At 40.6% G+C, this 57,671-nt stretch carries 46 protein-coding genes, 9 tRNA genes, 3 rRNA genes and 2 pseudogenes (2 of these 60 cut by a window edge); 11 read left to right on the top strand and 49 right to left on the bottom strand.

All coding sequences use genetic code 11. The features are described 5' to 3' along the window. Together AC6HZ4_RS03610 and AC6HZ4_RS03605 are read right to left on the bottom strand one after the other, a co-directional pair. A protein-coding gene (locus AC6HZ4_RS03610; RefSeq protein WP_497493679.1) for a response regulator crosses the window boundary here: on the bottom strand, positions 1–427 show its 5' portion. The gene continues 266 nt to the left of window position 1, outside the view; 427 of the gene's 693 nt are visible here — the first part of the coding sequence; its start codon is at positions 425–427; its stop codon lies beyond the left edge, outside the window. Continuing rightward, positions 411–2,030 (bottom strand): ATP-binding protein, encoded by a 1,620-nt coding sequence (locus AC6HZ4_RS03605; protein WP_497495586.1) that lies wholly within the window; start codon positions 2,028–2,030, stop codon positions 411–413. Before AC6HZ4_RS03605 ends, AC6HZ4_RS03610 begins: the two co-directional genes overlap by 17 nt. 502 nt (positions 2,031–2,532) lie before the next feature. Here AC6HZ4_RS03605 and AC6HZ4_RS03600 point away from each other — a divergent pair. Continuing rightward, positions 2,533–2,904: an IDEAL domain-containing protein gene (locus tag AC6HZ4_RS03600; protein WP_497493678.1), complete on the top strand. Its 372-nt coding sequence runs from the start codon at positions 2,533–2,535 to the stop codon at positions 2,902–2,904. 241 nt (positions 2,905–3,145) lie between these two features. Further along, positions 3,146–3,751: a nitroreductase family protein gene (locus AC6HZ4_RS03595; protein ID WP_497493677.1), complete on the top strand. Its 606-nt coding sequence runs from the start codon at positions 3,146–3,148 to the stop codon at positions 3,749–3,751. Between the two features lie 301 nt (positions 3,752–4,052). Here AC6HZ4_RS03595 and AC6HZ4_RS03590 read toward each other — a convergent pair whose 3' ends face one another. From AC6HZ4_RS03590 to AC6HZ4_RS03580, 3 genes are read right to left on the bottom strand one after another with little or no spacing between them, the layout of a single operon-like run. After that, positions 4,053–5,168 carry a GerAB/ArcD/ProY family transporter gene (locus AC6HZ4_RS03590; RefSeq protein WP_497493676.1) on the bottom strand — a complete coding sequence of 372 codons (1,116 nt, stop codon included), beginning with the start codon at positions 5,166–5,168 and terminating at the stop codon, positions 4,053–4,055. Between the two features lie 19 nt (positions 5,169–5,187). Further along, on the bottom strand, positions 5,188–6,402 hold the full coding sequence (locus tag AC6HZ4_RS03585) for a Ger(x)C family spore germination protein (protein ID WP_497493675.1): 1,215 nt from the start codon (positions 6,400–6,402) through the stop codon (positions 5,188–5,190). Beyond that, on the bottom strand, positions 6,392–8,032 hold the full coding sequence (locus tag AC6HZ4_RS03580) for a spore germination protein (protein WP_497493674.1): 1,641 nt from the start codon (positions 8,030–8,032) through the stop codon (positions 6,392–6,394). Before AC6HZ4_RS03580 ends, AC6HZ4_RS03585 begins: the two co-directional genes overlap by 11 nt. A 132-nt stretch (positions 8,033–8,164) precedes the next feature. Here AC6HZ4_RS03580 and AC6HZ4_RS03575 point away from each other — a divergent pair, with 132 nt between their 5' ends. After that, positions 8,165–8,386 carry a YczF family membrane protein gene (locus AC6HZ4_RS03575; RefSeq protein ID WP_497493673.1) on the top strand — a complete coding sequence of 74 codons (222 nt, stop codon included), beginning with the start codon at positions 8,165–8,167 and terminating at the stop codon, positions 8,384–8,386. A gap of 97 nt (positions 8,387–8,483) precedes the next feature. Continuing rightward, a complete protein-coding gene (locus AC6HZ4_RS03570) occupies positions 8,484–9,743 on the top strand; it encodes a trehalase family glycosidase (RefSeq protein WP_497493672.1) in 1,260 nt (419 codons plus the stop codon). 733 nt (positions 9,744–10,476) lie between these two features. Here the strand turns inward: AC6HZ4_RS03570 and AC6HZ4_RS03565 are convergent. Continuing rightward, on the bottom strand, positions 10,477–10,920 hold the full coding sequence (locus AC6HZ4_RS03565) for a GNAT family N-acetyltransferase (protein WP_497493671.1): 444 nt from the start codon (positions 10,918–10,920) through the stop codon (positions 10,477–10,479). Between the two features lie 130 nt (positions 10,921–11,050). Between AC6HZ4_RS03565 and AC6HZ4_RS03560 the strand changes: the two genes are divergently transcribed. Then, a complete protein-coding gene (locus AC6HZ4_RS03560) occupies positions 11,051–11,503 on the top strand; it encodes a MarR family winged helix-turn-helix transcriptional regulator (protein WP_497493670.1) in 453 nt (150 codons plus the stop codon). 218 nt (positions 11,504–11,721) lie between these two features. Here the strand turns inward: AC6HZ4_RS03560 and AC6HZ4_RS03555 are convergent, their stop codons facing one another. The 40 genes and pseudogenes from AC6HZ4_RS03555 to AC6HZ4_RS03360 form a co-directional block, all read right to left on the bottom strand. Continuing rightward, positions 11,722–11,868, bottom strand: a complete 147-nt coding sequence (locus AC6HZ4_RS03555) for a hypothetical protein (protein WP_497493669.1) — start codon at positions 11,866–11,868, stop codon at positions 11,722–11,724. Positions 11,869–12,001: 133 nt separating this feature from the next. Then, a 5S ribosomal RNA gene (gene rrf / locus AC6HZ4_RS03550) occupies positions 12,002–12,117 on the bottom strand. 58 nt (positions 12,118–12,175) lie between these two features. Further along, positions 12,176–15,101 (bottom strand): 23S ribosomal RNA (locus tag AC6HZ4_RS03545). A gap of 153 nt (positions 15,102–15,254) precedes the next feature. Continuing rightward, positions 15,255–16,793, bottom strand: a 16S ribosomal RNA gene (locus AC6HZ4_RS03540). Together the 16S, 23S and 5S rRNA genes with 9 tRNA genes alongside form the textbook arrangement of a ribosomal RNA operon. 391 nt (positions 16,794–17,184) lie before the next feature. Next, positions 17,185–17,261, bottom strand: a tRNA-Ile gene (locus AC6HZ4_RS03535). Positions 17,262–17,266: 5 nt separating this feature from the next. Next, positions 17,267–17,337: transfer RNA gene (locus AC6HZ4_RS03530), tRNA-Gly, on the bottom strand. A gap of 7 nt (positions 17,338–17,344) precedes the next feature. Next, positions 17,345–17,421: transfer RNA gene (locus AC6HZ4_RS03525), tRNA-Met, on the bottom strand. Between the two features lie 18 nt (positions 17,422–17,439). Then, a tRNA-Ala gene (locus AC6HZ4_RS03520) sits at positions 17,440–17,512 on the bottom strand. A 5-nt stretch (positions 17,513–17,517) separates the two neighbouring features. After that, positions 17,518–17,591, bottom strand: a tRNA-Pro gene (locus AC6HZ4_RS03515). Positions 17,592–17,597: 6 nt separating this feature from the next. After that, positions 17,598–17,671 (bottom strand) — tRNA-Arg (locus tag AC6HZ4_RS03510). A gap of 7 nt (positions 17,672–17,678) precedes the next feature. Then, positions 17,679–17,754 (bottom strand) — tRNA-Val (locus tag AC6HZ4_RS03505). A gap of 6 nt (positions 17,755–17,760) precedes the next feature. Continuing rightward, positions 17,761–17,835: transfer RNA gene (locus AC6HZ4_RS03500), tRNA-Glu, on the bottom strand. Positions 17,836–17,840: 5 nt separating this feature from the next. Next, positions 17,841–17,931 (bottom strand) — tRNA-Ser (locus tag AC6HZ4_RS03495). Between the two features lie 307 nt (positions 17,932–18,238). Then, positions 18,239–19,570: a glycoside hydrolase family 30 protein gene (locus tag AC6HZ4_RS03490; protein ID WP_497493668.1), complete on the bottom strand. Its 1,332-nt coding sequence runs from the start codon at positions 19,568–19,570 to the stop codon at positions 18,239–18,241. 73 nt (positions 19,571–19,643) lie between these two features. Next, complete coding sequence (locus AC6HZ4_RS03485; protein ID WP_497493667.1) at positions 19,644–21,650, bottom strand: beta-galactosidase; 2,007 nt, start codon at positions 21,648–21,650, stop codon at positions 19,644–19,646. A gap of 39 nt (positions 21,651–21,689) precedes the next feature. Continuing rightward, positions 21,690–22,514: a carbohydrate ABC transporter permease gene (locus AC6HZ4_RS03480; RefSeq protein WP_497493666.1), complete on the bottom strand. Its 825-nt coding sequence runs from the start codon at positions 22,512–22,514 to the stop codon at positions 21,690–21,692. Then, on the bottom strand, positions 22,511–23,467 hold the full coding sequence (locus AC6HZ4_RS03475; protein ID WP_497493665.1) for a carbohydrate ABC transporter permease: 957 nt from the start codon (positions 23,465–23,467) through the stop codon (positions 22,511–22,513). The genes AC6HZ4_RS03480 and AC6HZ4_RS03475 overlap by 4 nt, the downstream gene beginning before the upstream one ends. Positions 23,468–23,540: 73 nt before the next feature. Further along, positions 23,541–24,821, bottom strand: coding sequence for an ABC transporter substrate-binding protein (locus tag AC6HZ4_RS03470; protein WP_497493664.1), 1,281 nt, complete (start codon positions 24,819–24,821; stop codon positions 23,541–23,543). A gap of 127 nt (positions 24,822–24,948) precedes the next feature. Further along, positions 24,949–26,022 (bottom strand): response regulator transcription factor, encoded by a 1,074-nt coding sequence (locus AC6HZ4_RS03465; RefSeq protein ID WP_497493663.1) that lies wholly within the window; start codon positions 26,020–26,022, stop codon positions 24,949–24,951. A gap of 3 nt (positions 26,023–26,025) precedes the next feature. Further along, the gene (locus tag AC6HZ4_RS03460) at positions 26,026–27,834 is read right to left on the bottom strand and encodes a sensor histidine kinase (RefSeq protein ID WP_497493662.1); all 1,809 of its coding nucleotides are present in this window, start codon (positions 27,832–27,834) and stop codon (positions 26,026–26,028) included. Positions 27,835–28,161: 327 nt separating this feature from the next. Further along, the gene (locus AC6HZ4_RS03455; RefSeq protein WP_497493661.1) at positions 28,162–29,010 is read right to left on the bottom strand and encodes a polysaccharide deacetylase family protein; all 849 of its coding nucleotides are present in this window, start codon (positions 29,008–29,010) and stop codon (positions 28,162–28,164) included. Between the two features lie 558 nt (positions 29,011–29,568). Continuing rightward, positions 29,569–29,820, bottom strand: coding sequence for a DUF2535 family protein (locus AC6HZ4_RS03450; protein WP_497493660.1), 252 nt, complete (start codon positions 29,818–29,820; stop codon positions 29,569–29,571). A gap of 185 nt (positions 29,821–30,005) precedes the next feature. Further along, a complete protein-coding gene (gene nspC, locus AC6HZ4_RS03445; protein ID WP_497495585.1) occupies positions 30,006–31,133 on the bottom strand; it encodes a carboxynorspermidine decarboxylase in 1,128 nt (375 codons plus the stop codon). A 1-nt stretch (position 31,134) separates the two neighbouring features. Next, positions 31,135–32,373 (bottom strand): saccharopine dehydrogenase family protein, encoded by a 1,239-nt coding sequence (locus AC6HZ4_RS03440; RefSeq protein WP_497493659.1) that lies wholly within the window; start codon positions 32,371–32,373, stop codon positions 31,135–31,137. A gap of 728 nt (positions 32,374–33,101) precedes the next feature. Beyond that, positions 33,102–33,239: pseudogene (locus tag AC6HZ4_RS03435) on the bottom strand (ROK family protein); the annotation flags it as partial. A gap of 114 nt (positions 33,240–33,353) precedes the next feature. Continuing rightward, positions 33,354–34,925 (bottom strand): alpha-L-rhamnosidase-related protein, encoded by a 1,572-nt coding sequence (locus AC6HZ4_RS03430; protein WP_497493658.1) that lies wholly within the window; start codon positions 34,923–34,925, stop codon positions 33,354–33,356. Between the two features lie 131 nt (positions 34,926–35,056). Then, a complete protein-coding gene (locus tag AC6HZ4_RS03425) occupies positions 35,057–35,947 on the bottom strand; it encodes a carbohydrate ABC transporter permease (RefSeq protein ID WP_497493657.1) in 891 nt (296 codons plus the stop codon). Beyond that, positions 35,947–36,816, bottom strand: a complete 870-nt coding sequence (locus AC6HZ4_RS03420; protein WP_497493656.1) for a carbohydrate ABC transporter permease — start codon at positions 36,814–36,816, stop codon at positions 35,947–35,949. The genes AC6HZ4_RS03425 and AC6HZ4_RS03420 overlap by 1 nt, the downstream gene beginning before the upstream one ends. 95 nt (positions 36,817–36,911) lie before the next feature. After that, complete coding sequence (locus AC6HZ4_RS03415) at positions 36,912–38,228, bottom strand: ABC transporter substrate-binding protein (RefSeq protein WP_497493655.1); 1,317 nt, start codon at positions 38,226–38,228, stop codon at positions 36,912–36,914. 276 nt (positions 38,229–38,504) lie between these two features. After that, complete coding sequence (locus AC6HZ4_RS03410) at positions 38,505–39,824, bottom strand: ABC transporter substrate-binding protein (RefSeq protein ID WP_497493654.1); 1,320 nt, start codon at positions 39,822–39,824, stop codon at positions 38,505–38,507. 451 nt (positions 39,825–40,275) lie between these two features. Continuing rightward, on the bottom strand, positions 40,276–40,734 hold the full coding sequence (locus AC6HZ4_RS03405; protein WP_497495584.1) for a CBO0543 family protein: 459 nt from the start codon (positions 40,732–40,734) through the stop codon (positions 40,276–40,278). 553 nt (positions 40,735–41,287) lie between these two features. Beyond that, positions 41,288–41,560: a hypothetical protein gene (locus AC6HZ4_RS03400; RefSeq protein WP_497493653.1), complete on the bottom strand. Its 273-nt coding sequence runs from the start codon at positions 41,558–41,560 to the stop codon at positions 41,288–41,290. A 355-nt stretch (positions 41,561–41,915) separates the two neighbouring features. Continuing rightward, positions 41,916–42,215 (bottom strand): Dabb family protein, encoded by a 300-nt coding sequence (locus AC6HZ4_RS03395; RefSeq protein WP_497493652.1) that lies wholly within the window; start codon positions 42,213–42,215, stop codon positions 41,916–41,918. Positions 42,216–42,334: 119 nt separating this feature from the next. Beyond that, positions 42,335–45,256: a family 78 glycoside hydrolase catalytic domain gene (locus tag AC6HZ4_RS03390; RefSeq protein WP_497493651.1), complete on the bottom strand. Its 2,922-nt coding sequence runs from the start codon at positions 45,254–45,256 to the stop codon at positions 42,335–42,337. A 229-nt stretch (positions 45,257–45,485) separates the two neighbouring features. Next, positions 45,486–46,379, bottom strand: coding sequence for a carbohydrate ABC transporter permease (locus AC6HZ4_RS03385; RefSeq protein WP_497493650.1), 894 nt, complete (start codon positions 46,377–46,379; stop codon positions 45,486–45,488). Then, complete coding sequence (locus tag AC6HZ4_RS03380) at positions 46,376–47,242, bottom strand: carbohydrate ABC transporter permease (RefSeq protein ID WP_497493649.1); 867 nt, start codon at positions 47,240–47,242, stop codon at positions 46,376–46,378. Before AC6HZ4_RS03380 ends, AC6HZ4_RS03385 begins: the two co-directional genes overlap by 4 nt. Before the next feature lie 90 nt (positions 47,243–47,332). Continuing rightward, entirely contained in the window at positions 47,333–48,661 is a 1,329-nt protein-coding gene (locus AC6HZ4_RS03375; RefSeq protein ID WP_497493648.1) for an ABC transporter substrate-binding protein, read from the bottom strand. 385 nt (positions 48,662–49,046) lie between these two features. Continuing rightward, the gene (locus AC6HZ4_RS03370; protein WP_497493647.1) at positions 49,047–50,522 is read right to left on the bottom strand and encodes a response regulator; all 1,476 of its coding nucleotides are present in this window, start codon (positions 50,520–50,522) and stop codon (positions 49,047–49,049) included. Positions 50,523–50,525: 3 nt separating this feature from the next. Further along, positions 50,526–52,292, bottom strand: a complete 1,767-nt coding sequence (locus tag AC6HZ4_RS03365; protein ID WP_497493646.1) for a sensor histidine kinase — start codon at positions 52,290–52,292, stop codon at positions 50,526–50,528. Positions 52,293–52,844: 552 nt separating this feature from the next. After that, complete coding sequence (locus AC6HZ4_RS03360) at positions 52,845–53,093, bottom strand: hypothetical protein (RefSeq protein ID WP_497493645.1); 249 nt, start codon at positions 53,091–53,093, stop codon at positions 52,845–52,847. Between the two features lie 121 nt (positions 53,094–53,214). On the opposite strand from AC6HZ4_RS03360, the gene AC6HZ4_RS03355 reads away from it, so the two are divergent. Further along, the gene (locus tag AC6HZ4_RS03355; RefSeq protein ID WP_497493644.1) at positions 53,215–53,553 is read left to right on the top strand and encodes a hypothetical protein; all 339 of its coding nucleotides are present in this window, start codon (positions 53,215–53,217) and stop codon (positions 53,551–53,553) included. 87 nt (positions 53,554–53,640) lie between these two features. Beyond that, positions 53,641–53,934 (top strand): helix-turn-helix domain-containing protein, encoded by a 294-nt coding sequence (locus AC6HZ4_RS03350; RefSeq protein WP_497495583.1) that lies wholly within the window; start codon positions 53,641–53,643, stop codon positions 53,932–53,934. Positions 53,935–54,029: 95 nt separating this feature from the next. Here the strand turns inward: AC6HZ4_RS03350 and AC6HZ4_RS03345 are convergent. Further along, positions 54,030–54,332 (bottom strand): annotated as a pseudogene (locus AC6HZ4_RS03345) (hypothetical protein); the annotation flags it as partial. Between the two features lie 192 nt (positions 54,333–54,524). On the opposite strand from AC6HZ4_RS03345, the gene AC6HZ4_RS03340 reads away from it, so the two are divergent. Further along, positions 54,525–55,280: a MurR/RpiR family transcriptional regulator gene (locus tag AC6HZ4_RS03340; protein WP_497493643.1), complete on the top strand. Its 756-nt coding sequence runs from the start codon at positions 54,525–54,527 to the stop codon at positions 55,278–55,280. 250 nt (positions 55,281–55,530) lie between these two features. Here AC6HZ4_RS03340 and AC6HZ4_RS03335 read toward each other — a convergent pair whose 3' ends face one another. Then, entirely contained in the window at positions 55,531–56,001 is a 471-nt protein-coding gene (locus AC6HZ4_RS03335) for a hypothetical protein (protein ID WP_497493642.1), read from the bottom strand. Positions 56,002–56,106: 105 nt separating this feature from the next. Here AC6HZ4_RS03335 and AC6HZ4_RS03330 point away from each other — a divergent pair, with 105 nt between their 5' ends. Then, entirely contained in the window at positions 56,107–56,304 is a 198-nt protein-coding gene (locus AC6HZ4_RS03330; protein ID WP_497493641.1) for a YwbE family protein, read from the top strand. Positions 56,305–56,332: 28 nt separating this feature from the next. On the opposite strand, the gene AC6HZ4_RS03325 is transcribed toward AC6HZ4_RS03330, so the two are convergent. Then, positions 56,333–56,455: a hypothetical protein gene (locus AC6HZ4_RS03325; RefSeq protein WP_497493640.1), complete on the bottom strand. Its 123-nt coding sequence runs from the start codon at positions 56,453–56,455 to the stop codon at positions 56,333–56,335. A 371-nt stretch (positions 56,456–56,826) separates the two neighbouring features. Between AC6HZ4_RS03325 and AC6HZ4_RS03320 the strand changes: the two genes are divergently transcribed. Next, positions 56,827–57,420, top strand: coding sequence for a DedA family protein (locus AC6HZ4_RS03320; protein WP_497493639.1), 594 nt, complete (start codon positions 56,827–56,829; stop codon positions 57,418–57,420). A gap of 22 nt (positions 57,421–57,442) precedes the next feature. Continuing rightward, a protein-coding gene (locus AC6HZ4_RS03315) for a phosphatase PAP2 family protein (RefSeq protein ID WP_497493638.1) crosses the window boundary here: on the top strand, positions 57,443–57,671 show its 5' end (the start). 452 nt of this gene lie beyond the right edge of the window; the window shows 229 of its 681 coding nt (coding positions 1–229); the start codon lies at positions 57,443–57,445; its stop codon lies beyond the right edge, outside the window.

The raw sequence follows: 57,671 nt of genomic DNA, 5'->3' as shown, positions 1-57,671 counted from the left end.
ACAAGCTTTCAATTTGATCAGGAGATAGCTGTTCCTGCTGCTCAAGCTGCTGCATCTTGCTCCTATAGTGTTCCAAACTCCTTTTAAACCGATCAAATGTTAACGGTTTAACAATATAATCAAATACTCCTCCTCGCAGCGCATTACGCACAACATCCACCTCCGAGGCAGCTGTAATCATAATAATATCAGCATCCTGAGCATTTGAGCGGATAAACGGCACAAGATCAATTCCCCTTATATCAGGCAAATAAACATCAAGCAGGATAAGCTGCGGCTGTACAAGCTCAATCCATTCCTTTGCCTGCTCACCGTTCGTTGCTGTTCCAACGACAGTAAACCCTCCGATTTTTTCAGTAAAGCGGCGATGAATTTCCGCAATTCGAACATCATCCTCGACAATCAACACCTCAATAGGCTGAGACATTCTCTTCACACCTTTCCTTCGGGATTGCTACAATAAACAGTGCACCATCCCAATCTCCCTTTTCAATTGCAATGCTTCCATGCATTTCATCCACCAATTCCTTCACTCTTGCCAAGCCATATCCGCGGTTTCCCCCATCCTTTGTAGAAAAACCACGTTTAAAAATATATGGAATTAAGGTGTCATCTACACCTGGACCCGAATCTTCAACCTCAAGAAGCAAATCATCACCAATATCTGTTACAAATAACCGAACCTGTTTTTCTTTACCTATATTTCTCTCAACAGATTCAAAAGCATTCGTAATTAGGTTTCCAAGAATAGAAATAAAATAGCTGCTATCAATATGATCAGCTAATCTTTCCAGACTGCTTTCCCGGTCGAGTACAAAATCAATTTTTAATTCTCTTGCACGGTTATAGAAACCGATTAAAATTCCACCGAGCCTTGGATCCTTCAGCCTGCTCATAATAAACTGCACAAAATCCTGATGAACCGCTGTTTCCTTATGCACAAGCTCAAGCGCTTCCTCATAGGATTCTAGCTGAATTAATCCCGAAAGCGTGTACAAAAGATTATTAAATTCATGCGTTTGAGCACGGAGAGCCTCTGTATAGCGCTTAACTTGCGAAAGCTCCTCTGTTAGTTGATCGATCTCGGATTTGAGACGAAAGCTCGAAACAACACCTATTACTTCATTTCCAATTTTAACAGGCAAACGATTTGCAATAATGGTTCGCCCTTTTAGCTTTAACTGTCGATCCAGCTGCTCTTCTCCATTACGAAGAACCTCTAAAATGGATGTATTGGGAACAATCTCTAGGACAGGCCTTCCAATTACATTTTGTTCCTGACGAATAAGAAGGATCTCATATGCAGCTTGATTCAAAAGACTGATATTTCCTTGCTTATCAATCATCATAATACCTTCTCGAACCGATTGAATTAAGGCACTCCTCTCTTCATACAAGGATGCAATTTCCTCAGGCTCCAGACCAAACATTAAATTTTTAATGCTGCGTGCAAGATAAACAGAGCCAATCATCCCAATGACTGCTCCAGAAAGGGCTATCCCAAAAATCGTATGATCGTACTCGCCTACAATTTGATTAATATCCTCCATAAGAAATCCAACTGAGACAATCCCAATGATGTTCCCTTTTTCATCCCAAATTGGAGCTTTACCGCGCAAGGATAATCCAAGCGTACCAACCGCCTTTGATATATAGGCTTTCCCATCTACGAGCGCTTCATCATTATCTCCGCCTACCATTTTCTTGCCAATCCGCTGTGGATTTGGATGCGAATACCGTACTCCCTGTGCATTTCCGACTACGATAAATTCAGCATCCGTTTCCATTCGTACACGTTCCGCAATCGGCTGAATGATACTTGCCGGGTTTTCCGTATGAAAAGCGGCTTTAACTTCCGGCATAGCTGCTACCGTTTTCGCAACATGCAGTGCACGTTTTCCTAACTGATTCTCTACCGTGCCAGATAGTACATAGTAAAATAGAAAGCTTATTTGTGAAACAATTAAAATAATAAGAATAATAATAAACAAGGTAATTCGATGCTGCAGTTTCAGTTTTCTTAGCTTCAACATTTCCTCTCCCTATCCATAAATGACATATACTTAGAAGGCGGCATTCTCCTTACTCAAACAAAAGCGGCACAATCCGTCTTTGCTCATTCTCGTAATCTATTTTAACATAGTTTTGAAGCACAAAACAAAAAGCCTTGCGTACAAAGAAACTCTGTACGCAAGGCACAATGCATCATAACAGCTTATAACATGAGCTCATTTTTACATATCTAATTCAGGAAAGCCTTCTTCAAGCAGCTCCCATTTCCCTAACATTTCTTCTTCATCTATCAAATCCCCTCAATAGTCAACTATATTCGGAAAAATTTTGTTAAAGAAAAATATACCCCCAAAAATATATATTACATACGCAATCAGTTGACAGTGATAATCAATATCAATTAAAATGATAGCTATAAATGATAATAACTATCAATTACAAGTATACATTCCCACCCAAAATGTTTCCTTTTTGGAGAAAGGATCCTAAAGATCATAAGTCTATAAAGGAGGAAATACAATGAACAGCAACTTTGTAATCTTGAAGCCATTTGAATATGAACTAAATTGCAGTTGCCCAGAGCGACATCCTATTTATTTCGCTGAAGGTGATATCTTAACCATTGAAGATGAGAAAAGATATGTTGATGGAATGGGCTGGTATTCCCTTATCAGTATTAACGATGAACATAGCATTTTTATGTTTTTAGAGGACATTGAACACCTGTATATGAAGGGAACTATTTGCGCTGTCTCTGATTTGGATTTACGTATCAATTATTTACGTTTTAAAGTAGATGAAGCCCTGGATAGGAAGGACAAGGAAGCCTTTTTATTATTCTCTAATCAACTTAGAAGCGTAAGGGATCTGCGAGCAGGCCTCATCAACTAGCTTTGCCCAAGCAATCAAGACCTATTGTTATACATGCTCGATCTAAAAAGCCTTACATGTTCACCCATGCAAGGCTTTTTTATGATATCCTGCAGGTTCTGCCATCCCTTTTTTAAAGTACATCGGGTTTCCTTAAATCTCCCAGCTAAAAATTTCTGCAGCACTTTCATTCATATTATTTGAAGATAAACAATAGTTACTATAAAATAAATAGGAACTAAATAATTAGGAGGTAATTATTATGACATCTTCAAGGGTACAATCTAACGTCGCACAATTCCGTCAACCTACGTATGAAATTGACCCAGTTTTTCTAAATCGCTGGTCCCCGCGTTCATTTTCAAACAAACCGGTTCCAGAGGAAGTATTGCTTAGCTTATTTGAAGCAGCACGTTGGGCACCATCCGCCTTTAACCTGCAGCCTTGGAGATTTATTATTGCTCGATCACAAGAAGCGCGTGAGCGATTTCATTCCTTCATTGGCGAATTTAATTTAACATGGTGCAAAAATGCGCCTGCCTTTGCTCTTATTATCTCAAAGGTGAATTCAGAAAATGGAGAAAATCGTTCTCACGCCTTCGATACAGGTGCAGCATGGGGCAGCTTAGCCTTAGAAGCAGTCCATAAAGGGCTCATCACCCATCCAATGACAGGAATTGATTTTGAAAAAGCGCGTGAGGTTCTTCAAATCCCAGATGATTATGCAATCAATGCACTAGTTGCCATCGGTTATCAAGGCGAAAAGGAAGCTCTGCCTGAAACCCTTCAGCAGCGTGAACAGCCATCTCCTCGCCGTCCTTTGGAGGAATCCATATTTGAAGGAAGCTTCGGACAGTCTCTAAAATAAGTTACTGCCTATAAAAATGAACATAGTCTATACAAAATAAAAGCCTTCTGTAAATGCAGAAGGTTTTTCAGGCTGTGGAGAAAGTCCCCTCGCAGGATTAGAATTTATCCAAAATGCGATTACGATCAAATCATCTGCCTAATCTTAAGGTTAACAAATGTTATTAGTCCATGTTTCGAATGAATTACCCTTGAGCCAGAACCTTAGTTAGTTTGCTTATATTAATATCTCTCTCTTTCATTGCTCTTAGGAATCAGAATCCCACTCTCTACCGAAGGAAATCCCTTTAGAGAAAGCGTAGCTAAGTGGTAGGAGAGTGCAGCTTTTTTTGCCTTCTGGACCTTAATGAAGCAATGATAAGCAGAAAAATAGGAATAATCACCTGCAAAGGCAAATGCAAATACACTGTAACAACCTCTACACCTTCCTTAATATGTTCAGTATAGTTACTAGCTATTGTTAAGGATAATAACAAGGTAACCAATCCCAACGGATAAATGAGTTTCCTGTAATCTTTTATGTGAAATAGCTTAGCTGTGCCAATTAATGCACTATAAAAAAAGAGTGAAATTTTAAAGTATCCACCCAAAATAAGCGTTATCATAAAAAAAACATCTAGTCTTTCTAAAAAATTAGCCACTCTTATCCTTTGAATCGTTGTCAGCAAGGGAAATGTAGCACGCTCAAATGTATCTGGACCAAGTACAGCAACATTTACAGCCATTGTAATGGCTAAATTTATACCACTCAACAACATAGCAAATATTACTGTTCTTTTAGCCTTTTTTGGTTTGTTTAAATGTGGCAGAAGCATCAAAAAAACGACCATTTCCCCAAATGGAAAATAAAGAGTGGAAGTAAAAACTTCTTTAAATATGGGTCTCCATCCCTGTTCAAGAACAGGTTTTACATTTTTTACATCAATCAGGCCAGCCACAGAAATCAGTATAACTCCTGCTATAGCGAGAGAGTAAAGCACAACAAAAAACAGTTCTCCTGTTCTTGCTATAACTTCAAACCCTTTATAAGCTGCATAAGCGATTGTAACTATCATCAGTGTATTAATGAATAAAGTAGGGGTTTCGATATAAGCAATTGTCCCTAAAAATTCTCCAAAATCACGAAGAACTCTGGCTGAAATGTACAAAAAATACAGGATATAAAGTAAGGCTATTAAACGTCCTAAAATTTTTCCTAAAATTAACTCTAAATACTCTGTTAAGGGGACATTAGGATAATACTGGTATAGTCGGTGATAAATAAGAAATAAAATTATTCCTCCTATCATAGCAACTAACACTGCAAGCCATGCATCCTGTTTAGCTCCTCCTCCAAGACCTACAACAAGAGCGCTTCCAAGTTCAAAAAAGAGGACAAGGATAAACAATTGGCGTATGTTTATTTGTTCTTTTCCCACTAGTTCTCATCTCCCTTTCTTATTTTTTTATCTTCGTGAGAAAAGATTTGTTTCGTAAGCCTGTATGGCGAATGGACGCTTTTACACTCACATCTACCGCTAACTCAGGAAAGTCCATTTTATCCCAATTAGATTCTAGCTTTTTCCATAAACTAGGATAAGAATCATGAATAATTTCACCAAATCCAAAAATATCACTTTTTTGTTGTTGTGCCATTTTTATCGCCTTTATAACTTCTTTTTCAACTTCTTTCTCCCACAACTTCTCCATTTTTTCAATTTCATTTGGATTTTTTAAATCAATTGGGAAATCCGTTTCTCCTACATTCCCCTCTACATTAAGATGAACAGAAATAGAGGGATTTCCTCTTTTTATATTTGCCTTTATACTTGTTTTTTCACGCATAGCTTCAATACCGACTGCTACTTTTTTTCCTTGCCAGTCAATGCTAACAGCAGAACCCTTAACCTTGCCTTGAATCCACAAGACTCCTCGTGCAGTTTCCCTAGAAATCCAATGTATTAATTTTCCATTTCTAATGATACCCATACTATCTGCCGTTAAAAGAGCTCCAGGCTTAGATGCTTTTAGACTTTCTTGCTTATCTGCAAGCTGCTTATTTCCTATTACGGAGAATCCGCTAATAATTGGTTCTTTTCCTGTAGATACAAGTCCGCCTATAACCTCATCAATATCAACATTAATATTCTTGCCTAAGGACTCCTCCGTGTTCTGTAGAACTTTGATCAAGCGTGTTGCCGGAATTTTATCTACAGGAGTAAGAGTTTTTATTATGTTTTGTGCTGTTGTATCTTTTGCAATCACTACAGTCGCCGTAGTCCTAAATTCAATATCTCTTTCAATAGCATCCAATATGTCATAAATGCCCTTTTCTCTAGCCAAGTCCTCTCCAATGACAAGTAAATTGGTGTGGGCATAATATAATTTTCGAGACATGCTGAGAGTATTCTTGCGGCTGGCTTCAAGAATGTTTTGTCCTGTCGCGCTAAAAACAGCAATGGGAGGGCCAGAACCACCGCTCCCGAATTGTTGCGCACCAGCGAAGTTTCCTGGATTAACAACTTGTAAGGTAAGACGGTATTCGTTTTTAGCTTTATCAATTCCTATTCCTGTCACAAATGCCAGATCTGTCATTTCCTTTCTGCTCCAGCAGCCAGCGAGAAAAGTAATGCTGATCAATAGTACCAATGAAAACAGCCATTTATATCTCATTACGTTCACCTTTTTCATTACGTTGCTTTTTAGGTGGTTCTGGTCTCTGATTTTCTCCCTGGCGCTCTACATTATGTTGAGCTATAAACTTTGGTCTTTTTCCAGTTGCCCATAATGGTACACGAAACAGAGAATCACCAAGATCATCTAAAGCAGAAGGTGCAAATGGATACATGTAAGGAACACCAAATGAGCGAATACTGCAAAGATGAATTGCTAGAATAATTAATCCTAACATAATACCGTAAAAACCAAATGTAGCAGCAACTACCATGAGTGCAAAACGAACTAAACGCGCAGAAATGGCAATGGCAAACGTAGGTGTCGCAAAGCTAGCAATCGCAGTAATAGATACAACTATTACCATCGCTGGCGAAATAAGACCTGCCTGAACAGCAGCCTGTCCAATCACGAGAGCACCCACAATTGATACGGTGGTTCCAATCGCCCTTGGCATCCTGATCCCTGCCTCACGCAAAATTTCAAATGTTACTTCCATTATCAATGCCTCAATAAAGGCTGGGAATGGTACAGCTTCCCGCTGGGCAGCAATCGCAAATGCTAATTGGGTAGGGATCATCTCCTGATGGAAGGTTGTAGCAGCAATATACGTTGATGGAGCAACAAGTGAAATCAAAAAAATAAGAACTCTTAAAGAACGCAATGCAGTACTAATGTCAAAACGTTCATAGTAATCTTCAGGAGATTGAAAAAACTGTATGAATAAAGCAGGGACAATTAACACAAATGGCGTTTGATCAACCAATATCGCAATTCTTCCTTCAAGCAGATTGGCAGCGACAACATCCGGTCTTTCGGTATGATACACGGTAGGAAACGTTGTAGCCGTCTGATCTTCAATTAATTGTTCAATATAACCAGATTCAAGAATGCTGTCTGTCTTAATTTTTTTTAATCTCTTTCTAACCTCTTCAACGATTTCATCATTAGCAATACCTTTTATATACATAATTCCCACATCTGTACGGGTAATGTCACCGATTCTCATCGTCTCAAGCCATAAATTTAAATTTTTAATGCGGCGTCTAATGAGGGATGTATTTGTTCGGATCGATTCAGTAAAGCCGTCCTTCGGCCCCCTGATGACCGGCTGTGTTTGAGGTTCCTCAATGGACCTTTGTTCTCCTCCTTTAGCACTTCCGCTTATGGCATGGGCACAACCTTCGATTAAAATAATAGTTTCTCCCGATGCTAATGAATCAAATAGTTCATTTACAGCAGTAATAATTTTCATTCCACTAAGTGCAATAACATTGTTTTCAATGAACTTAGGCAACTCTTGATCCAAGAGACTATTTTGAATAGTCGAATCTGTCAGCAGCGCTTCCACTACAAACTCATCCATTACTTTATTATCCACCAGTCCGTCAATATAGATGACGGCCGCTTTTAACTGGAGATTTGAACCAATTGTAAGTTCACGGATAACAACATCTGAACTGTTTCCCGTCTTATCCTTAAGCATATTGATATTTGAGTTTAAATCATGCTCTAAGAAGTATATGGTATTAGAATTATCTGCTTCTTTATTTTGCTGCTGGCTTAATTCACTTTGCTCTTGTTTATGTTTTCTGCCTTTCTTTATATATTTTCTATACCAAGATAACATTGGGGATGACCGCCTTTTTTATTTTCTATTTTTTTACATGTATTAGCTATTTATGCATTTGTACTACATAACGAGAAAAACGAAGAGAATAGTAAGACTACCTAGTATGTACCATAATAGGAGGCGCAATTAATGAAGTTAATAGTTGTAACTGCTTTCATTGCTTGTTTATTATTTGCCTTGTCTACATCCATAGATCTCTTACTTGGTTTTAACATTCATACCGCATTAGCAAACGAGTTGGATATTATTCAAAACATGAGGACTCCGGAACGGCTTCTTCTCCTCATTCTTCTATCCCTGCCGGTCATTCTTGCTATAAAAAATTGGGTACATAAAAGAAAAACAAGATAGCTAATGGTTCATAAATAGACAATATGTAATCAAGTACAGTCAGTTATATATAAATCTCCCACCCCATATAAATAATTATCGATAACCTTTATAAGGGGTGGAATCATTGGACTTTGAAATACCTCAGATTCAGGTTCAATGCCAAGATAAGAAAGTTGAACAAGTAATTACCTACATTCACCAATTTTGGAAATCACTTATTAAACAAAGTCCACCATATAGCAGGAATCAACTTTTTTATCTCCCGCATCCTTATGTAGTTCCCGGGGGTGTATTCCAGCAGCTTTTTTATTGGGATAGCTACTTCATGATATTGGGCTTAAAAATTTCTAAGCTTGATACACTTTGTCGGGAAATCGTAAATAATTTTCTATATGAAATGAAAACCTTCGGCATTATCCCAAACAGCTCCCAATTAGCTCATTTAAGCCGTTCACAGCCTCCTTTTCTTACATCCATGATAAAAGAAGTGTGGAATGATGATAAAGATTGGCTGAAAAGTGCGTATCACACAGCCAAAATCGAGTATCATGAAGTTTGGATGAATTCAAAAACACATTATCACGAAAGAATAGGCTTGAATAAATACTTTGATCATTTAGAGGGAATGTTGAGAGTTCCTGGAGAAGCATATCTGCATTTTGATAAGATTTATATTCCTCCAGCGTTTTGGCAAGAACGTGTTGAAGCAGAATCTGGTTGGGATTATACGGGCCGATTTAAAGGGGAATGTGGATATTTTATACCGGTAGACTTAAACTCTTTGTTGTATAAATATGAAATCGATTTTGCTGCCTTTGCCGAAATATTAGAACTTCCAGAAGAAGTGAATTATTGGAAACAACGAGCTGAAATCCGTAGAAACTTAATGAATAAGTATTTATGGAATGAAAAATATGGAATGTACTTTGATTTTAATTTTCAAATCAAAAAGGAATATAAATATTATTCTTTAGCTACATTCTATCCTTTGTGGGCAGGTTTAGCCTCGCCTCAGCAGGCAGCGAGAATACAAAGTAGTATACCTATGTTTTTGCAACCAGGCGGAATGGTCACTACAACAATAAAAACAGGCTTTCAATGGGACTATCCGAACGGATGGGCACCGCTGCAATGGATTGTGATAAAAGGACTATTGAATTATGGATATAAAAAAGAAGGTATTGAAATCGCAAAACGATGGATCGATTTGTGTACCCAAATGTTTTTAAAGTATGGAAAGCTCTATGAAAAATATAATGTTGTTGATTTTAATCTTAATACTCCTGGTAGATACCCCTTACAAGAAGGGTTTGGCTGGACAAATGCTGTATACGAGAAAATCGCTGTTGATGTTTTAGGATGTGTTGTTAAATAATCATTATTTTAGAAGTCCTTCTTAAGGATCCAAGAAAAATGGCGCAAATCAATGCGGCATCTTTTTTCAAACTTCTTTCCTCACTCCTCTGCGTTATAATTGAGTGAATAAGAAAAAGTTAAAGCCAAAACGGACTTTAACTTTTTCAATACATATGATGATAAATCATTTACTTTTACATATTTAGCTGGGATGCTGCTTCTGTGCCTCTTTAACGTATTTAGTCTCTACGGTTTTATTTAACAAGATTCAAAATTGTCATTATCCCCTAGGACAATGTGTTTGATTTGCTGCAAATACCTCTTTCACTCAAACTCTTCAGGCTATACCTGAACGAAATTCATCCCCCCTGCTCGATGTGCTTCGCCCTTTACTCCCTTGAAGAAGAGGACTTCTTTCGAAACTATGTTAAATTTTGGTTATATTTTCACTTATACATTTCCCTTATTTTTTGAGTACAAGAAAGTGCTTTACTTACTTTAACAAAAAATGGCCGTTTTAGGCATACAAACTAAAAACAACCCTATACAGAATGGTTTTTATCTGGATAACTATCGATTGATGTATTGGATCTTTTCACCATTAGGTTGTGCAATACTCTTTCAGTATATAGCATAAAACAACTGAGAATTGGGCCTCCTAAACAAACAGTTAATAAAGTTCCAATACCAATTGGTCCATTGAATATGATCGCCATTTTCAGGAAGGTATCTTGTTTTGTGCATTCTTTTCATCACGATTTAGTAGACAATGTTTTGGTCATTAAAATATGCGGAATACCATCTTCCATAAATACACTTGATGAAGTCTGATAGCCAAGTTTTTTGTAAAAACCCTCTGCCTGCGTTTGTCCATGTAATTTGACTTGGGATGCCCCTTGCTCTTCGGCAATTTCTTCTAATGCTTTAATAATTACTTTCCCGAGACCAAATTTACGGTAAGGCTCTAAGATGCAGATTCTCTCTAATTTACCTAAGCCATCAACCCATCTTATGCGGCCCGTTCCGACAGGCTGTTCATGATAATAAACCAAAATATGTTCAGAGAACCCGTTCAATATATCAAATTCATCAAACTCATCTTCCAATGGTACACCTTGTTCTTTAACGAATACTTCTTTTCTAATATGAAAAGCTTTTTTTAAATCTTTATCCAGTGTGATTCTTTTTAAATCCAATGATCTTCAACTCTTTTCTAGATTTATTTTATGAAACCAGGCATAATTCATGTATAGCTTTTTACATAGTATAAAACAGATCATTTTTGTTGTAAATGCAACAAAATTATCTTATTAAGGAGTTTTGTAAATGAAAGAAATTCTCCGTGAAATTGGAACGATAGCTCGGGCTTTAGACTCCATAAGCAATATAGAGTTTAAAGAATTCGACCTTACAAAGGGACAGTATTTGTACCTTGTACGAATATGTGAGAATCCGGGAATTATCCAGGAACGGTTAGCAGAAATGATAAAGGTTGACCGCACAACAGCAGCCCGTGCAATACAAAAACTTGAGATGCAAGGTTTTATTGAAAAGAAAATTGATGATGATAATCAAAAAAATAAAAAACTGTTTCCAACTGAAAAAGGGGAAAAAGTTTATCCTTTTTTAAGAAGAGAGGGAGAACATTCCAATAAGGTTGCATTATCTGGTTTTTCCCCGGAAGAAACAGAAACAATCTTTAATCTTCTGCAAAGAGTTAGAAAAAACATTGAGGGCGATTGGGAATTCGTGAAAAAAGGAAACAAGAGGGAGTATTAATAAAAGAGAATACATGTATCCCTATTCAACTAATAAGTGATGAAGTTGAATTAAAAAATAAAACAGCTGAATTCAGTCGCTTTGTTTTGAGTAAAAATTAAAAATGCAGCTTAACAAAAAAACTTTCAGCTTTCAGTATCATATGCTGCGAAAACAGAAACAGAGCGCTGTGCTACACGTCTTCTTGTGTACACAGCGCTCTATTACATCTACTTCATTTACAAAACCGTTAATGTAGTGAGAGTCATAAATAATTTCACTACTGTTACCATAACCTTGATCAAGACGATAACAGAAAGCCCTACAACAGCAAATAACCCCAGCCCGAAAACTAAACCTGCAGACAAAAACCCTTGTCTCTCCATATCCCAACCAACCTCCTGTACAAATCATCTATCATACAGGATGGTCAAATAGTACTCCTATTATTCACGTATTCTGATTTTATTAACTTAATATAAAAAATCCCTTCTGCAAATGCAGAAGGGATTTTTGTTTGCCTAGCGACGTCCTACTCTCACAGGGGGAAACCCCCAACTACCATCGGCGCTGAAGAGCTTAACTTCCGTGTTCGGTATGGGAACGGGTGTGGCCTCTTCGCCATCATCACTAGACCTATTTGGTTTGAAGGATATTCCCTCAAAACTAGATAACACGCTGTGCTGTGTAATTATGATTAAGCCCTCGATCGATTAGTATCTGTCAGCTGCACGTGTCGCCACGCTTACACCTCAGACCTATCAACCTGATCATCTTTCAGGGATCTTACTAGCTTGACGCTATGGGAAATCTCATCTTGAGGGGGGCTTCATGCTTAGATGCTTTCAGCACTTATCCCGTCCGCACATAGCTACCCAGCGATGCCCTTGGCAGAACAACTGGTACACCAGCGGTGCGTCCATCCCGGTCCTCTCGTACTAAGGACAGCTCCTCTCAAATTTCCTGCGCCCGCGACGGATAGGGACCGAACTGTCTCACGACGTTCTGAACCCAGCTCGCGTACCGCTTTAATGGGCGAACAGCCCAACCCTTGGGACCGACTACAGCCCCAGGATGCGATGAGCCGACATCGAGGTGCCAAACCTCCCCGTCGATGTGGACTCTTGGGGGAGATAAGCCTGTTATCCCCGGGGTAGCTTTTATCCGTTGAGCGATGGCCCTTCCATGCGGAACCACCGGATCACTAAGCCCGACTTTCGTCCCTGCTCGACTTGTAGGTCTCGCAGTCAAGCTCCCTTATGCCTTTACACTCTTCGAATGATTTCCAACCATTCTGAGGGAACCTTTGGGCGCCTCCGTTACACTTTAGGAGGCGACCGCCCCAGTCAAACTGCCCACCTGACACTGTCTCCCGCCCCGATGAGGGGCGCGGGTTAGAACTTCAATACAGCCAGAGCGGTATCCCACAGGCGCCTCCACCGAAGCTGGCGCTCCGGCTTCCCAGGCTCCCGCCTATTCTGTACAAGCTGTACCAAAATTCAATATCAGGCTACAGTAAAGCTCCACGGGGTCTTTCCGTCCTGTCGCGGGTAACCTGCATCTTCACAGGTACTATAATTTCACCGAGTCTCTGGTTGAGACAGTGCCCAAGTCGTTACACCTTTCGTGCGGGTCGGAACTTACCCGACAAGGAATTTCGCTACCTTAGGACCGTTATAGTTACGGCCGCCGTTTACTGGGGCTTCGATTCAAAGCTTCGCCTAGAGCTAACCTCTCCTCTTAACCTTCCAGCACCGGGCAGGTGTCAGCCCCTATACTTCGCCTTGCGGCTTCGCAGAGACCTGTGTTTTTGCTAAACAGTCGCTTGGGCCTATTCACTGCGGCTCTCCTTACGAAGAGCACCCCTTCTCCCGAAGTTACGGGGTCATTTTGCCGAGTTCCTTAACCAGAGTTCTCTCGCTCACCTTAGGATTCTCTCCTCGCCTACCTGTGTCGGTTTGCGGTACGGGCACCAAATACCATCGCTAGAAGCTTTTCTTGGCAGCGTAGAATCAGGGAGTTCGCCCATAAAGGGCTTCCCCATCACAGCTCAGCCTTTACGGTAAGCGGATTTGCCTGCTTACCAGCCTAACTGCTTAGACATGCACAACCAGCGGCATGCATCCCCTATCTTTCTGCGTCCCTCCATCGCTCAAACGGTAAAGAGGTGGTACAGGAATATCAACCTGTTGTCCATCGCCTACGCCTTTCGGCCTCGGCTTAGGTCCCGACTAACCCTGAGCGGACGAGCCTTCCTCAGGAAACCTTAGGCATTCGGTGGATAGGATTCTCACCTATCTTTCGCTACTCATACCGGCATTCTCACTTCTAAGCGCTCCACCAGTCCTTCCGATCTGGCTTCACCGCCCTTAGAACGCTCCCCTACCACTGATACCAAAAGGTATCAATCCGCAGCTTCGGTAGTATGTTTAGCCCCGGTACATTTTCGGCGCAGAGTCACTCGACTAGTGAGCTATTACGCACTCTTTAAATGGTGGCTGCTTCTAAGCCAACATCCTAGTTGTCTAAGCAACTCCACATCCTTTTCCACTTAACATACATTTTGGGACCTTAGCTGGCGGTCTGGGCTGTTTCCCTTTTGACTACGGATCTTATCACTCGCAGTCTGACTCCCAAGGATAAGTCATTGGCATTCGGAGTTTGACTGAATTCGGTAACCCGATGGGGGCCCCTAGTCCAATCAGTGCTCTACCTCCAAGACTCTCACACTTGAGGCTAGCCCTAAAGCTATTTCGGGGAGAACCAGCTATCTCCGGGTTCGATTGGAATTTCTCCGCTACCCACACCTCATCCCCGCACTTTTCAACGTGCGTGGGTTCGGGCCTCCAGTAGGTGTTACCCTACCTTCACCCTGGACATGGGTAGATCACCCGGTTTCGGGTCTACGACCACGTACTACGGCGCCCTATTCAGACTCGCTTTCGCTGCGGCTCCGCTCTTTCAGCTTAACCTTGCACGGGATCGTAACTCGCCGGTTCATTCTACAAAAGGCACGCCATCACCCATGAACGGGCTCTGACTACTTGTAGGCACACGGTTTCAGGATCTCTTTCACTCCCCTTCCGGGGTGCTTTTCACCTTTCCCTCACGGTACTGGTTCACTATCGGTCACTAGGGAGTATTTAGCCTTGGGAGATGGTCCTCCCGGATTCCGACGGAATTTCACGTGTTCCGCCGTACTCAGGATCCGCTCAAGAGGGAACGAAGTTTCGACTACAGGGTTGTTACCTTCTATGACAGGCCTTTCCAGACCGTTTCATCTACCCCGTTCCTTTGTAACTCCATATAGAGCGTCCTACAACCCCAAGAGGCAAGCCTCTTGGTTTGGGCTATCTTCCGTTTCGCTCGCCGCTACTTAGGAAATCGCGTTTGCTTTCTCTTCCTCCGGGTACTTAGATGTTTCAGTTCCCCGGGTATGCCATCAACACCCTATGGATTCAGGTGAAGATACCATCCCATTACGGATGGTGGGTTTCCCCATTCGGAAATCTCCGGATCAAAGCTTACTTACAGCTCCCCGAAGCATATCGGTGTTAGTCCCGTCCTTCATCGGCTCCTAGTGCCAAGGCATCCACCGTGCGCCCTTTCTAACTTAATCATTAAAAAGTTTACACTTTGTTTTTACTATAGCACAGTATTTGTTATCTAGTTTTCAAAGAACATCATTTGAAGGATAGTTCCTTCAAAACTGAACAAAACATCTAAAACGTCTTTTACTTATCACGAACTGCATTCGTGAAAGTCTCCATAGAAAGGAGGTGATCCAGCCGCACCTTCCGATACGGCTACCTTGTTACGACTTCACCCCAATCATCTGTCCCACCTTAGGCGGCTGGCTCCCGTAAGGGTTACCCCACCGACTTCGGGTGTTACAAACTCTCGTGGTGTGACGGGCGGTGTGTACAAGGCCCGGGAACGTATTCACCGCGGCATGCTGATCCGCGATTACTAGCGATTCCAGCTTCATGCAGGCGAGTTGCAGCCTGCAATCCGAACTGAGAACGGTTTTATGAGATTAGCTCCACCTCGCGGTCTTGCGACTCTTTGTACCGTCCATTGTAGCACGTGTGTAGCCCAGGTCATAAGGGGCATGATGATTTGACGTCATCCCCACCTTCCTCCGGTTTGTCACCGGCAGTCACCTTAGAGTGCCCAACTAAATGCTGGCAACTAAGATCAAGGGTTGCGCTCGTTGCGGGACTTAACCCAACATCTCACGACACGAGCTGACGACAACCATGCACCACCTGTCACTCTGCCCCCGAAGGGGAAGCCCTATCTCTAGGGTTGTCAGAGGATGTCAAGACCTGGTAAGGTTCTTCGCGTTGCTTCGAATTAAACCACATGCTCCACCGCTTGTGCGGGCCCCCGTCAATTCCTTTGAGTTTCAGTCTTGCGACCGTACTCCCCAGGCGGAGTGCTTAATGCGTTAACTTCAGCACTAAAGGGCGGAAACCCTCTAACACTTAGCACTCATCGTTTACGGCGTGGACTACCAGGGTATCTAATCCTGTTTGCTCCCCACGCTTTCGCGCCTCAGCGTCAGTTACAGACCAGAAAGCCGCCTTCGCCACTGGTGTTCCTCCACATCTCTACGCATTTCACCGCTACACGTGGAATTCCGCTTTCCTCTTCTGCACTCAAGTTTCCCAGTTTCCAATGACCCTCCACGGTTGAGCCGTGGGCTTTCACATCAGACTTAAGAAACCGCCTGCGCGCGCTTTACGCCCAATAATTCCGGATAACGCTCGCCACCTACGTATTACCGCGGCTGCTGGCACGTAGTTAGCCGTGGCTTTCTCGTTAAGTACCGTCAAGGTACGAGCAGTTACTCTCGCACTTGTTCTTCCTTAACAACAGAGCTTTACGACCCGAAGGCCTTCATCGCTCACGCGGCGTTGCTCGGTCAGGCTTTCGCCCATTGCCGAAGATTCCCTACTGCTGCCTCCCGTAGGAGTCTGGGCCGTGTCTCAGTCCCAGTGTGGCCGATCACCCTCTCAGGTCGGCTACGCATCGTCGCCTTGGTGAGCCGTTACCTCACCAACTAGCTAATGCGCCGCGGGTCCATCTGCAAGTGACAGCCAAAGGCCGCCTTTCCATTTCACATCATGCGATGCGAAAAAGTATCCGGTATTAGCTTCGGTTTCCCGAAGTTATCCCAGTCTTACAGGCAGGTTACCCACGTGTTACTCACCCGTCCGCCGCTAGGTTCCGAAGAACCTCGCTCGACTTGCATGTATTAGGCACGCCGCCAGCGTTCATCCTGAGCCAGGATCAAACTCTCCATAAAAGTGTTTGTCTAGCTTCTTAAATAAAACATTGACGTTTTGTGTTTTGTTCAGTTTTCAAAGAACTTGTCCGCCGCTCAAAAGCGACTTTATTAATATACCAAACATGTTCTATTTTGTAAACATGTTTTTTGTTTTTTTCGCTGCTTACATATTTCATTAGCAGCAGAAGAAAAATATATCATGTCCTTCATATTTACGCAATACCTTTCAACAAGGGAATTTACGGTAAAAGAAGTTCGAATATCTCTGCATATGATGCATTCGGTATGCATCTACTTACCCTGTTTTCCTGTCCGCATCTCGGAAGATGACTCAGGAAGTTGCTCGGCGCGTACAACTCGCTGCCGACTCGACGAAGCATCGCTCGCCGCTGAGCTATTGCAGAATAAATGGTGGGCCTAAATGGACTCGAACCATCGACCTCACGCTTATCAGGCGTGCGCTCTAACCAGCTGAGCTATAGGCCCGCAAAAGCGGGTGATGAGAATCGAACTCACGACATCAGCTTGGAAGGCTGAGGTTTTACCATTAAACTACACCCGCATCTCTATGGTAGCGGCGGAGGGGATCGAACCCCCGACCTTACGGGTATGAACCGTACGCTCTAGCCAGCTGAGCTACACCGCCATGATATTAATATTAAAGTGGAGCCTAGCGGGATCGAACCGCTGACCTCCTGCGTGCAAAGCAGGCGCTCTCCCAGCTGAGCTAAGGCCCCAAATATCGGGAAGACAGGATTCGAACCTGCGACCCCCTGGTCCCAAACCAGGTGCTCTACCAAGCTGAGCCACTTCCCGTTCAAGCGCGCCCGAAAGGACTCGAACCCATAACCTTCTGATCCGTAGTCAGACGCTCTATCCAATTGAGCTACGGGCGCTTATTTATGGTGGAGGATGACGGGCTCGAACCGCCGACCCTCTGCTTGTAAGGCAGATGCTCTCCCAGCTGAGCTAATCCTCCATATGTTGGTGACCCGTACGGGATTCGAACCCGTGTTACCGCCGTGAAAGGGCGGTGTCTTAACCGCTTGACCAACGGGCCAATAATGGCGGAGAGCGAGGGATTCGAACCCTCGATACGCTTGTGACGTATACACGATTTCCAATCGTGCTCCTTCGGCCTCTCGGACAGCTCTCCGTGTTGAATATATCTTCTATTGCAGCAGCCTGTCCGGCAACGCTTATTTATAGTACAACATAAATCATGATTTGAAAATAGCTTTTTTTATATTTTTTTACTTCCTTATTAAACCAGATGTATACCTTGCAAAGCTCATTCATGAAATATCAAATGACATAGAAAGAAATTCTACCATAAGAAAATCCCCACATACACGTCTTTTTGTGTACATAGGGATCATTTTAGACCTTGCAGAAATAATCCTATACTTACTAGATGACCACATGCTCATTGCTATTTAAGGGATAAGATTCGGATTCTTAATTTATTCCAAAACAATCGTATTGAATGACTCTGGCTCCAGCATCAATTGATGCGTCACGCCGCCATCAGCAAGCCGGAGCTCTCGTACCTCTTTAGACGGGTTAGATACCACAATAACTTTAGAGCCATCAGGGTTTTCAAATGCAATTGTATTACCTGTCCAAGGCCCCTTCGTTTCGATTCTGACTGCTCCATTTTCAACGAAGTGAGAAAAATGCTTCATTACATAAAATTCTGGATTATTTGTCACTTGCTTTGATTCAGGATCAACAGTAATCATTGAATTTTGTTCCCAGCCCCAGGTGCTTGGCCCCTTTGGTTCTAATGCCATGTTCCAATAAACATAGCTATTTACACCATTTACAAAATAGTGGCGGAACAGACTGTGGACATAGTGTGCATACTCCCATGTATTCTTCCCGTCACCACATTCATTTTCTGTTTGCATATAGCGTAATTCAGGATAGCTTTGGACCGTCTGCTGGATAACATACTTTCCTGCCCATTGATAGCCCACCCCTTTAACATATTTATAAGCCTCGGGGTCACTGAGGACAGTATTTGCATAAGAATTATAATCCTCTGATGATTCAGTAAATAATTTTTCCACTCTTCCGTTTATTGTTCCCAGCCATATTTCTGTATCCAGCCCATGCTTTTCAAATGCTGGTCCTAAATAGTCGCGGATAAATTCGCGAAGCTGTTCACCTGTCCATAGGCATGAAGGGAATTTTTGATCAGCCGCTACCTCATTTTGAACATGAACCTGATCAATTTTAATTCCTTCTTGTGCGTATGCTTCTACAAACTTTACAAAATACAGGGCATATGCTCCCAGCACTTCCGGCTCCCAGCGCAGCGTTCCATAGTTGTAAGCCTTAGGGAACTTCATCCATGTCGGCGGGCTCCAAGGAGAAGCAAATAGCTTGATATCAGGATTGCGTTTTAAAGCTTCTTTTATATAGGGAATAAGGTATTTACGATCCCGCTCAATATTGAAATATTCCATGTCATAATCGCCGTCTACTTCATTATGGCTGTACCATTCCAATGCATAATCGCTTGCCCCGATTGGCAGTCGGCAAATGGTAAATTTACAGTCCCCATCAGGAGAAAACAAAGCATCATATACCTTATTTCTATCCTCTTCTGTCAAATGCTGCAGAGCTGCCATTCCTAATTCATTAAAGCATCCTCCAAAGCCTTCAACTACCTGCTGCTTTAGATCCGTCAAAGTTAGATTAGGAGAACCCTCCACCGCCCTAACAGGCTGTTTTTCTCTCCAATAGGCCTGTCTTGATGTAGAAATCCACTTAATTTCTTTATCACTCATATTCACTGCTCCTTTCAAAGTACTACATCCATATGTCCCTATCTATTTTTTTGTTTTCATCTATACGAAACTATTAATCTTCCTCGATAATGATAATACCCCATGCATCGACTTCCATTGGCTGTCCATTCTTTATTGCTGTATCTGTAAGCAATTCAAATCCATCATTATGTGGATATTCGAAAGTAACAGGACAATCAGAATAATTAAAGTAATAACGAATGACCTTGCCGCGCTGATTGATACCTGACTTAGTAATCACTGGAAACTCCAGGTTCTGGTCTGCTCCCCATATGCCCGCTTGTTTCACAGCATGCTCCAATACCTTTCTCATCACAGCCGCACTTGTCATGCACCCAATGTATGTAGCAATGCCCTTCCCATAATGATTTTGGGTAATTGCCGCATATTGTCCCCAATGCGGATGATCATAGTAAGCTAATACTTCCGCTGTTGTAGGAATAATCAGTTCCATCCAAGTTTCGATATAATTATTTTCTGCCCCTACCTCAAATGGATCGCCTTTCAGGGAAACGTTTTTCGGTTCGACAAACATACTGTAGGTAATGCCGCAAGCCTCGCTAATAATGCCTGGTTGTCGCGTTGTTCTCACTTTGACATTTTCATCAGTAAACCCGCTTTTGAAGGAATACACGATATGGCCGCCGTTTTTCACAAATTCATTTAATCTCTTCAGCAGGCTGTCAGACGCAGTATATAATGCCGGAACAACCAACAGCGTATAGTCTTCAAGATTTTCGCTGGCTGGATGAACAAAATCACAGCCAATATTCATTTTGTACAGCTCGTCATACATCATTCGTACCACATCATTGTAGTTCTTGGAGCTGGCAAAATTAAATTTAAACCATTCTATTGCACTGAGTGACTCGTTGCTGACAAGAACAGCCGCCTTATTCTTTTTCTTGAGATTAACCAGATGCGGTGAAAGCTTTTCAAAATCTCTTCCAATTGTTTTCGCTTCGTTGTATACGGGATTTGGCTCGAAATCATGACTCAATAATCCCTTCCAGTAGGTCTCGAAGGAGTTATGAATCGAATGCCAATGCCAGTACGCAACCATATTAGCCCCGGAAGCCAGATGGCTGAATGCCTGCAGGCGCAGTTGACCGGGGTATGGTACCCAATTTACAAAGGCCTGTGCCTCGGTTTCGATTACAAGATAATTGTTTCCCTTCATGGAACGTGCCACATCTCCGCCAAACGAGATTTCGATTCCTGTCAAATCATCCTGCGACGGATGGTAAATATCCACACCCGCAATATCAAATGCTTTGGATGCTTCAAAATGATCAACGTTCGGTTGGATACCGTAGGAATAGCCTCTCCATTCAAAGTCAAAATTCTGCGTGACAAACTGATCCGGGCGCTTATATTCATTTACAATCGCAACCTGCCAGGCAAGAAAATCGGTTACGAGCTTCCTTTGAAACTTGGCAAATTCAGCACCTAAGCTGCCATTAATCGTTCCGACCACCGAAGGAAAGTCTTCCCAGCTATTAATTCGGTTGCTCCAATAATCCAGTCCAAAGGCTGCATTTACATGCTCCAGCGTTTCGAATTTTTCTCTCATGTATTTCACAAATGCTAGCTGAACATTCGGCCCTGACGTATTGTAATGCTTTGTTTCATTATCGGTTTGATAGCCGATAATGGCAGGGTGGTCTTTGACATGCCCAATTAATTTGCGAATAATTCTTTCGGCATAAAACAAATATGTCGGGTTCGTAATATCCATGATCTGACGAGCGCCATATCGCCCTGGTCCTTGCGGAGTAATCGCCAATACGTCAGGATGCTCCTTGACCATCCAGGTGGGAACCGCATAGGTAGGGGTTCCCACGATAACTTTAATTCCTGCTTCATGCATTGCATCAAGTACTCTGTTAACCGATGTAAAATCAAATACTCCGTTTTGCGGTTCGTGAGTGCTCCAGGTTGACTCGGCAATCCGTACCACATTAATCCCGGCATCCTTCATCATTTGAATATCTTTTTCTAATCTATCGCAGGGCATATATTCGTCATAATACGCTACTCCGTATAAAAGTTTCTGCATACGATCCACCGCCTTTCCTCTTTCAAACAACTTGATAGGTTACTTAATAGCTCCCTCTGCAATTCCTTTTAGAATGTATTTCTGGAAAATCGCATAGAAAATAACAACTGGCAGAGCCGTCATCACGAGAGAAGAAAGAATTTTTGGCCAATCATTGTTATATTCACCAAACAGCATGTTAATGGATAACATTAACGTATAATTTTTCACATCTGTCAGCATAATTAAAGGCAATAAGAAGTCATTCCATAGCCATAATATATCTAGAATCAGGATTGTAGCAGTAATCGGTTTCAAGAGAGGGAAGATGATTTTTGTGAATATTTGAAAATCATTACAACCGTCAATTTTAGCAGCTTCCTCTAATTCCTTCGGGATCGTTTTAATAAAGCCATGGTACAGGAATACCGCCATATTCACTCCAAGTCCTATATAAATAAGACCTAATCCAAATGTTGACCCTTGAACGGACAATCCTTTTGCTACTTTGGTCAGGGTAACCATAATCGATTGAAATGGCACCAACATGGATGCGATGAATAAAGAGAAAAGGATATTGCTTAATTTACCGGAAGTTCTAGCTAATTTATATCCAGCTAACGATCCGCAAAAAACAATTCCTGCGAGCCCCACAACCGTAACAATGATTGTATTCCAGGCACTGTGGAATAAATTAAGCTGATCGAATACGCCCGTATAGTTTTCAAAGTGAAGTTTGGTAGGCAACGAGAGCACAGATTTAAAGATTTCTCCTTGTGTTTTAAAGGAGTTAACGATAGCCATGTAAATGGGGAAAAATGAAATGACAGCAAATACTGCCAGCAGCAGTGTAGCACCAATAGAGAATAAGCGTTTTACTATCATGATTCCACCTCTTTCTTTTTCAATACTCTCACTTGAATCAATGTTATAACCAACACAATAAGAAACAGAATCATCGCTTTTGCATTCGCATATCCGTATCTAAAATTATTAGAAAATGCTTCTTCATAAATATTCAAGGCCATAACCTGTGTATCTCTTCCCGGCCCGCCGGCTGTAAGAGCGTAAACAACATCGAAAACTTTAAACGCCCCGTTCAATGTTAAGAACGCACAAATTGTCACCGCATGCATAATCATAGGGATTGTAATATGGAAGAGTCTTTGAATCGAATTTGCTCCGTCAATCATAGCCGCCTCTTTCAGATGCTGCGGAACCCCCTGCAATGCTGCCATATAGATAACCATCATATAGCCAATTCCGTGCCATAACGACACAATAAGAATGGAGTAAAAGGAAACCTGGGCATCCCCAATCCAATGCTGATCCAAAAAACCAAGAAGGGCTTTTTTAGAAAGCTCTGGAAGAACACTCGTAAAGATAAATGACCACATTAACGCACTAATAATTAAACTTAACATATTAGGCATAAAGAAAATGGTTCGGAAAAAGCCTTTTGTTCTTCCTCTGGACTCAATCAATAATGCCAGCAGCAATGCGGCTGCATTTTGAAATACAAACATAAATGCTGTATATTTGAGTGTAAAGAAGAAGGAATGACGGAAATCAACATCATCTCGAAATGCCTCAATATAATTACTGAACCCTACAAATTTGTAGGTTTGTGACAGACCGTTCCAGTCTGTGAAACTATACATTCCAGCTCCGATCATTGGAATCAATAAAAATATGCAATAAAACAGAAATGCTGGGAGAACAAATAGGATTAAGCTAAGTGTTCCTTTCGATTTTTTCGTACTTAATGCGCTTTTAATACTTAACTGTGGTTGTCCAAGCCTTATCTCACTGCTTTGTTTTTTCAGCTGCAACATCATTCACACCTCACTAGAACCCTGTTTTAATTCTAGTAGCTCAGCCATCTGAGCTACTAGAATGATAGACAAAGTTTTATTTGTTAACCTTTTCAAATTGTTCCCAAGCTCGATCCAAGCCCTTCACAACATCTTCTTTTTTCGTATTGCCGGCAGAATAGCTTTGTAACAGCTTTTGTGACTCATCCTTTACCGCAGATGGAATAGCCGGATCTTGATAAGCCTGTCCTTGCTTTACATAGTCATTTGCTTCCTTCATCCAAGCATATGGTTCAAAATTATGAACTTTTGCGACTGCATTGAAGCCAAGGCTCTTATAAAAGTCACTGGAATCGTTATCATCTAAAATGTAATTCACTAAATCCTTTGCAACTTCCTTATTCTTACTTAGCTTTGATACAGCAAGTGATGTAGATGTACTAAGATTTAACAAAGTTGCTTTCGGATTATCATTTACAGGTAATGGGGCAACAGCAAACTCAAAATCTTTATTTGCTTTCATAATAGATTCTGCCATCCACGGCCCCTGCACCCACATAGCCGCTTTGCCATTTGCAAAATCAGATGCTCCCTGATCTGCGCCAACCTCCAAAGCCCGTTCTGTCCCGTTAGAGTTAACTAGATCTATGATGTCAAACATATTTTTCAACTCTGAGAATGAACCTTCACCTTTACTCATTTTATCAATAAAATCAGGTTGATCAGTATTTACAGCTGCACCTACCGTTAACGGTAAAAATAATTGCGGAACATACACATCTTTATAAGTTAATAAAAACGGAGTAATCTTTTTCTCTTTCAATACCTTAACTGTTTCTTTCATTTCTGAAATGGTCTGTGGTACTTTTAAGCCCAAGTCATTGAACATTTTCTTATTATATAAGTATCCCCATTGAAGTGTTTCTAATGGGACTGCTACAACCTTTCCATTGCTCGTAACAGCGGGCTTAATCGTATCGTATAATTTATCAACGAATGGTTCATTAGACAGGTCTTCCAAGTACCCGGCTTTATCGAAAAGAGGGATATCATTAATCGCATGTAAAGCAAAAACATCGGGACTATCACCAGAAGCAAGTCGCGTTTTTAACAATTGGCTTGCTTGGTTTTGGTTCGGTAGTTCCAGTTTAATTGTTACATCAATGTTCTTCTCTGCCTTCTCCTTCTTCTTAAACTGCTCCAAATACTTTTCGTATTGAGCTTTAAACCTTGGTTGAGCAATAAAGAGCTTTAGCTCAACCTTTTTCCCCTCTGCAGCCCCGCTTTTACTGGAAGTAGACTCTGCATCGGATGAACAACCAGCCAACAAACCGACCGCTGTAGTCAAGGCAAGTAACGTTGAAATCGCTTTCTTCATGTTAGATGACCTCCTGTTTGATAATGTATGACCTGTCTCTATAGTAACCTTTTACGATCATCTCGAAAATTCAAAATATTAGCGCTTTCATTTGTACTTTTTTAGCTTAATCTCCATTTGTAATTTTTTAGCTCGATCTCATTTCACCTGGAGAGAGCTTGAAATATTTTTTAAAAACACGATAGAAATAAGACACATCTTCATATCCGACCATTTGCGCGATGCTCTTGATTTGCAGTTCATTACCAAGCAGCAGCTTCCTGGCGTGCTCCATGCGATGGCTGATAATGTATTCTGTAATATTGCATCCATATGTGTTTTTAAATGCTTTGCTTAAATACTCCTTGCTGACAAAGAACTTGTTTGCTAATACCTCAAGGGAAATATGGGAATCTGTAAAATTTCTCTCTATATATTCTTTAATCTCCCCCAAGTTCACCCTATTTTTCCGTTTATTCATTTGAATCATATATTCTATAAAGTGTTTTCCCAAGGTCTGGTGCTGCTCAATCATCCGATCAAGAGACGTTTCCAATCTATCGTATAAGCTTTTATTTTTTTCAAAAATATCGTTAACATTATAATTATTTTTCAGCATTTGCTCTTCTAACATAAGAATGAACTCATGATGGATTTTGAACAGAACATTCCTATCAATTCCATCCATTTTCTTTAACTCTCCATAAAATCGTTGATGCGCACTTTCAAATCCTAGTACATTGGATTCCTGCAAAAAAGACGTGACTGTTTTTTTATATTCTCTAATTAAAGATGAAAGATTATGATTCGTAAAAGAAAAAGGCTGATACGCATAGGAATCCTGCTGACTCTTGATTTCCTTTGTACATTTTTCTAAAGCAAGGTTTAATTCATCTTCATGAATCGGCTTCAGTAAATATTCATTTACCCTTGAATGGATAGCCTGTCTCATGTAAATGAAATCATTATAGCCGCTCGCTACAATAAGCTGAATATGAGGAAAACGTTCAGTAAGAATTTGAAGCAGTTCCATCCCATCCATTCCTGGCATTTTCATGTCGGTAATCACAATATCTGGAGACAGCTTTTCAATAAGCTGTAATCCTTCCTCTCCATTACTCGCTTCCCCAATGATTTCAATATTATACTGCTCCCACCTTCCAAATTGCTTAATAACCTCTCTTGTCCATTTTTCATCATCAACAATTATGGTTTTGAACATTTCTTACCCCTCCAAAGTCTTCGTAATAGGAATTCTCATGAGTATTTGCGTCCCGTTACCAGGCTCACTTGTAATATCAAGGCCATAATCATTTCCAAAAGATAATTTGATCCTTGCATCCACATTCTTTACACCTATACTTCCTTTTGCTTCTAAAGGATAATCTATATTGGACTGCAGCTGTCTCTTAATCCCCTGTAACCGCTCCTCTTCTATCCCGACTCCATTATCCTTAATTACAATCTCGATATCTTCAAACACCTTTTGCACTTCAATCGACAATTTCCATACTCCTGTCTTCTTTTCAAATCCATGCTTAAAGGCATTTTCTACAATAGGCTGAATCGATAGCATAGGAATATACTCATGTTCAACTCCATCTTCTACAAAAATTTCCGTTTCTATTTTTCCTTCAAAGCGCAGTTCCTGTATATACAAGTAATTTTTGATATGCTCCATCTCCTGTTCAATCCAAACCAGGTCCCCATGCTTTCTCGTAATATAACGAAACATATCACTTAATGCACTCACAACAGAGTAAATTTTAGGGACATTATGAGCCACGGCCATCCCGCCAACAAGCTGCAGTGTGTTATATAAAAAATGAGGATTCACTTGCGCCTGTAAGGCCATAAATTGAGCATTTCTTTTTTCTACTTCATTTTTGTATTCCCTTTCAATTAATTCCTTAATTCTATGGATCATAGACGTAAATCTTTTTTCAAGTAAACCAATCTCATCCCTGCTGTGCACTTCAACTTTTACATCTAAATTATGATCCTCTACCTCCTGCATGGCGCGGGCTAGCTCAATAATCGGCTTTGTCGTTCTAAGTGATATAGTAATAGATAAACTAACCGTAAGGATGATAGAAAAAATGCTAATAATAATCCCGTATGTGAGTGTTTTGATCGACCCGCTTAGAATAATTTTATTGGGAATCACCTTGACAATGATCACTTCATTATTTACGGCCTTTTGAAAAAAAATATAAGCTTTTTTTGTTTTAAAATAAGAAATATCATTCTTACTGCTATTTATTTGTTTGATGACCTTTTGAAAATTAACAGGTGATTGTTCTACTTTGTTAGGATTGTAAATAATGTGCCCCTTTTGATTTAATAAAAATACAGAGCTTTCCTTTTCTGATTCCAACATATCCATTACACCGTCAATTAAATCCCATTTCATATCTATTGATATGCCGCCAACGATTTGCCGATCCTCAAAGCGAATGATGCTGCGTGTCAAAGTAAAGCTTTGTTTCGCTTCATCACTTTTAAAGCTGTAAGATGAATTCTGCGCTAAATGCGCCCACTTAGAATCAGCGGTATCATTGATTTCATCCACCAAATAATTATCATCCTGCAAGGAATACACTATATGATTTTCTTTCGAATACAATGAAATACTCCTAATATGTTCAGTTCCATAATAGAAAGAAAATAACTTATCCTCAATATAGTCCCATGCATTATACTGTAAGGACAGATCTCTCTTCGTATCACTGATACTAGGGACCAGCTTTTCATCTACTAGACTAGAGTATAAGAGTTTATCACTTTGCCTCACCTTTTCATTTACATATTTTCCAGCTAACACAATTCTTGATTGATTCGAGTTTACAATTTCCCTTTCAAAAGTACTTTGAGACACGTTAATTGCAAATATAATTAACAATAGTAATGGCACAATCATGACTACAAGCATGAGAACCATGAGTTTGTATCGTATACTGCTCTCGATGCGGCGATACAAGTTTTGGTGTAAAAATGTTACTAGTGTGTTCCAGTTTCTTTTCGTATTCAACATAGTAGCTCTTTCCCTTATGAAAATTTATTAGTTTGATATCTGATCGTTCTACTGCGATGAAAATCAGCCGCTATTATTCCCTAAAAACTAGACCGAGCAGTTTCTCTGATTAGGAAAACTAAAGAAAACTCGCCGATTGGCGAGCCGTTAGGCGAAGACAGAGGCGTAGCTGCACTGATACCTTATTCGTAAAATTTCCTGCTGCGCCGAACTCACCTCTAGCTGGAAATTTATAATCCTTCTTAAAGTGTAAAATCGGGTAGGCGAGAGGATAGCATGGTCCCTCACTTACCCGATTGAATATGGATGGAGAGTCGCTGAGCATTATTACGCCCGCTGCAAATCCCGAAGGTCCCGCCAATGAACCAATCTCACTTCTTCCTTTTTTAACAACGCTTGAATCTCTGGATCCCGGAAAACATCAAATTCAAATCTACGAACCTTCCAGGTGTTCGTAATCGCTTTCAATTCATCCGTATCGAGTGATGGATGAAGCACTAATTCCGTAACGCCTGCCTTTAATCCTTGAATAGATTTGATTGCCGCCTCTTTCGTGAACTCATATGCCGGCTCTGCTCCATCCTGCGGAAAAAACGGCAGCATTTCGATATAATCAAGAAGCACAATGCCTTTTTTCTCTGCTTTATGTACAATGTCTTCATGATTAGAGCCTACCCTAGACGCAAGGTGAGGATTTATGTTCTTCGAATATCGCAACGGAAGCTGGTATCTTTCACAAAGCTCTAGAAGAATATCCATAACATGGTGCATGCTCCCCATATGGTTATCAATATTCGTTGGATCAAGCCCCATTTGTAATGCTAATTCCATCTGAGCAATCGCCTCTTGGCGAAGCTCATCCTCGTCAGCCCTTGCAACTACTGTCTGCGTAGCTGCAGGAAAGTTCCCATATTCATCCACCAATGTTTTTAGATCCGTATTTAATGGCCCCCACTTATAATGCTCCCACTCGCTTGTATGCGTGAAATGGATACCGACATCCATACTAGGATGCTGCTTGATAAACGAAGCTGCTTCCGTCACCCAGGGACATGTCATCATAAGACTTGCTGATGTAACAGAACCTTCTAGAAGTAACGTACGGATTGCTTGATTGGTAGAGTGACACATTCCGAAATCGTCGGCATTTATAATTAAACAACGCTCATTCATCATCAAACCTTCTCCCCTTTTTAAGAACGCTTACATTCAGAATCATCTTTGAGAATTAAAGTTCCGAAACTCTACACACACTTTGTTCTCTTCATTTAGGAGACTATATTTCACCACGCCCCTGTCTTAAGTATAACTACACACAAACTGGAAACTCAATCTAAAGTTTCTTCCATGTTACGCATACAAGTGAATCAATTTCATCTCCTTCCAAACTAGCAACGGTATTACCTCCGCCGTGTACCGTAAAAAAAACCAAGGAAGAATCTACTCTCTAATAGAGTAAAGCTTCCTTGGTTTATCTATTTTAACTCTTCTTTTTTCTATTTTCTAATAAATCTATTTAATAATGAAAGAAAGAGTACAGCAAACTTCATTATTTCTGGAACAGAAGCCATGTATATGGTCGAAAAAGGGCAACTTGTTTTACGGGACGGACAAGCCTGTCCAAAATCAAGTAAAATTCCTCATCAATTATTCGGAATTCCTGCGTAAACCTTGATTTCATAACAAATCTGCAGGAATATTTCAAACTCATACCATATTTGTACCAGAAGCAAATTAAGCGTTATTTTTAAACTCGTGAATGCTATATAACTCCTTGAAATCAGGCCATCTCATTTTTCGTTTCAAATAATCACGAAAAGAATAGCAGCTTTTTCCTTGAGGTTTATTGGAAATTGATGAAATAAAGGTTTGTAAATGGACTTGTATCATAAAACGATAAGGACTATCTGTTCCTAATACAGGAATTTCAATGATTTTTATCTTCTTTCCAACAGCATTTTTGAACTCTAGGCTCTTATAAAACAAAATATCATCTTCCTTTTACCAGTTTGTTTATATTATAACCTATTATCTGTTCGAAAATGTCTGAATATTAAGTGTTCAAAAATAATTTGGACTTTTTTATCCAGTCAAAAAAGATTCTATATGTTAAAGGGAAGCAACATCTTCTGGACGTGCTTCCCTTTAAGGTAATAACTTCTATTATTCTTTTAAGCTAGTCTCATTTTGAAATCTTGATATCCAAATTCGCGCACGACCTGACAATCTCCGTCTTTATCCTGTATAGCAATTGCTGGAAGTGCCATACCGTTAAACGTAGTATTTTTCACCATCGAGTAAATTGCCATATCACCAAAGACTAATCGATCACCGCTCTTTAATGGCTGGTCAAAAGAATAATCTCCGATGACATCGCCTGCCATACAAGTTTGGCCTCCTAGTCGATACAGAAATGGCTTCTCTCCTGCTTCTCCTGACCCGAAAAGAGGAGGACGATAAGGCATTTCCAACACATCAGGCATATGGCAAGATGCAGAAGTGTCAAGAATAGCAATATCAATTCCATTTTGAATCGTATCAAGAACAGTCGTAACTAGGTATCCTGCATTGAGGGCAATGGCTTCTCCTGGCTCAAGATACACTTCTAAACCGTATTTCTCCTGCATTCTCTTAATACATTCTTCAAGTAATGGGATGTTATAATCTTCTCTCGTGATATGATGACCGCCGCCAAAGTTGATCCATTCCATCTGCGGGAGCCATGCTCCAAACTTTTCTTCCACTGCTTCGAGAGTTTTTGCTAAATCGTCAGAGTTCTGCTGACAAAGTGTGTGGAAATGCAGCCCTGAAACACCTTCAAGCAATTCGGGACGAAACTGCTCTTTGGTTACACCGAACCGAGAACCCGGTGCGCATGGATCATAAATGTCATGCCCATCCTGGGTGGAGCATTCAGGGTTGATGCGCAAGCCGACTTTTTTACCAGCTTGCAGCACTTTCTCTTTAAACTTTTCCACCTGTGAAAAGGAATTAAAGATGATATGATCACAAATCGAGACAATTTCATCGATTTCATCATCACGATAGGCAGGGGCAAAGACATGATTTTCTTTGCCCATTTCCTCGTAGCCTAGACGAGCCTCGAATAATCCGCTTGCTGTTGTACCATTTAAATACTCTGCAATCAAAGGGTACATCTTATACATAGAAAATGCTTTTTGTGCCAAAATAATCTTGCATCCCGTCCGTTGTATAACTCCGCTTAGGATTTTTAGATTTTTTTCTACCAGACCTTCATCGACGACATAACATGGTGTGGGTAATTCTTCAAACCGCATCTTAACGAACAAGCTCCGCTTCTTTATCTTTAATAGGCTCAGAATCCACTAAAACTGGATTAAAGTCTTCTTTCCATGGCAGCCCCCACTTGTTCAATGCATCCATGAATGGATCTGGATCAAATTCTTCAATATTGTATACGCCTGGTTTATTCCATTTTCCAGTCATCAACATCATTGCGCCGATCATCGCAGGAACGCCTGTTGTATAAGACACTGCTTGAGAACCAACTTCTTTATAGCATTCTTCATGGTCACAAACGTTGTACACATAATATGTTTTATCTTTTCCGTCCTTTTTACCTTTGAAGATACAGCCAATATTTGTTTTACCCTTTGTGCGTGGTCCGAGTGAAGCTGGATCTGGTAATACAGCTTTCAAGAACTGAAGCGGAATGATTTGTTTTCCTTCAAATTCAATTGGCTCAATGGAAGTCATTCCTACATTTTCAAGACATTTTAGATGAGTAAGGTAGCTTTGGCCAAATGTCATGAAGAAACGGATACGCTTAAGTCCTGGAATGTTTACAGCAAGAGATTCAAGTTCTTCGTGGTATAGCAAATACATATCTCTCTCGCCAACTTCAGGGAAGTTATAAACGCGTTTGATTTCCATTGGTTTAGTTTCAATCCATTCACCATTTTCCCAATATCTTCCGTTAGCTGAAACTTCACGGATATTGATTTCAGGATTGAAATTTGTTGCAAAAGGATAGCCGTGATCCCCTGCATTACAGTCAAGAATATCGATATACTCGATTTCATCAAAATGATGTTTAAGCGCATAGGCAGAAAACACACCTGTTACACCTGGGTCAAAGCCGCTGCCTAAAAGAGCTGTAATACCAGCTTTTTCAAAGCGTTCGCGGTATTCCCATTGCCATTTATATTCAAATTTTGCCGTATCTTCCGGCTCGTAGTTTGCTGTATCTAAATAGTTTGTTTTTGTTGCAAGACAAGCATCCATGATAGTGAGATCTTGATACGGTAAAGCTAAGTTCATAACGATATCTGGTTTTACCTCTTCAATCAAAGCAATTAATTCATCCACATTATTTGCGTCAACTTGTGCTGTAGTAATTTTCGTTTTGCCGCCATCTAGTTTAGCTTTTAACTCATCACATTTTGATTTTGTACGACTTGCGATACAAATTTCTTCAAATACCTCACTGTTTTGAACACATTTATGGATGGCTACTGAAGCCACTCCGCCACAACCAATAATAAGTGCTTTACCCATTTCTCTTATCTCCTCACTAAATAGATTTTGCAGTACAAAGAAGAATTTCATAACAACAAAAAAAGCAAGTGCAAAACGCATAATCGCGCACAACACTTGCTTTTGATATAAATCGTTAATATTAAAAGTTAAGTATATCCATGACAAAAGGTCATAGGCATACATCTACCAATTAATTACTGAGACATTATGGCAGAAAGCTTTTTAATATTCAAAATATATCATTATAGGATCAGAGTCTATATAGCAAATAATTACTTTTACTACTCTTATTGACCGTTTCACAAGTTGATGTGCATGTGCACTGGTTGTAAAGTAACCAACTTATAAAATTTGAGCTTTTAACTCAATCAATAAGGCAACTAAAGTTGCCAATCGGCATTTGACCCGGCTGTCCGTATGGCCTTAACTTCCTTAAAGAAGTGGTCAAAATTATCTGCTTGGAAAGATCCAGATATATCTAAAATTAGCTTTCCAAATTAACACTTCCTTATATTATCAGCATATTATTTAAATAGCAATAGGCAAAATGAAAAATACCTCCACAAACTCCAACTAAACTAAATTATTGGTAGAATCTTAAGTTTGTTTGGCAGCTTACTTATTCCATTAATAAACACTATAGGTAATTCCTAAATATTATGGTAAATATTACATTAATACTTAAATGGTTTGCGATTAGATTATGCATTTGAAATAGAATACGTTCACTCACCATTAAATTTTCTTCACTTAAAAAAATGATACAGTGCTCCATAGAGATTGGCATCATTTCTAAACTGACAGGCAACTACCTTTGGGTTTGCCATATGCAGCAGAGGATTGGCCTTTTTCACTTCTATAACCGCCCATTTAATACGCTCAAGATGGAAGTGATTTAATATCATGCTAAAAGCTCTTTAGAACCCCATGCCTACTAGGGTTTTCTTTTCTACAGTAAAAATAACCTCAAGCCTCTAGTCAGCCTGAGGTTATTCTGCCTACAAATTGTATTTTCGAATCAAATAAGTCGGCGTACAGCTCCACGCATGGCAGTAGCTGTTAATCAAATAACTGCCGTACGGTGAAAAGTCTTTATTATTAGGGTCATACAACTCCCAGAACGTATCTGCACCATCATGGATCATTTCGCCCCAGTACGCTTTTAGCTGTTCAACTGCTTTTTCTTTCTCGCCTACTACAATAAGTGCTTCTACTAAATAATGATACATATACGGTGTTGTGAGGCCAATCTCAGGCTTCTCCGACAATAAACGAAGCATAAGCTGGCGATTTTCCTCCGGCTCCAGCACCTCTGCCAATACCATCCAAATTTGGCTTGCCCACGAAATTTGCTTGTCCGCTCCGCTCACGAAAAAGCCTTTTTCTTCGTCCCATAGATGCGTAACCGTTGCGGCTACAATATCCTGCAGACGCTGTTCTAAGAAAGCCTGCTTGTCGCTGCTGAGCACCTTCGCCATTTCAATTGCGCGCTTTATCGCATGAATAAGCACCGCTTGTGAAGGAGCTTGTTTGTTTAACTTCTGGTGCCAGTCAATAAACGACCACCACGATGTATCGTCCCGTACAATATTGCGCTCATCTAATCTCTCTAATGCCAATTCAATTTGACGGTAAGCGCTAGGCCATAGCTCTACTAGCGTCTCTTTGTCGTTCGTAGCGAAATAATAATCATGTAATGTTGTTGAAAATAGAAGTGAATAATCAAACAAGTATATGTCATCCGGAATTAATGATGGCGCAATAAATACATTTGCCATAATTCTTCCTCTATTATCCGGCACACCGGCAAATAAATATAAGCAGCGTTTTACTAAATCATTATTTTGGAAGGTCTCGTAATTAGCTAATGCCTGAAGCCGTAAATCTCCGAGCCATAGACGACGGTCGCGCTTCGGTCCATCTTCAAATACATCCTGCATGCAATCCTGCAGCGTTTTGATGCTCACCTGATCAATCTGAGCCAGTAACGGATCCTCATGCTGAAGCGGGGTAACGCGGGATGTATCAGCCGATGTCACTGTTTGACATTGTACATCATCAAATGCAACACGATATTTCCGCGATGTATCCAGCACTTCAAATTTAATATAGCGGAAGCTGTAACGGCGCGGTAATTCAATACGAGCCGGCAGCACATCTACATAAATCGTTTCTTCCTGCAGCCATGAACTGCTTAGCCAACCATTATATTCTGAAAATGGCTCCGCCATTTCAACTGGCATTTCACCGAATGTCAATTTAAGACGAAGCGGTGCATCAGGCGGGCTGCCAACCGGTCTAATTTGCATGGACACATATCCAACCTGGTGCGTGCCAAAATCAAGTATAAATTCATCGCCCTTACCGTAGAACTGTCCTTCTTGGGATTGGGTAGCTTGCGCCCGCCAGCCATGTATAACAGATGGATCCGCTACTACCTCTATAAAATTTTGTGGTCTTACCGTTTCTCTTACTAGCTCTGGCTTTAATTGTTCAGACTTCGCGATAAAGCCTTCGTTACGCTCAATTACCAAATCATCAATCACTTGAGTTTTTGCTTCATTTGCCATAAGTATTCCTCCCAGTCTTATCCTTTTTCGTCCAAATCTACATCATAGCTTTCTATTCCTAAAAACAAATACTGAACACTTTGGTAGTATTCAGTATTTGTTTTATACTTTGATTTACATTGGATACAACCTTACTTCACAGAACCAGCTGTCATACCTGCCACGATTTTCTTGTTGAAGAAAATAAATAGGATCAGCGGCGGAAGCGAGATTAATACGATATTTGTGAATAGCAGGTTCCACTGCGTATTGTACATGCTTGAGAAGTTATACAACGTAAGCTGAATGGTTGCGTTTTCCGCACCTGGAAAGAAATATAACGGATGCACAAAATCGTTGTAAATTCCTACCGCAGTCAATACGATGACTGTTGCGGAAACTGGTTTTAATAACGGTAAGATAATTGAGAAAAACAAGCGGAATCTGCTGCAGCCGTCAATCAATGCCGCTTCATCAATTTCACGCGGAATCGTTGCCATAAAGCCTTTGTAAAGCAGGACTGTAAACGGTAAATTCAGTGCCACCAGTACAAGGATGATTCCCGGCATGATTTTAAATAAGCCGATTCCGTCTAATACCCAAATGGTCGGGACAATTGCCGGCGGGATAATCAGCCCTGCAAGAATCAAAAAGTCAAAAAACCGTGTTGCTTTGCTTACCTTACGCTGCAGTACATACCCTGCCATGGCACCAAGGATAATTAATAGGATGATAGAAAATCCGGTAATTAGAGTACTATTAAAGAAAGCTCGAATCACCATGCCATTTTGCGCTTCTAATACAGCCTTCATATTCTCTACTAGCTGGAAGGAGCTTGGCCATGCCATATTGAGAAGCGCAGACTCCTGTGTATTTTTCGCAGCATTAACGAGAATAAAGTAAAATGGAATCCCAAATACGACTAAAGTTAATAATACAGCGATACATTCGGTTAGTAGCTTCCGAAGCTTTTTCCCGTTTAATCCTTTTTTTGTATCGGAAGCAATAGACGGTACGGAAGATTGAGCAACTGCCTTATTCATTACAAATCCACCTCTTTTTTGTTCAAGTAAGCATACAGTGGGAATGCCAATGCAGAAACAAGTAGGAATAAAATTACGTTTCCAGCTGTGGAAAGACCGTAAAAGCCTGCTTGGTACTGCTTGTAGATAATAGAAGCGATTAAGTCTGTGCTAAAGCCCGGTCCGCCCTTTGTCATTGCCCAGATCAAATCGAAGGAACGAAGACCGCCGATAAATGCTAGAATGATAACGGAGTTCATCGCAGGACGGCTGAGCGGCAGAATAATATTCCAAAACTTATGCCATGCGTTTCCGCCATCAATCATAAGAGCTTCATAGTAATCCTCTGGAATAGACATAATCCCTGCGATAAAGATTACCGTTGCCATCCCTACACCCTTCCACACATCAACCAATGCGACGGAAAGAAGCGCGATTTTGCTGTCACCTAACCAGTCGGGACCTACAATCCCTACTGTTTTCAATGCCATGTTAATCAGTCCCTGCGTTGGGTGCATCATCATCGCAAATGCCATCCCGATCGCGATTGTACTTAAAAGTGTTGGGAAAAAGACCATAGAACGGATAAAGCCCACTGTTTTGAGCTTCGAGCTAAGGAATACACCAAGAAGCAATCCAAGAATCACCTTAAGGCCACATGTCACAACTGCGTAGATAATCGTATTTTTAAATCCAATATTCAAAGACGGTTCTGTCAAAAATGTTTTAAAGTTTTCTAATCCGATAAATTTCCAATCTGTAAGTGACCACCATGTCATACTGAAAAATAAGGACATAACGGTAGGCAGTAAGAAAAATACGAAATAAATAATGCCGGCTGGAAGTAAAAAGCTATATGTGTACGTTCTATTTATCAGCTTATTATTCATCACACTGTCTCCCCTCTCTATATTCATGGAGAACATCGCCCTGCCCTAAAGAGACAGGGCGCCTCATCCAAGTGCCAAATGCTCAAGCGGTCAAATTACCAGCCCTTTAAGCCAAGCTGCTTCGCTTGCTTTTCTACGTCGCTATCGTATGATTTTGCTCCTTCTTTCGCCGATTTCATACCGCCGCCTACCTCAGATGTGATTTGCGGTAAGTTCGGTCCTTTTAACGGGCTTAAGAATTCAAGAGCTGGTGCTGTTTTGCCTTCATTAAAGTACGGAAGCATATCCTTAACTGCACCATACACATTCTCTGGGAGCTGCGTATCTTTAATTGCGGATGGACCGTCAGGCATTACTTTAGACATATATAGCTGTACAGCTTCTGGAGAAACATAGAACTCTGCCCATTTCTTTGCTTCGTCTACATGTTCACTCGCTTTGTTAATATAAATTCCAGCTGGCGCCCATGCAGTAATACCATTTTTGTCAGCGCTGTCACTAGGCTGCGGGAAAAACCCAATGTTATCAATTTGATCTGGATACAGTGTTGCAATGTTTGCTAACGCGAAGGAAAGCATTGGGTAGTGTACGCCTGTACCGTCAGCGAGCATTTTTAATCCTGCTTCATAGCCTGTTGAATTAAAGTCTTTGTTCATGTAGCCCTTTTTGTTAACTTCCTCTAGCTTTTCAAAGCTTCTAAGAGCTGCTGGTGTTGTCGCTATTTTCGCCTTATTCGCTGTAAAATCTTCTGGGAACGATGGGCTTTCTGCTAGAACATTGTAGTTGTCTGCTAAAAAGATAACCTGAGATGTCCAAGTATCCTTGTATGTGCCAATAACCGCTGTTTTGCCAGCTGCTTTAATTTTTTCATTGTTTGCCATGAGCTCATCCCATGTTTTTGGAACAGAAAGACCTAACTCTTGGTATACCTTCTTATTATATAACCAGCCGCCTGCACTAAAGGAACCGGATGGAATACCATATACTTTTTTATTTACTGTTACCGCTGTCTTAAACGTATCCATAACCTTGTCCATATACGGTTCGTTTGTAAGATCCACAAAGTTTTTCTCTGGATTCAAAGCTTGTAAAAGCGAGCCAGAGTTATAATAAACCAAATCCGTCATATCACCAGTAGAAAGACGTGTTTTCACTAGGTTGTCACCTTCTGAACCGCCTGGACGAGTTTCGATTTCAGTCTTAATGTTGTACTTTTTCTCAAATTCCCCTGCAACAGCTTTGATCCCTTCCATTGCCGCAGGACTTTGATTATCCATTAAAAGCGTAAGTGTAGTGGAACCTTCCCCGTTTGAAGCGCTTTCTTTATTGCTGCTTCCGCATCCGGCTAAAATACCCGCGAAAAGCGCTGTCGTAGATAATACCGCTAAGATTTTCTTTTTTGCCTTTAACATGCTGTGCTTTCCTCCCTCTCAAACGTTAGCCATACATTTCTTAAGATAGTACACAAAGCTTTATTTATACTCTACCTTGTATCATCCTAAATCCTGTCTATCGTTTCTCTGATTAATTTCTTACCCTAATTGTAAGGGCTTTCTTCATGTGTCGTAAGTGCCGCTTTTTTCTGTTTGGCGGCTGTTTTTTTAGGCGGAGAATAAGGAAATCATACTTCTGAACATACAACAAGCCGAACGCTGCAGCATTCGGCTTGTTGTGAATATACTATTTTATTACCATTCCTGTAAGCCAAGCTGCTTTGCTTGCTTTTCTAAGACTTTATCGCAGGATGCTGCTCCTTCTTTCGCCGATTTCAAACCGCCGCCTACCTCGAATGTAATTTGCTGTAAATTTGGACCTTTAAGCGGGCTTAAGAATTCAAGAGCCGGTGCCGTTTTACCTTCTTCAAAGTAAGGAAGCATATCTTGGACTGCAGGATACACATTTTTCGGAAGCTTTACGTCTTTTACTGCAGCAGGACCATCTGGAGGAACCTTAGACAAATACAGCTGCACTGCCTCTGGAGAAATAAAGAACTCTACCCATTTCTTCGCGGCATCCACATGATCGCTGTTCTTGTTAATATAAAAGGCATCTGGCGCCCATACGGTTATGCCGTTTTTATCCGCACTGTCGCCAGGCTGCGGAAAGAAGCCAATATCATTGATTTTATCTGGGTACAGCTGTGCAAAGCTTGCCAACACGTAGGAAAGCATAGGATATTGGACACCTGTACCCTCAGCCAGCATCTTTAGTCCCGCTTCATAGCCTATAGCATTGAAATCCTTATTCATATAACCTTTTTTGTTCACTTCCTCCAGCTTTTCAAAGCTTCTTAAAGCAGCTGGTGTAGTCACTATTTTGGCCTTGTTCGCTGTGAACTCATTTGGAAATGATGGAGCTTGCGCTACAACATTATAGTTATCTGCTAAAACGATAACCTGGGATGTCCAAGCATCCCTGTATGTTCCAATAACTGCTGTCTTACCTGCTGCTTTAATTTTCTCATTGTTAGCCATCAGCTCTTCCCATGTTTTAGGAACGGAAAGACCCAGCTCTTGATACACCTTCTTATTATACAACCAGCCGCCGGCACTAAATGTTGCGAATGGAATGCCGTACACTTTACTGTTTACCGTTACTGCTTCCTTGAACGTATCGAAAATATTTGCCATATAGGGCTCGTTTGTAAGATCCACAAAGTTTCTCTCCGGATTCAATGCTTGTAAGAGAGAACCTGAATTGTAGAGTGCTAAATCTGTCATGTCACCCGTAGCTAGCCGTGTTTTAATCAGGTTATCCCCCTCCACACCGCTTGGACGGGTTTCAATTTCAGTTTTGATGTTATATTCTTTCTCAATTGCATCTGTAACAGCCTTGATCCCTTCCATTCGCACAGCACTTTGGTTGTCCATTAATAGTGTAAGCGTAACCGGTTTGGAATTCGTTCCAATTACAGCGCCTTCTAGCTGCTTGCTGCTGCATCCAGCTAGAAGGCCTGTAAAAAGTACTGTACTAGATAATACCGCCAGGATTTTGCTTTTAGCTTTCATTATGTTATGCCTCCCCTCCTTCAGATTATCATGATTCGTCTCTTGCGATGTATACAGGGCAGAGGTTTTTTCCCCTATCTCTCTATGAATTCTTCTTTGTATATAAAACAATTGCAAAATTGCTTCTTCTATCGTGCATGCTATTTTTATAAAACGTATTCAAAAGAATTCATCTCTGAGTCTTGTTGACTTACTTTTATTGTAAGTGCTTTCATCTATTTTAATATTAAAAGCAAAGAAGAAGATTGCTCGATTCAAAGATAAGGTTCAGCTTCTTTTTTTACAGGAGGGGGAGGGATCCTAACTAACGCATGCCCATCTCATTCCTTTTTGACGATAAAACGCAGATATGACTTGCCATCTCAGCGCTAAAAAAAGAAAACCAACCCTAGGGACTGGTTAACATAAGATTCGAACTCAGAAGTAAACAAGATTTACTCCCCATTAACATTTATAGCATATTAAATACTAGCATATAAAACAGGGTTGATAATGAACTTAGTGGTATCATCCATACTGGTTTAACATAATGAAGCCGTATAAAAAGAAACATATGTACATCAAAAAATAATGACCACCAAAAACTCCACCCATTATAGTACGCTATAGCTCCATATTTATATCCAATCCATTCTAACAAAGCAAAGATAAAAATCCACTTTGAACAGTGAAATATTTGTTTATTTAGCTCCTTTGGATAATTTGACAAAAAAAGAAAACCAGAAAAAGGATATAGAAAACAAGTATGAAGTATAATAACTCCAAAAAAATTCAAGATAAAATCAGGCTGGAGTTTCCATAAATAAAATTTTTCATGTGCGATAAATTCATACAAGAGTTTACAAACCATTATATAAAGCATTGTAGGATAAAATCGCTTAAAATTGTTCCAATCACCCCAGCGTAACACTGCAAATAATAACCAGAATCCTATTCCTATATGTATGACTCTCACCCCTTGAACTACTAGGAATTAACGTGTCTTGGATAGTTTTTAGAATGTTTGTCTCCTTAAAAATTTTTGATTTTGTTTTCAATACAATTCAACAAGAAAAAATGCCGCTACTATTGTAGGATCAATTTATTATCTTAGTATTTCCACAATCATGATGTTCTAATATTAGTGTAATAATGTATATCCTATTCAGGCTCAGTTAACATAAGTCGGTATTATCGGCAGTGGTATTTCTCTTTAAATACAGAAACGGCAAAGGATTGTGCCCCCTGCCGTTTTTCTTGTATATGCAGTTTTTATACATCCCTGTCATATCAGCGTTTAACAGAACCAACAGTTCTAGCAGCTTGTATAAAATTCTGCATATTCTTAGCGTATAATATCCACGTTTCCCCATCAGGACCCCTAGAAGAAATCCAGTTCCATAAGGTCATGTTGCAGCAACCTTCGATCCATCCTCTTTATGTCGGCTAAGGGCATGGGCGATATTGGCATTCAGGTACAGCTCTCACGAAGGCTTTTCTTCATGTATGGCAGGGTTGTCGTGCGGCGGATGGGCACCGGGGTATTTTCGGTCGGTCTCTTCATGGGCATTTTTATCTACGTAGTTAAATGCGCTGTATGTTCTTTGATCCTCGTCCCAAGGAGTCGATTTTCCAAGCTCCCCATTGATTGGAGAACCGTAAGGACCTTCTGGCAGCTCCTCAGGAATGATATATTGGTGTCTTGCTTCAACAGTGGAAAAATCGGTATATTTCTCATTCTCTTTTCTAGGCAACAAAGCCGCCCCCTTCAAGTATGTTTTAGAATAAAGTTGCTATCCTTTTTAATATGCTCCAAAAGACGGTAAATGTTTCTGAAAGGGGTATCGCTCTAGATCCATCAACTGATTTTTGCAACGCCCCCCTAACAAAAGCTTTATCTTTTTACAGTTGTTTATGAGAATTCAGCTTGTTTTTTTGTTGTGGAGAACAGCCGATTTTTTATATAGATGTTTTTTATAGCGTTCCAATCCGGTGCTTCGATAGTATTATTGGTTAGTAGAAAAGATCGCAAATCGCTGCTGTTCATATGAAGCCCCCTGCCTTTAAGTCATACCTTATTGGTTAATACTGTTTGTCAACCAGAACCAGATCTTAAATCTCATAATCCATTACAATGACATTGTCTATAATCCCAGTTAATGAAGATACAAAGTCTTGGTGGATTGGATGTGGTAAGTAATTATCAAGTGCCTGCTTATTCTCAAAGGTAATACGTAGTCCCAAGGTATATCCTTGTTTTGCTTCAAATTCTTCTGTCACGTTAATTCCTGCAGTAAGTTCTACAATTCCGGGAATTTTCCCTTTAAATGCTTTAAGTTGATTAAGAAGATTATCTTCTTTTTCAGATGTGATATTTTCATTAAATTTAAATACAACAATATGATCGTACATTTTCTTTCCTCTTCTCTTTATTGAATAATAGTTCCAATTGCTTTGCTTTCCTACTAGGCAAAAAAGCCAGCATTAGCTGACTTTTTTATAAATATTTTCACTAAATGAAAATTGTATTTTTAGTTCCCTACAGTCTCTAATTCCCACTCAATAGCGTTTAGCTCTTTCAGCACTGCATCCAGCTTATCCTTTGTAGAATGTGACATCGGATGTTCGATTAGTTTCTGAAGTGACTTTGTTCGCAATGAAGCGAGAACACCATGAGGATTAGAGATGCCTGGGAAATGTGACTCTAACACCTTTGCTGTCTTCTCTACTGCAAGTAGGTCAATCACTTTTGTATCATGAGAAAAGACTGGGTTGAGTCCCCGCTTGTTTGGATATACAAAGCGGTAGGAACCGGAACCGATGACAAAGCTTATGCCCGCCTCAGTTTCCTTCAGGTCAACTACACCTTCTAGCTCATTTAGTGCTGCATTGCCTTCCTTTACATCCTGCAGGTCTGCATTCGGCAATAGAATTTCCGCCGTTGTATTCGCAGGAATTTCAACTTCAACGGTCACTTCCTCATGTGTGATTTTCCAAGCTGAAGTGATTTTTCCATACATAGAATTATGAGCAGCGCGTACGTGTGTCAATTCTCTGCCGCCAATTCTTGGCTGAATGCGGATTCGTTTATAGGCTGGTACAGTTTCGTTCATATCTAATCCAGCTATCACGCGGTACATCCAATCCCCGATCGCTCCGTACGCATAGTGATTGTATGAGTTCATGTCATCGCTCCAGAATGAACCGTCCGGCTTAATTCCATCCCAATGCTCCCAAATCGTTGTTGCTCCTTTTGTAACGGAGTATAGCCATGATGGATACGTATCTTGGAGTAATAGCTTCACTGCCGTTTCATGATAGCCATTGTTAGATAAAGCAAAGCATAAGTATGGTGTTCCAACAAAGCCTGTTGTTAAGTGATAGTCGTTTTCTAGGACAAGTTCGTTTAAGTCGTGAGCAACACGCTCTCTTCTCTTTCCATCAACCAGGTCAAACATAAGCGTAAGCACATGCGCTGTTTGCGTCGAAACAGCCAAGCGGCCTAATGGTGTTAAAAACTCGTCTGCAAAATACTGCTTAATCTTCTCAAGAAGCTCTCCGTACACCGCAGCGTCTTCAGTCTTACCTAATGCACATGCTGCATCTCGAAGAAGCTGTGTAGAATACGCGTAGTAAGCAGTCGCAACCAGCTCATTTGGAGTAGCACCAAAGTAGCTGTCTTCTTTTGAATCAAGGCCAAGCCAGTCCCCGAAGTGGAAGCCAGTGTTCCATGCATATTCATTATCCCCTTGCGCACGAATGTACTCTACCCATGCCTTCATGCTGCCGTATTGCTCTTCTAGCAATCTCGTATCTCCGTAGCACAAGTACACAGTCCATGGGCAAATCACAGCCGCATCGCCCCATGCTGCAGAAGAATCACCATTCACAACATTCGGAATAACGAAAGGAACTCCTCCATTTGGAAGCTGATCTGCCTCTAAATCGCGCAGCCATTTTGTAAAAAATTGTCCGCCTTGGTAGTTAAATAATGCTGTACGGATAAATACTTGCGCATCGCCTGTCCAGCCAAGACGCTCGTCACGCTGCGGACAATCAGTCGGTACATCCACAAAGTTCCCTCTTTGTCCCCAAACGATATTACGCTGCAATTGGTTTACCATTGGATCGGAGCATTCAAATTCACCGATTGGATCCATATCTGAGTGGATGACTTCACCAATAAAACGATCAAGCGATAAGCCATTTTCTTGACCCGGATATCCCTCTACCTTTACATAGCGGAAGCCCTGGAACGTGAAATGCGGTGCGTATGTTTCTACACCTTCGCCCTTCGTGATGTATTCAACGGTTTGCTTGGCGCTTCGAAGATTTCCAAAATAAATATTGCCTTCCTTGTCAAGCACCTCAGCATGACGCAATACAATGTGCGTACCAGCAGGTGCATCCACTGTCATTCGAATACGGCCGACCATATTTTGCCCCATATCAAGCACTGTATCCCCAGCAGGTGTCACAAACACAGAGATTGGGCGGATCGTTTCCGTTACGCGAGTTGGACTATTCTCTTGCGCCACTAATTTGCCAATCGAGATTTGCGAAACGACAGTGCTGTGCCAATCCGCGTCATTGAATCCCGTGTTGCTCCAGCCTTCCTTCTCGAGTCTAGCATCGTATGTTTCTCCATGATACAGCTCGGAATATAAAATAGGCCCTGTACTTGCCTTCCATGTCGTGTCTGTTACCACAACTTCTTCTGTACCATCTGTATAGCGAACATGCAGCTGAAGCAGCACCGCACGCTTGTCCCCATAAAGATGGCGCTTGTCTTCCCACGTTAGGTCTCCTTTATACCAGCCATCTGCCAGCATAACACCAATCGCATTCGCATTACTGCGAAGCTGAGAAGTCACATCGTATGTTTGATATTGGATACGCTTGCTATAGCTTGTCCAGCCTGGAGCAAGCAATTCATCACCTATGCGATCTCCGTTTACGTACAACTCATATAGGCCGACACCTGTCGCATAAATACGGGCAGAAGCAATATTCTCTTTTAGCTCGAATTGCTTCCGCAGCAAAAAGATCGGCTTTGTTAGCGGATCTAATTCTTCTGGATTCGGCGTAATCCAATCTGCCTTCCACTCGCTCGTCTTAAACAACGCTGTTTCCCACCACGAAACATCGCTCCATTCTGACTCACGGCCAAAATTGTCCCATACCTTTACCCGATAATAATAGCGCGTCTTTGATGCGAGCTCAGGACCATTATACACAATATGGATGGATTGATCAGACTTTGTATAATCCGTATCCCAGAGAGGACTCTCAAAACCATCTTCTGCTAAAGCAACCTGATATCGATAGGCGATCTGCATCGTTCCGCGAACATCTGACTGAATACGCCAGCTTACACGCGGCTGTTTCACATCAATCCCAAGCGGATTCGTTTGATACTCACATGTTACATCTGTTACTTGCAAATTAGCCATTTGTATTTCTCCCCTTTTTAGAAATCGTTTGAGATTGTAATTCATGCCCATCATGCCCTGTGTTAATCCATGAAATATTTATCTGATGAAGCAAGCAAGTAATATAAACAAAAACCTCTTTTCTTCATCAGTTATTTCAACCAATTTATATTTGTCTCGCCTCTTAAACAAAGGAGGACTAGCGGAACCTGTGAGTTATGAAGCACTCACAGTCCCAGTCTCACCTCTATTACTTAACAGAACCAGCAGTCATACCTGCCACGATCTTCTTGTTGAAGAAAATAAATAGGATCAGCGGCGGAAGCGAGATTAATACGATATTTGTGAATAACAGGTTCCACTGCGTATTGTACATGCTTGAGAAGTTATACAACGTAAGCTGAATGGTTGCGTTTTTCGCACCTGGAAAGAAATATAACGGATGCACAAAATCGTTGTAAATTCCTACCGCAGTCAATACGATGACTGTTGCGGAAACTGGTTTTAATAACGGTAAGATAATTGAGAAAAACAAGCGGAATCTGCTGCAGCCGTCAATCAATGCCGCTTCATCAATTTCACGCGGAATCGTTGCCATAAAGCCTTTGTAAAGCAGGACTGTAAACGGTAAATTCAGTGCCACCAGTACAAGTATGATTCCCGGCATGGTTTTAAATAAGCCGATTCCGTCTAATACCCAAATGGTCGGGACAATTGCCGGCGGGATAATCAGCCCTGCAAGAATCAAAAAGTCAAAAAACCGTGTTGCTTTGCTTACCTTACGCTGCAGTACATACCCTGCCATGGCACCAAGGATAATTAATAGGATGATAGAAAATCCGGTAATTAGAGTACTATTAAAGAAAGCTAGAATCACCATGCCATCTTGCGCTTCTAATACAGCCTTCATATTCTCTACTAGCTGGAAGGAGCTTGGCCATGCCATATTGAGAAGCGCAGACTCCTGTGTATTTTTCGCAGCATTAATGAGAATAAAGTAAAACGGAATCCCGAATACGACTAAAGTTAATAACACAGCTATGCACTCCACTAGGAATTTTCGAACCCCTTTACCCGTCAATCCCTTTCGTTTTTCAGGAACAACGGAGGGTGTTACGTTTTGGTTCACTACCTTGCTTATCATAAGTCCACCTCTTTTTTGTTCAAATAAGCATACAGCGGGAATGCCAATGCAGAAACAAGTAGGAATAAAATTACGTTTCCGGCTGTGGAAAGACCGTAAAAGCCTGCTTGGTACTGCTTGTAGATAATAGAAGCGATTAAGTCTGTGCTAAAGCCCGGTCCGCCCTTTGTCATTGCCCAGATCAAATCGAAGGAACGAAGACCGCCGATAAATGCTAGAATGATAACGGAGTTCATCGCAGGACGGCTGAGTGGCAGGATGATGTTCCAAAACTTATGCCATGCATTTCCTCCATCAATCATAAGTGCTTCATAGTAATCCTCTGGAATAGACATAATCCCCGCAATAAAAATTACGGTTGCCATCCCCACCCCCTTCCACACATCAACCAATGCGACGGAAAGAAGCGCAATTTTACTGTCGCCTAACCAGTCGGGACCTACAATCCCTACTGTTTGTAATGCGATGTTAATCAGTCCTTGCGTTGGGTGCATCATCATCGCAAATGCCATCCCGATTGCAATTGTACTTAAAAGTGTTGGGAAAAAGACCATAGAACGGATAAAGCCCACTGTTTTGAGCTTTGAGCTAAGGAATACACCAAGGAGTAAGCCAAGAATGACCTTAAGGCCACATGTCACAACGGCGTAGATAATCGTATTTTTAAATCCGATATTCAGAGAAGGTTCTGTCAGAAATGTTTTAAAGTTTTCTAATCCGATAAATTTCCAATCTGTAAGTGACCACCATGTCATACTGAAAAATAAGGACATAACGGTAGGCAGTAAGAAAAATACGAAATAAATAATGCCAGCTGGAATGAGAAACATATACGTATATGTCCGATTTGTAAGATTGCTCATTTCGCTGAATCTCCTCTCTATAACTTAAGTCAAAAAGCAGCCCTGTCGAACACAGACAGGGCCTCGCTTTTTAAATGTGACCTCAGCAGATTACCAGCCCTTTAAGCCAAGCTGCTTCGCTTGCTTTTCTACGTCTTTATCGTAGGATGCTGCTCCTTCCTTCGCCGATTTCATACCGCCGCCTACCTCAGAAGTGATTTGCGGCAAGTTCGGTCCTTTTAACGGGCTTAAGAACTCAAGAGCCGGCGCTGTTTTGCCTTCGTTAAAGTACGGAAGCATGTCTTTTACTGCAGGATACACATTCTCCGGAAGCTTTACATCCTTAATTGCAGCTGGACCGTTTGGAGCTGACTTAGACATAAACAGCTCTACAGCTTCTGGAGTAACGAAGAACTCTGCCCATTTCTTTGCTTCATCTACATGCTCGCTCGCTTTGTTAATATAAATGGCGCCCGGCGCCCATGCAGTAATACCATTTTTATCAGCGCTGTCACCAGGCTGCGGGAAGAATCCGATATCATCAACTTGATCTGGATATAATGTTGCAATATTTGCTAGTGCAAAGGAAATCATTGGGTATTGTACACCCGTACCATCCACTAGCATTTTCAATCCCGCTTCATAGCCTGTTGCATTAAAGTCTTTATTCATGTAACCCTTTTTGTAGATTTCCTCTAGCTTTTCAAAGCTTCTGAGAGCCGCTGGTGTTGTCGCCATTTTCGCCTTATTTGCTGTGAAATCTTCTGGGAATGTTGGGCTTTCTGCTAGAACATTATAGTTGTCTGCAAGCAGGATAACCTGGGATGTCCAAGTATCCTTGTATGTGCCGATAACCGCTGTTTTACCAGCTGCTTTAATTTTCTCATTGTTTGCCATGAGCTCATCCCATGTTTTTGGAACAGAAAGACCGAGCTCTTGATATACCTTCTTATTGTATAACCAACCGCCTGCGCTAAAGCCGCCAACTGGAACACCATATACCTTTTTGTTTACTGTTACTGATGTCTTAAATGTATCTAGGAGTGTATCTATATAAGGCTCGTTTGTGAGATCTACAAAATTCTTCTCTGGGTTCAATGCTTGCAGAAGTGAACCTGAGTTATAAGCAACTAAGTCTGTCATATCACCAGTAGAAAGACGTGTTTTAACTAGATTATCCCCCTCTGAGCCGCCTGGACGAGTTTCAATTTCAGTCTTAATGTTGTATTTCTTCTCAAATTCCGCTGCAACAGCTTTAAATCCCTCCATCGTCGCAGGACTTTGGTTATCCATTAATAATGTAAGAGTCGTCCCTTTGGAATCTCCGCTTCCTGAAGCGCTTTCACTTTTGCTGCTACTGCTGCCGCATCCAGCTAAAATCCCTGCAAAAAGAGCTGTCGTAGATAGTACCGCCAAGATTTTCTTTTTTGTCTTCATCATGTTATGCTTCCCTCTCTCTCGAGTAATAACATTTTTGAAACCTTTTTCTTATAGCTCTACAGAAATTGTATTTACATAAAAGGTATTACTAAATAATTGCGTAATATACAGTTTAATAATCTGACTCTTAATCTCTCGGGCCCTTGATTTAACTTAATTGTAAGTGCTTTCAACATTTTTTGTAAGTGCTCTTTTTTTGGTTTTACGTCTGTTTTTTTTGGGACTTAACAAAAAAACAGTACATTATAGATGTTTTTTCTTTTATTTCCCTTTCTTTATCTTTTTATTTTTTGAAAATGCGGTTAATATTCACCATAAGTCGTATAAACATATGTAAAAAACCCCTTCTTTCACTGCATGTGAAAAAAGGGGTAGTTGTGAATCACTAAAAGGATTCCTTATATTGTCCCGGCTTCATCCCGACATGTTTCTTGAATAGTTCTGAGAAATGCCGATAGCTATGATAACCCACTTTCTCGCTGACATCAGCTATCTTATGCCCTTCCCGAAGCAGCTCCTTCGCACGCTCCATGCGCAGCTGCGTTAAATATTTAATATAGGACTGGCCCATTTCCTCTTTAAACAGCAAGCTGAAGTAGGTCGCATTCATTCCGACCTGCTCAGAAACCTCCTGAAGCGTTAAATCCTCGTTATAATGCTGCTTCATATACTCACAAGCTTGTTCCACAGCTTCATGCTTTGTATTTTGACGCACATCAAGCGTCCAATCCATCATCATCTCCATTTGAGTGCGCAGCCATTCAAGCATTTCCTCTTTTGTACGTATGCTGCGTATCTCTAGATGAGGCAAATAGTCTGCCTGACGGATTTTATATACATCTTCTCCCGTTTCCTTTGCGACTTCCATCCCCAGGTACACGAGCTTTAATATTTCACGTTCCATCACATCCGGGTTCAATCTTTCTGATTCCAGCTTCTCTATAAAGGAATCTAGCTGCTGAAGCAAACCAGCTTTGTCTCCTGTACGCATGTAAAAAATAACTGCCTCTTCTTGCTCCGATAGGCTTGCTGGAATTTTTGGATTTTCTCCGATATCTTCAAAACGAGTCCAGCCTTTCTCTTCCATAAACTGTCCGTATCTTAGTGCCTGCAGCGCCTCTTTATAGCTTTTCCCGGCATCCGTAATTTGCTCGTACGTTCGGCCAACACCGGCAGGCTCTGTCCAATATAAGAGCTGATTCCATACATCCGTTGTATCTTCCTGAAAATGGAATACAACAATCAGATTTTCTAGTCCATTCCGAACACGAATCGCATGATATGAATTGTTACCTTCTAAGGCAAGGTCATCTCTGGAGAGCGCAATAACCGTTACACCTGTCACCTTGTCTGCCTCTCCTCCAAAGCAATCCCGCCACTTCGCTTCTGCCTCCGTGCCGCGGAGAAGCAAATCTAACGTCGCCTTCTCGAGCAGCTCCTGCCTGCTATCCTCCCATTTTAGCTGTAATGTAGAAACTGCCCTCTCTCTCTCTATTCTTTCAATGGTTTTCGTAATCGCATCCTCAATCATCGGGATCGTAATGGGCTTTTCCAAATAATCAGCCACGCCTAATTTAAGCGCACGCTTCACATATTCAAATTCATTAAAGCCGCTAAATACGATGCACATTGTTTCGGGTGCCGTCATTAAAATCTTTTCAATTACCCCTAGTCCATCCATACCGGGCATACGAATATCTGTAAACACAATATCGGGACGCTGCTCTTCAAATAATCTCCATGCCGCATTCCCGTCTGTTGCTGTACCTACTAGCTCAATTCCGTATTTCGACCAATCTATCATTGCCTGCAGTCCCTGCAATACAATATACTCGTCGTCAAAGATTACTGCCTTTAACACATTCTATTCCCCCTTCGCATCTTCCCGGAAGCGAATTTCAATGCTCGTTCCCTCATGTGCTACGCTTGAAATGGTTAGTGAACTATCGTTTCCATAGCATAGCTGCAGCCGTTCGCGAACATTGCGTAAGCCGTACCCCTGCTCGGTTGCATCCATATCCTCAATCCCAACACCGTCATCCTTAACGGTAAAAACAATCCAACCATCCAGGGTTCTGCCTGTTACATGAATACTTCCCTCTCCGACCTTTGGCTCCAGACCGTGATAAATCGCATTCTCCACGAGCGGCTGAAGCAGCAGCTTGAGCATTTCCCTATTCATTAAGGCAGGATCAACATCCTCAATATATTGAAATCGATTATGATAGCGCATATTTTGAATGGTCATATAATGTTGAATATGCTCCAATTCCTGCGATACCAAAATCATATCCTTGCCATTATTGAGGCTTAATTTAAAGCTTTGCGACAGTGCGACTGCCATTTTGGCAAGATCATGATTATTTTGTAAAATAGCCATCCAATACATCGAATCTAACGTATTGTATAGGAAATGCGGCTTAATCTGCGCCTGCAGTGCCCTGAGTTCTGCCTCTCTCTCTTTTAACTGAGCACGTATGAGCCGCTCATTCAGTTCTTTATTTTCAACCGTAATTCGCTCAAATGTCCGTCCAATTACGCCAATGTCATCCGTATGGGGCTCCTCATGCGAATTCCATAAGCTCTTTGTCCAATCAATTGCCATATTTCTAAGCTGCAATAAAGGACGAGCCATTGTTCCGGATACCATAAATGAGAGAAATAAAGAAATTAAAGCAATAAAGATGGAAATAAACGCCGTTACAATTCCAATCTGGTTCGACTGCTTGAGCAGCTCCTTTTCCTTCGTAACATGCGCGAATATCCAACCCGTCGTCTGATTTGTATCACTGCTCACAAGATATCCCTTCTTCTGCAGCTTCGCAAAGGTTTCGGAAACATCCTTCCCCAGACTCGTATTTACTTGAAAAGAAGAAGGGGAATTATAAATGGCATTTACCTTATCACCAGAGGAATCCAGTACAACGAATGAAGCGTTTTCACTCTCATTAAATACCCTTGAAAACATAGATTTTTTAATATTTACAACTAACAAGCCGGTGATCTGTGGATCAAATACTTGTTCTGGGTCCTTTAATAGCTTCACCGAGGAAAATGTGCTGCCGGACTCACTTCCTGTTAGGACATTGTAGCCAAAAAATATCGCTTTTCCATTCGCCCTCGCACTTTTTTGATACCAATCATGATGAGAAATCTCCCCATGTATGCCTCCGGTTCCATATATCCCTGTACTGTTCGAGCTTCCATAGCATACAGAATGGTTTTGAACGTCAAATAAGCAAATCGAATCGATGTCCTGTGTATCAATGAGATATCTTGCAATTAAGTCCTGCATACGCTTTGTTGTACTTTCGCCAAGAACATTTTGTTCATCTCCCTGAATCTTCGCACTCTCCTTCAATTCCTGCTGAACATCTTTGCTCCAGGAAATAAGACGCTCCATGTTAATTACATTGCGAAATAGTAAGTCTGCAACCTCACTCGATGTTTGAAGATGCTTTTGCGTCGTCTCCATTTGGTTTTGCCGCAAGGCATCCTTGGCGATGTTATAGGAAAGGAATCCAAGCAAGAACAAAGGAGGGATAGACAAGCCAATCATGAAAATAAAATATTTATATCGAATTTTTTCATTTTTAAATCGTAACAGCCGCTTTTGAAATAATTGTTTCATCGTACAACCTGCCTTTTACAAGAGGTTAATCATTGTAAGTGATAACCAATATTTTCTTAGTATACTCGTTTACATCCCTACTATCATACACTTCTATTCAAATGCAAAGAAGCCATGAGCATATACTCCCTTTATACTCGCGGCTTTTTTGTATGTTAAGAAAGTATAAATTTCCAACTGGAAGCGAATTCGACACAGCAGGAAATTTTAGGAAATAAATTATAAGTGCAACTATGCTTCTGTCTTCGCCTAAAGGCTTGCCAATTGGCGAGTCTTCTTGATAAATCATTCTTTCATCTCTTCATAGGACTTACCATAATCGATTTAAATATTTAGTCCAACTCAATTGTAAGTGTTTTCAAACCTTTTGATAAGTATCTCTTTTTTAGGTTTATGTCTGTTTTTTTTGTTATTTTCTTTTTCATTCATCTAAAAGTTTCATAATAAGCCCGGATTGAGGAATTGCTGACGCACAACAAGCCGACTGCTATGCGCGTTCGGCTTGTTGTGAAACATTTGTCTACAGTTCTATTTTTTAATATCCAATAGTAATTAATTTCTCACATAACTTTTCGTTTGTTCTTCATTCAACTGACGAATCATATCGGCCATCGCTTCCTCTGTAAACGTACCCCCGCTGAAATTCGCAAGCGCACGAAGCGGTAAGTACTTCATCATCGCTTCAAACATTTCCGATGCATGGTCATCTTCAGGGCCTAGTGCGCTCATAAGCGGATTATGCTCGTTTGTTTTTGCCAGCAATTCTTTGGCTAATGGAGCAAGAAGCGGGTCAGCTAGCAAATCACCAACAAGCGTATTTCTGTGGATTGGCTTGCTCCTCTACTACATGATTTACAAGGAACAATTGGATATTCCAACGATCCTTCAACACAATAAAACCTTGGACAGGCCGCAGATTGAAATGGAAAATCCTGATTTAGCTATTGCAGAGAGACGGCAAAATACATCCTTTCATCATGATCCTATATATGGAAAAAGAAGTATGCAATTTGTGAAGGAGGGACGTAAAGATGAAGTAATCAAACATTGGAAAGCTGCTGCCGAAAAGGGCGGCTTCGGAACTCTTTCTAAGAAAAGCCAATTACGAAATCAAAAAAACTTAGCAATCACAAGCATTACTCTAATTACAAGATCTGCGATGGAAGGCGGGCTTCACCATGAAGCTGCTTATACGTTAAGTGACTTTTATATCCAAAATATTGAGGAGCTAACAAACAGTAAGGACGTAAATCATTTATGAGAAGATGCCCTATATGATTTTACAGAGCGAGTACAAAACGTTCAAAAACAAAAATACTCAAAGCCGGTCCATCTTTGTCAAAGCTATATTTTTACACATCTCTATGAAGAAATTACCCTTGCTGATTTAGCTAATGTGACAGGCATGAATGCAAGATATATGTCCGGTCTTTTTAAAAAAGAAGTTGGTATTTCTATCAGTGAGTATATCCAGCATGAACGGATTGAAGAAGCAAAGAACCTAATGACTCTTACTAATCATTCTTTGTCGGAAATTTATACAATGCTTAACTTTCATGACCAAAGTCATTTTACGAAGGTTTTTAAGAAGTTTACCGGTGTGACGCCGAAGCAGTTTAAAGACAAACCAATAAAGATCTAAGACTTATCCTCTGCAATAAAATTTTTTATGAAATTAGAAAGTCTGTGGAGAATGCTATTTCCTCCACAGACCACTTCATTTCACCTCTAAAAAGCAAGTCCTCCCTGCAAATACATCGGCAGGAGCAGCATAGAAGACAAAATAACCATCATGCAGATAAATACCATCAATAATCCCATTGTAAACATAGGATACTTAAATACTCTTAAATTAATCATCGGCCGCTCCATAGATAGTTGACGGATAGTAAAAAGAAGCAGAGAGACTAGACCTAGAGTTAAAGAAACAATGACAGTGGGACTCGTCCTACCGCCTTCTCCTTCTCCGGCATTGCTAAAACCAAAGACAATGCCGCCAAAGCCGATTGTTGACAGTATAATAGATAAAGGATCAATTTTGAAAGTAAAAATAAATTATGTTACAGCCATTTAGGAACCTATGTCTCGCTCTGTAATTTGTTACATAAAAAAAACACATTGTTTCTTAACTTTAAGCTATATAGTACAATGTGAAAATGGGCTGCGTATGTTACTGAACCATTATAAGTAAAATCACCCTTTATACTCTGACTTATTATAGGAGGATTTTTGATGTTCCCAAGTGAAGTTCTTGCAACATTTAATGAATTAGAATACTCGTTGTACAATTACATTATTACCAATGGGGACAAGGTTATCTATATGCGTATCCGTGATTTAGCTGACCAAACCCATGTTTCGACATCTACTATTTTACGATTTTGCCGAAAGCTAAACTGTGATGGTTTCTCAGAGTTTAAAGTGAAATTAAAGCTCTATCTCGAAAAGGATAAAGATAGCGCTATTCACTTAAAAAGCATGCAGCATTTCCTATCAGAATTTATTGAACGTACTTTAAAAGGAAATCTTGAATTACATATACACGAAGCCGCAAAATTAATTAAAGCAGCAGAGAACGTATTGTTTGTAGGAATCGGAAATTCTGGAATATTAGCGCAGTATGGAGCAAGATACTTCTCTAGCTTAGGGAAGTTTTCCCTTTACATTAATGATCCTTATTTTCCTATCCATTCCCACTACTTGCACAATAGTATTACAGTTGCCCTTTCTGTTTCAGGAGAAACCGAACATACCATTCATCAGGTTAGCAAGTTAAAAGAAGAAGGAAATAAAATTATTAGTATTACAAATAACAAAAACTGTACGCTTGCTAAGATTTCGGATATTAATATTTCTTATTATGTAACGGAAGAGCGAACTCATCTGTCAAATGTAAATGTACCAGTCAATATCACTACCCAGCTTCCTGTGATTTATATCCTGGAGTTTATGGCACGGGAAGTATATAAGCTTTGTGAAAGTAAATAATGGATGAAATCATTAACAGCAAGATAAAAATAAACATGAAACGATTTCGCAAAGGAAAATATGTAACTCCCTCCCCCAATATTGATTTATTCTATTATAAGAAGCCTCGCGTATGTGATACGCAAGGCTTTTCTTACTCTTTAAAAGAGTATAAATTTCCAGCTAGAAACTGGTTCAACGCAGTGGGAAATCTTAAGAATAATTGCTGCTATTGTTCGGTTTCTTTGGCAATGACAATCATGGTTAAGGCTTATCCCCGCTTAAACCCTTCTTCCTCCAAATACTGCTTCGCTTCATTATAAGAAGGAAACGTTCCGTCAAGGTTTAAACCCGCATATACATTCCACATCTCATCCTCATGGACTAAAATAAGAGATGCATTGTCCTCATTTACCCAGCGTTCCTCCTCTGAGTCCCCAACAATCGCTGCTTCAGCGGCTGAGCGAGGTGCAAGAGACTGAATTGATTTTTCAATCACTGTGCGTAGCTCCTCCTCTGAGAAATCTCGAATATTAACCATACCTTTGTCATCTGTATCATAGCCGCTTACATGCTCTGCATATACAAAACCATTTCCATTTGGATGCAGATGATACACAACGTTTTTCTTATCGCTTGCACTTTCTTCATAATGAAAATTAACGCGTTTCATGGATACATCCTTGCGCTTAAGCTCCGGAAATGATTCAATAATAGCTAGTTTTTGTTCGAAAGTTAACATGTTACCTCCAAGTAGCTGTGCATTATAGTTCAAATTATTATACCATTAGTAAGAGATAACACCAAAAGCAGAGAAAGAGCTTAAGAAGAAAAGAGGAAATACTTGATGAATGATGGACGATATAGAAAAAATATTCAGGCTGGTCTGGAGGTTGATATTGTACTGAAAAAGGATCAGCGTACAGGCAATACGACCCGTGGAATTGTGAAAGATCTGCTTACAAATTCCCAATTTCATCCTCACGGAATAAAAGTTCGTCTTACAAATGGACAGGTCGGCCGGGTGCAAGCAATCATTGACTAAAAAATAAATAAAAGCCCTGTGTACAAGTTCATTTTGCACACAGGGCTTTTATTTGTTGTTTGTCCATCTTTAAACCCGTATTGTCAAACACAGCTGCTTCTTGTGCAATACCTGCTGTACTCAAAATTCCCCATCGCATATTCTGTTTCATTATAATGTCTCCCCTATGATTAAAGTTTATATAAATCAGAGCTTTCCTATCACTTCAAAGCCTATTCCGCTCCAATTGTTGGCTATGCTCAGCCGGCCAACAGCATCCTTCAAATGAAGTGTACCAACACAATCATGTGATTCGACAAACAATGGACAAATGCCTTCAGAAAGACCTAATTTCTAACAAACTTCTATACTTTCTTCCTTTGCTGTTATATCCTGAAGTAAACTTAGTCTCGATCCACTTTACTTCTAATCCCAATGCCAAATACAACATGGCACGTATATATCCTTTTCGAAAAATGAATACTGAGAAAAGCGTCATCTCCAACCGACTCTTTTATTCCAATAGCATAGGAGTGTGAATGGATGGAGCACCAATTAACCTATCTTCTTATACATTTTGGGTATTTCGGTATTATACTAGCTTTAATGGGAGGCATTATTGGACTTCCTCTGCCAGATGAAATTCTTCTTACTTTTATTGGATATTGTGTATTTCAAGGAAAAATATCTTATATCCCTTCTTTATTGAGTGCCGTTTTAGGGACAAGCGGGGGCATTTCGCTTAGCTACCTACTAGGAATCAAATTAGGTTTGCCATTTTTAACGAAGTTCGGACCAAAGCTCCATGTTACAGAGTCTCGAATTGAGAAAACAAGAAAATTATTTACAAAGCTAGGTCCCTATCTGCTTTTTATCGGATACTTCATTCCCGGAGTTCGTCATATTACTGCCTATCTTGCAGGAATTAATGGATACTCATTTAAGAAGTTTGCACGATATGCATACCCTGGAGCATTACTATGGTCTTTTACCTTTATTACATTAGGAAGAACATTGGGAGAAAATTGGAAAATCCTTGTCATTTATATCTCTAAATATCGTATGTACCTTTTGTTATCGGCGGTTATTAGTGTAGGTGTCATTTATACGTATTGGAAAAAAAGAAAAACATTGTAATAACTATAAGGTGGTTAGCTATATGAACTTAAAACTTCAACTCACGACTGCTTTTATTATCAGCCTATTATCCCTTATCGGTTTCGGTCTTATGGCTATTCTAATTAGCAGACAAAGCATTATTTCATTCGACAGTGCCGTCATATCCTTTATTCAAGGACTTGAATCTCCAATTCTGACAGCTATTATGAAGTTCTTCACCGTTATTGGCTCGACAAGTTCTGTTGCGGTGCTTGCTGTGATTGCCTTGT

The sequence above is a fragment of the Ectobacillus sp. OTK genome, assembly GCF_059698935.1.
The sequence above is the reverse complement of the archived record's forward strand: the minus strand, read 5'-3'. Positions and strand labels throughout refer to the sequence as shown.

What these genes read in the sequence shown, in the direction of transcription:
- AC6HZ4_RS03380 (WP_497493649.1), bottom strand. Translation starts at nt 47,242, where the DNA reads ATGAGCAATCTTACAAATCGGACATATACGTATATGTTTCTCATTCCA.
- AC6HZ4_RS03580 (WP_497493674.1), bottom strand. Translation starts at nt 8,032, where the DNA reads ATGTTATCTTGGTATAGAAAATATATAAAGAAAGGCAGAAAACATAAA.
- AC6HZ4_RS03440 (WP_497493659.1), bottom strand. Translation starts at nt 32,373, where the DNA reads ATGGGTAAAGCACTTATTATTGGTTGTGGCGGAGTGGCTTCAGTAGCC.
- AC6HZ4_RS03420 (WP_497493656.1), bottom strand. Translation starts at nt 36,816, where the DNA reads ATGAATAATAAGCTGATAAATAGAACGTACACATATAGCTTTTTACTT.
- AC6HZ4_RS03340 (WP_497493643.1), top strand. Translation starts at nt 54,525, where the DNA reads ATGTTCCCAAGTGAAGTTCTTGCAACATTTAATGAATTAGAATACTCG.
- AC6HZ4_RS03560 (WP_497493670.1), top strand. Translation starts at nt 11,051, where the DNA reads ATGAAAGAAATTCTCCGTGAAATTGGAACGATAGCTCGGGCTTTAGAC.
- AC6HZ4_RS03425 (WP_497493657.1), bottom strand. Translation starts at nt 35,947, where the DNA reads ATGAATAAGGCAGTTGCTCAATCTTCCGTACCGTCTATTGCTTCCGAT.
- AC6HZ4_RS03395 (WP_497493652.1), bottom strand. Translation starts at nt 42,215, where the DNA reads ATGTACGATCATATTGTTGTATTTAAATTTAATGAAAATATCACATCT.
- AC6HZ4_RS03490 (WP_497493668.1), bottom strand. Translation starts at nt 19,570, where the DNA reads ATGAGTGATAAAGAAATTAAGTGGATTTCTACATCAAGACAGGCCTAT.
- AC6HZ4_RS03320 (WP_497493639.1), top strand. Translation starts at nt 56,827, where the DNA reads ATGGAGCACCAATTAACCTATCTTCTTATACATTTTGGGTATTTCGGT.
- AC6HZ4_RS03465 (WP_497493663.1), bottom strand. Translation starts at nt 26,022, where the DNA reads ATGTTCAAAACCATAATTGTTGATGATGAAAAATGGACAAGAGAGGTT.
- AC6HZ4_RS03355 (WP_497493644.1), top strand. Translation starts at nt 53,215, where the DNA reads ATGGAAAATCCTGATTTAGCTATTGCAGAGAGACGGCAAAATACATCC.
- AC6HZ4_RS03325 (WP_497493640.1), bottom strand. Translation starts at nt 56,455, where the DNA reads ATGAAACAGAATATGCGATGGGGAATTTTGAGTACAGCAGGTATTGCA.
- AC6HZ4_RS03415 (WP_497493655.1), bottom strand. Translation starts at nt 38,228, where the DNA reads ATGTTAAAGGCAAAAAAGAAAATCTTAGCGGTATTATCTACGACAGCG.
- AC6HZ4_RS03410 (WP_497493654.1), bottom strand. Translation starts at nt 39,824, where the DNA reads ATGAAAGCTAAAAGCAAAATCCTGGCGGTATTATCTAGTACAGTACTT.
- AC6HZ4_RS03385 (WP_497493650.1), bottom strand. Translation starts at nt 46,379, where the DNA reads ATGATAAGCAAGGTAGTGAACCAAAACGTAACACCCTCCGTTGTTCCT.
- AC6HZ4_RS03475 (WP_497493665.1), bottom strand. Translation starts at nt 23,467, where the DNA reads ATGATGTTGCAGCTGAAAAAACAAAGCAGTGAGATAAGGCTTGGACAA.
- AC6HZ4_RS03460 (WP_497493662.1), bottom strand. Translation starts at nt 27,834, where the DNA reads ATGTTGAATACGAAAAGAAACTGGAACACACTAGTAACATTTTTACAC.
- AC6HZ4_RS03335 (WP_497493642.1), bottom strand. Translation starts at nt 56,001, where the DNA reads ATGTTAACTTTCGAACAAAAACTAGCTATTATTGAATCATTTCCGGAG.
- AC6HZ4_RS03555 (WP_497493669.1), bottom strand. Translation starts at nt 11,868, where the DNA reads ATGGAGAGACAAGGGTTTTTGTCTGCAGGTTTAGTTTTCGGGCTGGGG.
- AC6HZ4_RS03430 (WP_497493658.1), bottom strand. Translation starts at nt 34,925, where the DNA reads ATGGCAAATGAAGCAAAAACTCAAGTGATTGATGATTTGGTAATTGAG.
- AC6HZ4_RS03365 (WP_497493646.1), bottom strand. Translation starts at nt 52,292, where the DNA reads ATGAAACAATTATTTCAAAAGCGGCTGTTACGATTTAAAAATGAAAAA.
- AC6HZ4_RS03480 (WP_497493666.1), bottom strand. Translation starts at nt 22,514, where the DNA reads ATGATAGTAAAACGCTTATTCTCTATTGGTGCTACACTGCTGCTGGCA.
- AC6HZ4_RS03330 (WP_497493641.1), top strand. Translation starts at nt 56,107, where the DNA reads ATGAATGATGGACGATATAGAAAAAATATTCAGGCTGGTCTGGAGGTT.
- AC6HZ4_RS03375 (WP_497493648.1), bottom strand. Translation starts at nt 48,661, where the DNA reads ATGATGAAGACAAAAAAGAAAATCTTGGCGGTACTATCTACGACAGCT.
- AC6HZ4_RS03585 (WP_497493675.1), bottom strand. Translation starts at nt 6,402, where the DNA reads ATGAGATATAAATGGCTGTTTTCATTGGTACTATTGATCAGCATTACT.
- AC6HZ4_RS03390 (WP_497493651.1), bottom strand. Translation starts at nt 45,256, where the DNA reads ATGGCTAATTTGCAAGTAACAGATGTAACATGTGAGTATCAAACGAAT.
- nspC (WP_497495585.1), bottom strand. Translation starts at nt 31,133, where the DNA reads ATGCGGTTTGAAGAATTACCCACACCATGTTATGTCGTCGATGAAGGT.
- AC6HZ4_RS03600 (WP_497493678.1), top strand. Translation starts at nt 2,533, where the DNA reads ATGAACAGCAACTTTGTAATCTTGAAGCCATTTGAATATGAACTAAAT.
- AC6HZ4_RS03470 (WP_497493664.1), bottom strand. Translation starts at nt 24,821, where the DNA reads ATGAAGAAAGCGATTTCAACGTTACTTGCCTTGACTACAGCGGTCGGT.
- AC6HZ4_RS03485 (WP_497493667.1), bottom strand. Translation starts at nt 21,650, where the DNA reads ATGCAGAAACTTTTATACGGAGTAGCGTATTATGACGAATATATGCCC.
- AC6HZ4_RS03595 (WP_497493677.1), top strand. Translation starts at nt 3,146, where the DNA reads ATGACATCTTCAAGGGTACAATCTAACGTCGCACAATTCCGTCAACCT.
- AC6HZ4_RS03575 (WP_497493673.1), top strand. Translation starts at nt 8,165, where the DNA reads ATGAAGTTAATAGTTGTAACTGCTTTCATTGCTTGTTTATTATTTGCC.
- AC6HZ4_RS03455 (WP_497493661.1), bottom strand. Translation starts at nt 29,010, where the DNA reads ATGATGAATGAGCGTTGTTTAATTATAAATGCCGACGATTTCGGAATG.